The following is a 57,671-nucleotide window of genomic DNA, read 5'->3' on the forward strand; positions in this document are numbered from 1 at the left end:
GCAGGCAGGCGGCAAGTTTGATAATCCCGGTGAGCTGACATTAAGTCAGTGATTCGGGTTATTAACCGCAGCCCCCCATCTGCGGCACGAAATATGGCGGGGAATTAAGGATTTCCTAAAAAAGACTTTGCATAATGCAGAGTCTTTTACCATCATAAATTAAAACGCTGTTCTACTTTCTTCCACACTGGAATTCTCTTGCAAAACGTCATCGTCTCTTTGCGCAAAGCCATCGAGCGCACGCCCTGGTATCCGAAACGGCGTTCTTACCGTACGTTGTTCTGGCGCGAAATAACGCCCCTCGCTGTCCCTATTTTCTTCGAAAATGCCTGCGTACTGCTGATGGGCGTACTGAGTACTTTTCTGGTCAGCTGGCTGGGCAAGGAAGCAATGGCAGGCGTGGGTCTGGCCGACAGTTTCAATATGGTGGTGATTTCATTCTTCGCCGCTGTCGATCTTGGTACCACCGTCGTCGTGGCGTTCAGCCTCGGTAAACTCGACCACGAGCGCGCCCGTGCGGCAGCACGTCAGTCACTGGCGATCATGACCGTTTTTGCCGTACTGCTGGCGATACTTCTGCAATTTTCCGGACATGTAATTGTCGACATGATCGCCGGCAATGCCGAGCCGGAGGTAAAAGAACTGGCGCTGTCTTACCTGCAAATGAGCAGCTGGAGCTATCCGGCGGCAGCCATTGCCCTGATCGGTTCCGGTGCTTTGCGTGGTGCGGGTAACACCAAAATCCCGATGTTACTTAACGGCGGGATGAACATCCTCAATCTGGTGATCAGCAGTGTGCTGATCTATGGTTGTTTCGGCTGGCACGGTCTGGGCTTTATCGGTGCCGGACTGGGGCTGACCATTTCACGTTATATCGGCGCGGTGGCCGTCATTTTCGTGCTGATGATTGGTTTCAATCCGTCCCTGAAAATCTCGCTGAAAAGCTATTTTCTGCCGCTCAATACCAACATTCTGCGCGAAGTCTTAGGCATCGGTATTCCGGCCAGTATCGAATCGGTATTGTTTAACGGCGGTAAATTACTGACGCAGGTTTTTGTCGCAGGCATGGGCACCAATGTGATTGCCGGTAACTTTATCGCCTTCTCGATTGCGGCGCTGATCAACCTGCCGGGCAACGCGCTGGGTTCTGCCTCGACCATTATCGTGGGAACACGTCTGGGCAAAGGGCAAATTGCCCAATCTGAGCGCCAGTTGCGCCATATTTTCTGGCTTTCCACTTTCGGGCTGTGTGTTCTGGCCTTCCTTTCAGTGCCATTTGCCGGTTTGCTGGCACGGTTTTACACCAACGAACAGGATGTTATCGACGTCGTCAAAATCCTTATCTGGCTGAACGCCGCCTTTATGCCTTTCTGGGCTGCCTCGTGGGTATTGCCTGCGGGCCTGAAAGGCGCGCGTGATGCCCGCTTTACCATGTACGTTTCTATGCTCGGGATGTGGGGCTGCCGTATTGTGGTGGGCTATTTCCTCGGGATCGTCCTGGGCTTCGGCGTAGTCGGCATCTGGCTGGGAATGTTCCTCGACTGGATCGTGCGCGGCCTGTTTTTCTACTGGCGTATGGCCAGCGGCCGCTGGTTGTGGAAATACCCGAAGGCCAAAAGGACAGCATGACTTACTGCGGTTATGCCCGCCGGTACATCCGGCGGGGATGGCCGATTTTCCCGTAGAGCATGTCGACTTTCAAATCGCCTTTCTGCACACAGTGTTCGAGATAGCGGCGGGCAGTGGTTTTACTCAACCCCGTTTCGCTGACGACTTCATCCACTGAATAGCAGCGTCCGGCATCCTGCATAAAGATGCCTTCCACCAGATTTAACGTGTTTTCCTCGATGCCTTTATTACCCGCTTTCGGCGTGAAATCCTTCGCCTGGAGCTGATAAAGGCTGTCTACGTTTTGCTGATCCACCACTTTCCAGGTCCGCTGTGTCTGGCTGAACTGGATAAAGCGATCCAGCGATTGTTGCAGCCTGTTCCACGACACCGGTTTGAGGATGTAATCAAAAGCACCACAGCGGATCGCCTGACTGCAGGTATTCATGTCGCTGGCGGCGGTGATAAAAATCACCGAACAGGGTGTTCTCTTCAGCAGGTCATCTTCAATCAGTGAAATCCCCTGACCGTCAGGCAAATAGTTATCCAGCAACAGCAGTTGCGGACGCTTTTCTTCGATAAGCACTTTCGCTTCATGCAGCGTGGATGCGACACCCACCAGTCGCAACCAGCGGTGATTATCAATCAGTTCGGCATACAGTTGTGCCAGCTGGTTTTCATCTTCAACAATCATTACGTCAATCATTTCAGCTTGCATCATTTGCTCTCTTCCAGTTCTTCTGGTCGGGGATTACCGGCATAAAGCCAGCCTTTTCTTCAGGGCAGCACACCGGAATAAAGACCGAGAAAACAGCGCCGCTCGGCGGATTATCGGACACTTCAATGGTTCCGCCCGCATGGCTGACATAGCTGGCAACCAGATGCAGTCCCAGCCCGTGATCGCCTTGCGTTTTGGATGTCACCCCCAGCGCAAAAATCTGTTCGCGCCGCTCCTGCGCAATCCCGATGCCGTGGTCAGCGACTTCAATCACCAGCTCATCCGTGCCGGAAACGACATACACTTCAACCGGCCCGGCATCACTGCCGCGCAGTAACGTGGCTTCGATGGCGTTATCCAGCAGGTTGCCGATGATCGACATCAGTTCAGTTTCACTGAGCGCAGCAGGCAGATACGTGAATTCACAGGCAGGATCGAATGTGAGCTCAACACCTTTTTCCCGGGCACGGGCATATTTTCCGAGTAATAAACCGCACAACCTTGGCGAGCAGAACCGCTCTGAAACGAAATCCAGCAATTCCTGCGCACTTTCAGACTGGGCCTCGATATAACGAATCGCCTCGTCGTAGCGTCCCATATGCAGCAGGCCAGCGAGCGTTGCCGTCCAGTTGAGCTGTTCATGCCGCATCACCCGCAGGTTATCGGCATAACGCTGCACCTGACTTAGCTGGATGCTGAGCCGGTCGATATCACTGCAATCCCGAAAAGTGATCACCCAGCCCTGAAGCTGGTCTTCCAGCATGATCCGCACCCGACTGGCAATCACGGTCAGGTTATTGAACAGGCAGATTTCGTCGTGAATGTCTTTTTTCAGCATGACCTGCGGGTCAAAGAAACTGACCGGCGCAATCACCTGCCTGAGCGGCTGACCACGCAGTTCACGGGACGGCACATCAAGGTTGAGCAGCTTTTTGGCCGCCTGGTTGATGACCGCCACGCGGGAGTGCGCATCAATGGCGATCACCCCTTCGTAAATCGACTCCATCAGCGCCTTTTGCTGACGCACCAGCAGGCCGATTTCCCGGGGCTCCAGCGCAAACATCTGTCGTTTAATCGAACGTGAAAAAAACCATGAAAAGGTAAACAACGCCAGCAGCAAGGTGGCGGCCGCCAGTAAAATGCGGATGGCTTTTTCAACGGTCAGGCTGTTGATGTGGCTGGTGAGATAGCCGACAGAAACGATACCCATCACCTTGCCTTGCGCGTTCACGATCGGTGCTTTACTGCGCAGCGACAGCCCGATCCCACCCAGCCGGATGGTGGTAGTGCTTTTACCCGCCAGCACTTCTTCGTTGTCCCCTCCGACCAGCGTTTTTCCGACGCGGTCAGCATAAATCGAATGAAACAGATGTATCGCTTTACCATCGCCGATCACCATATAACTGGCATCGCTGTGAGCAGAAATATTCCTCATTAAACTGTTAATTGCTGAAATGTCCTTATTTTCAACTGCGGTAATTAATGAGGGAATAAGTGCAATTTCCTCTGCCTGAACTTTTGCACGAATACCCATATCTTCATATAACTGACGTTCTATATCGTGATAGTAATAAACACCTGTCAGCGAAAAAAGCGCCATAAATAACAGAACAAGATAAACAAAAAGCTTTATCTGAAAAGAAGGACGGAACCGCATCGGAGAACCTATCGCCAGACCGTGATATTAACAAACAGTACGTGAAGATTATCATTCTCCGGTATTTCCGTCAGAATGAAGGATCAAAGTTGCGAGGCATGCCGCAGAACACCTTCAGGCACCGCAAGCCTCTGACGGCACAACACATAATTCACAACAGCTATTTCACGATAAATTAACAGTAATATTATAATTACAAATAACACCATAAAAACCACGAGAAAATAAACGCATCACGCGTTTTTAAATTAATTAAAACCATAAAAACCTTTCGCTCCTTTAAAACACCCTGTCTAATTTGCGGCACTTCACATATTACCAGTTATTATTTCTCTTACACTCCCTGCACAAATTGACACAGGGGATTCATCATGAGTACAACCGACGACACTTATTCTGTTCCCGCGGGAGTTTCTTCCGCAAAACAGCTCTCATTAAAAGAAAAATGGTGGCACATTCTCGACACCTGGAAAATCGGCATTATTCCGTTGCCGCTGTTTGCCATGGCGGGGTTGCTTATCGCAATAGATTGTCTCGACGGCAAACTGCCGAGCGACATCGTGGTCATGGTCGCCACACTGGCATTCTTTGGATTCGCCTGCGGCGAATTCGGCAAACGTCTTCCTTTCATCGGCAAGATGGGCGCGGCAGCGATTTGCGCCACGTTCATTCCTTCCGCACTGGTCTATTACGGCCTGCTGCCGGATGTCGTGGTGGAATCCACCACCAAGTTCTATAAAAGTACCAACATTCTGTATCTCTACATTTGTTGCATCATCGTGGGCAGCATCATGAGCATGGATCGCAAAGTGCTGATCCAGGGTTTCATGCGTATTTTCTTCCCGATGCTGTGTGGCGAAGTGGTCGGCATGCTGGTCGGGATGGGCGTGGGTCTGTCGCTGGGCATGGAACCTTTCCAGATTTTCTTCTTCCTGATCCTGCCGATTATGGCCGGTGGCGTCGGTGAAGGAGCGATTCCACTTTCCATCGGTTATGCAGCCATCCTGCATATGGATCAGGGCGTAGCGCTGGGTCGCATTCTGCCTATCGTGATGCTGGGCGGCCTGACCGCTATCGTCATTTCCGGCTCACTCAATCAGTTAGGTAAACGCTATCCGCATCTGACCGGCGAAGGCCAGCTGATGCCGTCTTCCAAAAATGCCACCGCTGACAGCAGCAAGCTGAGCGGCACCGGTGGTAAAACGGATGTTACCACCATCGCGGCAGGCGCCCTGCTGGCCGTTCTGCTGTATATGGTGGGCATGCTGTTACACAAACTGATTGGTCTTCCTGCACCGGTCGGCATGCTGTTTGCGGCCGTTGGCCTGAAACTGGCGCACGGCGTTTCACCCCGCCTGCTGGAAGGCTCTCAGGTGGTGTACAAATTCTTCCAGACTTCCGTCACCTACCCGATTTTGTTCGCCGTCGGCGTGGCCATCACACCGTGGAATGAACTGGTCGCCGCATTCACCATTTCTAATCTCCTGGTCATTGTCAGCACCGTTGCGGCGCTGGTCGCCACCGGCTTCTTCGTCGGCAAGAAAATCGGCATGCACCCGATTGATGTGGCCATTGTTTCGTGCTGCCAGAGCGGTCAGGGCGGTACCGGTGACGTCGCCATTCTGACAGCGGGTAACCGCATGCAACTGATGCCGTTTGCCCAAATTGCCACGCGCATTGGCGGCGCCATCAATGTCTCAGTCTCCCTGCTGGTGCTTGGCAACTTCCTTGTCTGACGCCGGGCTAACCCTTTTTTAATTCAGGACATTTTTATGAAACTGGCAAGTTATCTCTATCAGGGACGCAAGTCCTACGGCATCGCGACAGAGCGCGGCATGATCGACCTCGGCCGCCATCTTGGGCAACGTTATCCCGACCTCAAAGCCCTGCTGGCAGGCAATGCGCTGGCACAGGCCCAGGCGCTGGCTGCCCTGCCCGCTGATGTGGATTTCGACGACCTGACTTTTCTGCCGGTGATCCAGAATCCGGAAAAAATTCTCTGTGTCGGCATGAATTACGCCGAAAAGCGTAAAGAGTTTGATCAGCATAATCCGGCCCCGACGCTGTTCGTCCGCTTCGCCGATTCCCAAACCGGCCATGCCTCTCCCGTTATCAAACCGAGCCTTTCTGTCGAGTTTGATTACGAAGGTGAACTGGCGGTGATTATCGGTTCTGCGGGGGAAAATATTTCCCGCGAAGATGCACTTACTCATGTCGCAGGATATAGCTGTTATATGGACGGCTCCGCCCGTGACTGGCAGCACACCTGGTTTACCGCCGGTAAAAACTGGCCGCAAACCGGTGCGTTCGGACCGTGGATGACCACCGCCGATGAGATCCCCGACCCGCATACCCTGGCGATCCGCACCTGGCTGAACGGCCACATGGTGCAGGACGACAACACCCGCAGCATGATCCACAAAGTCGCCGAACTGATTGAGTACATCAGCACCTTTACCTCGCTGAGTGCCGGTGACGTGATCATTACCGGCTCACCGGGCGGCGTGGGTAAAAAGCGCGTACCGCCGCTGTTTATGAAACCCGGCGACCGTATCGAAGTAGAAATCGAAAAGATTGGTCATCTCAGCAATATGATCGTCGCAGCAGACACGAAGGTTGCCGCCAGCCGTCAGGTGAGTCATGCCCAGGCAGCCCACTAACCGGTTAACACTGACCGAACTGGCCGGGCATTCAGCCCGGCGTTTTAAACATCGCTTTGACTTACAGCCGACATCAGGAACGCATTATGTTCAGCCGTGACCAACCGGACTTTCATGTCATCAGTGTCAGCCAGCCGCCGGAAGGCATGCTGGAGGATATCCGCACCCTGTTGCAGCAAAGCCAGTTAGGCATGGATGACGACATTGAGCAGTTCGTGGTGGCCTGCTCCGGCCGCCGGCTGGTCGGCTGTGCCGGTCTGGTCAGCAACACTATCAAATGCGTCGCCGTGGCCGCCGACTGGCGCGGGGAAAATCTCAGCGCCAGATTGCTGGGTGAAGTGGAAAATCTGGCGGTGTCCGGCGGCAAATTCCATTTATTTCTCTATACGCGGCCATCGAATCTGCAGCGCTTTCGCGGCTGCGGATTTTACCCGCTGGTGCAATGGGACGACGTTGCCGTGCTGATGGAAAACACGCCGGTGGGCATCAGCCATTATTGCCGCGGGTTGCAACGCCATCATCACAGCGGCCAGCGCATCGGTGCCGTGGTAATGAATGCCAACCCGTTCACCCTCGGGCATCGCTTTCTGGCAGAACAGGCAGCGGCAACCTGTGACTGGTTGCATGTGTTTGTGGTGAGCGAAGATGTGTCGTATTTCCCGTTTAAAGAACGTCTTGAAATGGTCCGTCTGGGTGTCGCGGACCTGCCCAACGTGACGGTGCATGCCGGTTCTGAATACCTGATCTCCCGCGCAACTTTTCCCGGCTATTTTCTCAAGGACGCCGGGCTGGTGAATCAGGCGTGGAGTGTGATGGATTTGCTGATTTTTCGTCAGTACATCGCACCGGCGTTAGGCATTACCCACCGTTTTGTCGGCAGCGAGCCTTTCTGTCCGGTGACCCATCAGTACAACTGCGACATGCATGACTGGCTGGAAGCGCCCGCACGCCTGGCGTCGCCACCGCTGAAGGTGATTGAGTTGCCGCGCAAACGTCACGCCAGCGGCCGGGCCATTTCGGCCTCAGAAGTGCGTGCGCTGCTCCGGGCGCATCAGTTACCGCGCATCCGGGACATTGTTCCGCTCAGCACTTATGTACACCTTGAACAACACTATTCCGCCACTGCGCCCGCAGAACCGGCGCATGACGATGTCCTTATTATTTCACCCTCACTTTGTTAACAGCAGGAAATATTGATGAAAATTGTGAAGGAGGCGCTGGCAGGCACGGTTGAATCCAGCGATTTACTGGTAAAAATCGCCCCGGCCAGTGAGCTGAATGTGGTGATCAGCAGCGAGGTCGCCAAACAATTTGGCGACCAGATCCGCAGTGTGGTGAATGACACGCTGAGTGCACTCGGCGTCATCGCGGGTTTGGTGATTATCGAAGACAAAGGTGCGCTGGATTGTGTGATCCGCGCCCGGGTACAAAGTGCAGTACTGCGTGCAGCACAGGCTGAAGAGATTAACTGGGAGACATTACGATGAAAAAACTCCGCCGCAGTATGCTGTTCCTGCCGGGGTCCAGCGCCGCCATGTTATCCACGGCATTTATCTATCGCCCTGACTCCATCATGTTTGATCTGGAAGATGCCGTTTCGCTGCGCGAAAAAGACACCGCGCGTATTCTGGTATTTCATGCCCTGCAACACCCGATGTATCGCGATATTGAAACCGTGGTGCGCATCAATCAGCTCAGCACCCCCTTTGGCCTTAAAGATCTCGAGGCCGTAGTGCGGGCGGGCGTGGATGTGGTGCGCTTACCCAAAACCGATACGCCGGAAGATATTTTTGAGCTGGAAGCGCATATCGAACGCATCGAGAAAGACTGCGGTCGCGAAGTTGGCTCCACCAAAATTATGGCGGCCATCGAATCGGCCATTGGTGTGATTAACGCCGTGGCGATCGCCCGCTGCTCGCCGCGTCTGATCGGCATCGCGCTGGCGGCTTTCGATTATGTGATGGACATGCAAACCGAGCGCGGCGACGGTACCGAACTGTTTTATGCCCGTTGCGCCGTGCTGCACGCGGCACGCGCCGCCGGAATTGACGCCTTCGATGTGGTGTATTCCGACATCAACGATGAGGCCGGTTTCCTGCGTGAAGTGGAACTGATCCGCAAGATGGGCTTTAACGGCAAATCCCTGATCAACCCGCGACAGATTGAGCTGCTGCATAACGCTTACGCACCGACGCAGGAAGATGTCGACTATGCGCACCGCGTAATTGCCGCCGCAGAGGAAGGCGAGCGCAAGGGTCTGGGCGTAATTTCGCTCAACGGCAAGATGATCGATGGCCCGATCATTAACCATGCGCAGGTGGTACTGGAACGCGCCAGTGCATCCGGCATCCGTCGCTAGCCCTCAATTTTGCACAGGAATATCAAGATAATGAGTCATTTAACTGAAACTTTGCACAGCCTTTATCCGCAGCTCAGGCATCTGACTGCCTTTGACGGCGCGCACCGCAATACGCCGTATCTTTCCGATCCCGATGCCCGCCTGCACCGTAAACTTTGCGATTCACTGGAACAGGCGATCGCCCGCAGCGGCCTGAGAGACGGCATGACCATTTCCTTCCACCATGCTTTCCGTGAAGGTGATCAGGTCATTAATAACGTCGTCGCCACACTGGCGAAGCTCGGTTTTAAAAACCTCACGCTGGCGTCCAGTTCGCTGATGACCTGCAACGATGCGCTGATCGAACCTATCCGCAACGGCGTCATCACCCGTATTTATACCTCCGGGATGCGTGGCAAACTGGCCGATGCCATTTCTCACGGGCTGATGGAAGAACCGGTACAAATCCATTCGCACGGCGGGCGGGTTAAATTATTGCAGGACGGCGAGCTGAAGATTGATGTCGCGTTTCTCGGCGTGCCATGCAGCGATGAATTCGGCAATGCCAACGGCACGCACGGTAAATCCTGCTGCGGTTCGCTGGGCTACGCGATGGTGGATGCACAGTTCGCCAGAACCGTGGTGCTGCTGACCGAAGAACTGGTGCCCTTCCCTAATATGCCCGCCAGCCTGGTACAGGATCAGGTGGATTACATCGTTAAAGTCGATCAGGTCGGCGATCCGGCAAAAATCAGCGTCGGCGCAGCGCGGGTGACCAGTAATCCGCGCGAACTGATGATCGCCCGCACGGCGGCTGAAGTCATCGAATACTCCGGCTATTTCAAGCCGGGCTTTTCAATGCAAACCGGTTCCGGCGCAGCGGCTACGGCCTGCACCCGTTTCATGGAAGAGAAAATGGAACGCAACCAGATCACCGCCCGTTTTGCCCTCGGGGGCATCACCGGCAGTCTGGTGGATTTACATGAAAAAGGCCTGATTGAAACGTTGCTGGATACGCAATGTTTCGACGGTCAGGCTGCGGCGTCACTTAGCCGTAACCCGCAGCATATCGAGATTTCTACCAACGTTTATGCCAATCCGGGAGCCAAAGCCGCGAGCTGCGATCAACTGGATATTGTCATTCTGAGTGCGCTGGAAATTGACACCGGCTTTAACGTTAACGTGATCACGGGTTCCGACGGCGTTATGCGTGGCGCGTCCGGCGGTCATTGCGATGTCGCCAGTGCGGCCAATCTGACCATTGTCGTCGCGCCTTTACTGCGCAGCCGAATTCCGACAGTCGTACGTCGCGTCACCACCCGCGTCACACCGGGGGAAAGCATCGATGTGCTGGTGACTGACCACGGCATCGCCGTCAATCCGGCACGTCCTGAAATCCGTCAGCGGCTGGAAGAGGCTGGCATGAAAATCATGGACATCGAAGCGTTGTATCAGCGGGCGATTTCCCTGACCGGCGAACCGAAACCAATTGAATTCACTGACCGTGTGGTGGGCGTTATCCGCTATCGCGACGGCAGCGTGATCGACGTGGTTCATCAGGTAAAAGAGGACGCATAATGACCATCATGACGCCTGCGGATGCAGGCGTCAGCCTGGAGGATTTGCTGGCAGCAAAGGAACTGCGTGCCAAACGGCAAACCGACTGGCTGACTCAATTCTCACAACCGCTGATTTCACTCACCCTGGTGACGCCGGGGCCGGTGAAAGACTCCGTGGCCTGGCGTCAGGTGATGCGCGAGGCGTTGCAACGTGCCGAAGTTATGCTGCTGCAACACGGCTGGCCGGTGCTGAAACATCAGGTTTTCTGGCTGCCGACCGGCGCCGAAGCATTCTGGTGCGTGGCACATCCTGCGCCGGAAGTGAAAGCGGCCACGGTTGAACTGGAACAATCGCATGCCCTCGGGCGTTTATGGGATTTCGATGTGATCTGCCCGCAGGCGGGTGTTGTTGGCCGCCGTTCGCTGGACAATGCCAGCCGCCGCTGCCTGATTTGCGACGGTCCTGCGCATGCCTGCGCCCGTTCACGTCAGCACCCGCTCGTGGACGTTATCGCTAAAGTGGAGGCACTGATTGATGGCTGGCACCGCACGCGCTGAACACCCTGCCTGCACGGACATCGCCACGCTGGCGGCAGAGGCACTGCGCCGTGAAGTGTGGCTGACGCCCAAACCGGGACTGGTCGACAGCGCCAATAACGGCTCGCACCGCGACATGGATTTACCTCTGTTTCTGCGCAGCATTGACGCCATCACGCCCTGGCTGCATCAGTTTTTCGCCCTTGGTCAGCAGGATTTCCTGCAACCGGCGCAGGCGATGCTGACGCGCATCCGCCCGACCGGAATAGCCTGCGAACAGGCGATGTTCGGTGCCACACAAGGCGTTAATACGCATAAAGGCGGCATCTTTTCACTGGGATTATTGTGCACCGCCGCAGGCAGGCTGACCGGCCAAAGCCAGCCACTGACCCGCCACCGCTTATGCGCTGAAGTGGCCGCCATGACGCAAGGGCTGGTTGAACGTGAATTGCAAAGCTGCCGCCAGCCGGTGACTGCCGGGGAACGGCTGTTTATGGCGCACGGCATGACCGGTGCCCGTGGTGAAGTGCAGAGCGGGTTCCTCACTTTGCGACGTCACGTTTTTCCGTACTGGTATCAGGAAAGCCATTCCGGGCGCCGCAGTCTTAATGCTTTGCTGCGCCTGATGGCCTATAACCCCGATACCAATCTGGTAGCACGCGGCGGGCTGGACGGATTACATTTCGTGCAGGACTACGCCCGCCGGTTGCTGATAACGGGCTGGAAGACAGAGGATTTGCAGCAGATGGACCGCGCCCTGATCGCCCGCAATCTCAGCCCTGGCGGCAGTGCTGATTTGCTGGCGATTGCCACCGTGCTGATGGCTTTCCCACAATGAATTCGTCCCCTGAATTCACCCGCATGCTGGTGCCCGGATTACGTGACAGCGAGGCCGGACACTGGCAAAGCCGCTGGCATGAGCAGCATCCGCACTGGCTGCGTATAAAACAGCGCAACTGGGCGCAGGTTGATCTCGAGGGCTGGATCACCGCCATCGATCGCGAGCAAAAACAGGCGACATCCCCGCTGCTGCTGATCGGCCACAGTTTTGGCGCGCTTGCCAGTCTGGTGTGGGCGAACCGTCATCCGCAACGCGTGGCGGGTGTCATGCTGGTCGCCCCCGCCGAGCCTGTGCGGTTCGGGCTTGGTGATGACATTCTCCCTGCACCGCTGGCCGTGCCGGGGCTGCTGATCGCCAGCCATACCGATCCGCTGCTGACCTTTACCCGCGCGGAATTTTGGGCACAGGCGTGGCGCTGCGAGCTGGCAGATATCGGCGAAGCAGGACATATCAATGTGGAATCAGGATTCGGCGACTGGTCGTGGGGGCTGGCAAAACTGGAGGTGTTTGCCGCGCAACTGGCGGCAAACTTGTCGGATTAAATGCGCAATAATGCTTTCAGCGTGACGTTACTCAACAATGCGGGTTTGTGTGGTCGGCGCAGGCTGTGATTTCTGGCAGCACAGGAAAACCATCACCAGCAGCGGGATCCAGCCCAGCACGATGCCCAGCGTGATTTTCATCCAGACATAGGTTTCCGGTGAAGCGTATTGCATCAGGATCGTATTCAGCAGGCGCGAGACAATACCAGCCAGATAAACGCCACCAAACCACCAGCCGGAACGGTTGATGTCGTGCATACGCCGGACACCGACCGCCAGCAACGGTAATGCCGTCGCCAGCGCAAACAGGGTGTAAGCGACACCTGCATAGAAAATACTGTAAGGATTACCCGCCAGCGCGAACAGGAATGACACGCCCATCGTCAGCAAAATAATAATCAGCAAATTGCCCAGCGCAAAGGTCCAGAACGCCTTGCGGCTCGCCCGACCACGGAAATCCACATACTTTTTCCAGCCCTGCACATAACACTGCCATAGCGTCATTTCATCACGTCCTTTTGCCTGTTCATCTGATGTTTCAATGGAAATTTCATTCTGCTTTTCAATAAGCCGGGAATTAAAGCGTTTTCTTACTGGCCCCGCAACTGCCGCGCCAGAAGATCGAGCTGATCGGCTATCTGATTGAGATCTTTATCCTGCTGCCCGGGCGCACGGGTCGAATTACGCACCACCAGTTTCGCAGGCAGAATTTTGGATGACATCACCTCCGCACTTTCGGCCAGTAAATGTTCAACCGCCTCTTTGCTCTGCAAATCGAGATCCAGTGACACGGTGGTCAGTGACGGATGGAAGAATGCGCTGTCGTACGTGTCATCGTAGCCAATGATCGACGCCTGCTGCGGAATGGCCACATTGTGCTGATGCAGCGCACTGATGACGCCCAGCGCCATCTGGTCATTGCCCACCAGCATGGCGGTGAATTGCGGAGTTTCACGCAAAATCTGCAACGCGCAGTAATAACCGCTTTTCGCACTCCAGTCGCCGTGGATGACGGTCACCGGCTGAATGCCCTTCTCTGCCAGCGTTTCCTGCCAGCTTTTCAGACGCAAACGGGAAGACACAGAATCTTCCGGCCCCGCCAGCAAGGCAAATTCCCGATGCCCTAAATCATGCAGATATTCCACGCTGGCACGCGACCCGTCAGCCGGATTAAAGCAGACGTTAAACACCGGACTGGTCGGGTCGACATCGAGAAACAGACACAGAATGTCGCGGTTGTTTTCATAAATCCGCTCAGCCTCGGCACTTTCCAGCGGGATGTTAATGATCATGCGGTCAACGCGTTGTGATTTCAGCTCGTTAATGGAGTCCTGAATGCTCTGATTGACGTCCTCATCAATCATTGAAATCAACACCTGATACCCGGCCTGATGGGCATATTTTTTCACTGACGCCGCAATTTGCGACGGCGCGTGTAACGCCAGTGATGTGGTGACCAGTCCGATGGTAAAACTCTGCTTTCCAACCAGTTGCTGCGCCAGCCGGTTCGGCACATAGCGCAGAACTTCAATGGCCTGTTCGACCTTCAGACGCGTGGCATCTGAAACATTGGCCGATTTGTTTAATACCCGCGAAACCGTCTGGTACGAAACACCGGCATAGCGGGCAACATCTTCTAATGTCGAACTTTTTGATTTCATTCTTTCCCCACACAGCAGCCCGTGATTTTGCTCAATCTTATGATAATCGAGCCAACGTACGGGATCTCATTTAAAAGTTCAATCCGGGCGTTCGTTGCTGCATAAGTTATACGTTAACATTGCATATAATCGTGATTTACATCACTCCTGATTTATCATTAATTCATAAGTTGTAGACATATCTCACATTTCACAATATGTAAAATTGATCATTATTGTTTCTGGGTATCTTATAGATTTCGTAAATGTGAACGTCATACAATCATAAGGAAAAAAAATGAAACACAACTTACGCACTCTGGCTGTGGCGGTTTCCCTCGCCATCACAGCGGGCCCTGCTGTGGCAAATGATATTGATTTCCATGGATATCTGCGTTCGGGGCTGGGGGTTTCTGGCGGTGGCGGTCTGGAACAGTTCCAGAAAAACAAAGTCGGGCGTCTGGGTAACGAAGATGACACCTACGGCGAAGTCGAACTGGGCAGCGAAGTTTACAAGAAAGACGACGTGAGTTTTTACGTCGACTCGATGGTCAGTATGGTGTCTGACGGCTCCAATGATGATGAAAACACCCTGAATGATGATGCACAGTTCGGCCTGCGTCAGCTGAATCTGCAAATCAAAGGACTGGTGCCGTGGGATAAAGATGCAGTGATCTGGGGCGGTAAACGTTATTACCAGCGCCACGACTTACACATCATCGATACCAAATACTGGAACATTTCCGGTGCCGGTGCCGGTATTGAGAACCTGAAAATGGGTGAAGGTGCGCTTTCTCTGGCGTGGATCCGTGGCGATGCCAATGATGTGGATTACCGCGTGGATGGCAATAACGATGTGAACATTAACTACATCGACGTGCGTTATGCCGGGATCAAACCGTGGAGCGGTGCCTGGATGGAAATCGGTGCCGACTACGCCATGCCAAACCTGTCGCATGACCAGAAAGAGTACGGCGGCCTGTACGATGCGGATAACGGCGTGATGCTGACCGGTGAAATCAGTCAGGATATGTGGGGCGGCTATAACAAACTGGTGTTGCAGTACGCGGATAAGGGCCTGGCGCAGAACATGATTTCGCAGGGCGGTGGCTGGTACGATATGTGGAACTACACCAATGACGCCACCGGTTATCGTGGCATCATCACCGGTCTGATTCCGATCACCAGTAAGTTCAGCCTCAACCATGTGCTGACCTACGGCCATGCAGAAAACATTACGGATTACACCGACACGACTGAGCTGGTTTCTCTGGTAGGCCGCGCGCAATACCAGTGGACAGAATACGTGCGTACCATCGGTGAAGTCGGTACCTTCTATCAGAAAGATGATTACAAGAACGGCTCGAACTACAAGCAAGGCGGTCAGAAATATACACTGGCGATGGGTCTGGCAGCCGGTCCGGAGTTTATGTCACGCCCTGAATTGCGTGTGTTCGCGTCTTATCTGAATGATTCTGAGCATGGCGATACGTTTGACGACCATACCAAAGCGGATACGTGGAACTTTGGGGTTCAGGTGGAAGCCTGGTGGTAAATTTCCTTCATTCTTGAAGCTGTTGCTGCGTTGGCTGCGTTTACTCACCCGAATCACTGACTTCAGTCAGCTCATCGGGATTCGTTCACTTGCCGCCTGGCTACAACTCCAATAATTTTGGAAATGTGAAGTCATATTGTACAAAAAGAAATATCCTCATTGTTATACAGCGACAGATAAAAACTTAATTTCTCTTGTAGGGGATCGTTACGTTTTTTCTCCGCACAGCAGCATCATTATTATTTATAAAAAGCAGAAACAATAAAGGCAGCCTTGTGTCGGGCTGCCTTTATTTTTGGGATTATTTCAGCAACAGCGTTTAATTACTTTTCAGTCCAAACTTCTCAGTCATTAATTTCTTCAGGCTGTCGGATTGCTTACCGAATATCGCATGTACTTCCTGACCGATGATCACCACGCCAATCGCACCGGTCTGCTGGATAGCACCGGAGTTCACGCGCTTAAGTTCTTTTACCGTCACGCGCAGGCGGGTAATACAGGCATCGACATTCACAATATTATCGCGCCCGCCGAGTGCATCAATTAATAACGCCACGTCAGTCGATGGCGGAACTTCATTGTCAGGCGTTTTATTCTTCGCAGAGAATACATGCATAAAGTCTTTAATATTTACCATGATGAACACTCTCTTTCAGGAATGAAAAAAAACGTGCAACCGGGAAATCCTGATTGCACGTCGCTGTTAAAAATAATGGGTTAAGAAATAACAGATAAACGCCGCGACAGGATCTGACAACCGAATGCCGGAAGCGTCAGTGTGCGCGGTAATATACCGCCGTGAACCATATCGCGGTAATCATCCGGCAATGTCACCGTCTGGCTGTCGGCGGCATAGTTTTGCAGGAAGATAAATTCACTTTCACCGTCGGTGCGTCGTGCGGCAGTGACACCTTCAGGCAGATCGGTGGCTATCGCCCGTGGCAGCTTCATTTCTTTCGCCAGCGCGGTATAAAAATCGGCGTGGAATTGCTGATCGTTTCGGGAAGCCAGATAATACGCCTGCCCTTTGCCAAACAGATTCACGGTCACGGCGGGCGTGCCGGCGTAGAAATCGTCACCGTACGTCGCCAGTGCGGCCGCACCTTCCAGGTGGATCACTTCACACAATTCGCTGGCACGATACGGGCCGTTTAACCCCAGCGCATTGCCTTCAGTGCCGCTGACGCTGTTGTGCTGATCGTCGGTCAGGCTGTCGATTTCTTCCGCCCAGATACCCAGTACCGGACGCAACGGTCCAGGGAATCCGTTGAGGAAACACAAATCGCTTTCGTTAACGATACCGCTCCAGTAAGTCGCGACGAACCGCCCGCCGGCCTGCACGAACGCGGTGATCCGCTCGCCGACGCCTGCCCTCACCATATACAGCATCGGCGCAATCACCAGGTCGTAACCGGTTAAATCGCAATCGGCATTGATCACATCGACCGCAATGCCCTGCGACCACAGTGCGCGGTAATGTCCGGCAACCGTGTTTTCATATTCCAGTCCCTGATTGCGCGGCCCGAGGGAATCGTCCATCGCCCAGCGGCTTTCCCAGTCGAAGATAATTGCCACTCTGGCTTCTACGCGGCTGCCCGCCACCGGAGCCAGCGCCGATAGAATCCCGCCCAGTTCCGACACTTCGCGGCCGACACGGGTATCGATATGCCCGACGTGATCGACGACCGCGCCGTGGAATTTTTCTGACGAACCGCGGCTTTTACGCCACTGGAAATACTGCACAGAATCCGAACCATGAGCGACCGCCTGCAAAGAAGACAGAATATGCATGCCCGGCTTTTTCAGTTTGCTGACCGGCTGCCAGTTGGTGAAACTCGGTGTCGATTCCATCAGCACAAACGGCTGTCCCTGTTTCAGCGTCCGCATTAAATCGTGATACATCGCAGTGTACGCCGCCAGACCGATATCATCTTTGCGGGTATGCCACATCGGATAGCTGTCCCACGAGATGAAATCCAGCACGCTGGCGAGTTTCCAGTAATCGTAATCGTAGAAATACTCCATGAAATTGGTGGTCGCCGGTAACGCCGGATTCTCCGCTTTGAGCGGGCGGATTTCCTCGCTGCAAAAACGCGTGACCTGATCGGTGTTAAAACGACGCCAGTCGAGATTCAGGCCGTGAATGCCGCTTTCGCCCTGCGGCGACGGCGATTCGATCTGCGCCCAGTCGGTATAGGTGTGGCTCCAGAAAGTGCTCCACCAGGCTTGATTCAGCGCATCGAGCGTGACGTAACGGGCTTTCAGCCAGTCGCGGAAACGGGTCTGGCAGTAATGGCAATGGCACTCGCCGCCGTATTCGTTGGAAATATGCCAGCCAATCACCGCCGGATGATGGGCGTAACGCTTCGCCAGCGCACTGTTCATCAGTTGCACTTTTTCGGCATACACCGGCGAACTCATACAGTGATTGTGACGCCCGCCGTGCAGTGCTTTTACGCGGTCACGCCCGACACGCAGAACTTCAGGATACTTTTGCGACATCCACGCCGGACGTGCGCCGCTTGGTGTGGCAAGAAATACCGAGATGCCATTTTCATGCAATTTGTCCAGCACCTGATCCAGCCAGCCAAAGGTAAAATGACCTTCTTCAGGCTCCAGCGCTGACCAGCTAAAAATTCCGACTGACATGACATTACAGCGCGCCTCTTTCATCATTTCGACATCGCGAATCAGCACATCGGGGCTTTCCAGCCACTGTTCCGGGTTGTAATCCGCACCATGTAATAGCCCGGAAATCTTACTGCTCAGAAGAGGAAATTTCGTCATGCTTGGGTCCTTAGGAACTTTAAGAAATATCAACTCCCCGGCCAATCAAGCCGGGGAAAAAGGGATTAATTGAAGACTTTGATGGAAGGAAGAACCTGACCGTCACAGCTGAACAACGCCTGATTTTCGCGGGCATTGCCCTCTTTCCAGTGGTCGTTGATGTAGGTCATCCCGGCCGGGGTCGCCCAGCCTGCGCCGTCAACGGCGATCCAGGTCGGTTCCCAGTAGAACAGACCCTTGCCGCGATGATCCGGCACCGCGACCAGGCTTTTGATCATGTCGCTGAGGAAATCAGCCTGCCCCTGCACCGTGCCCGGATAGCCGCCGTCTTTGGCTTCTTTTTCGGTAAAGCTGTTTTCAGCCGCATCACAGTTTTTGGTGGTATAGCCGTAAGCCACTTCCACCACGATCACGTCTTTGTTGTAGCGCTTGCTGATGTCGTCCATGTTGGTCTGCAACGCGGAAACCGGACCGTTCCAGTAGGTATAAAATGACAGGCCAATCACGTCGTAAGGCACCTTGCGCTGATTAATTTCATCGAACCACCAGCGGAAGGTGTCGTTCTTAGTGCCTTCGGCCAGATGCAGCATGATTTTGATATCAGAAGGATTTTTTTCATCCGCACGCACACCGGCAATCGCCGCATTCAGCAACCCGGCCAGACGGTCAAACTCCCCGCCGCCTGCGCCCCAGCTTTTGCCTTCAGGCCATAAAATGCCGCCGTTCATTTCGTTGCCGACCTGCACCATATCCGGCACGGTGCCTTGTGCACGGAATCTGGCGATCACCTCGCGGCTGTAATCATGAATGGCAGTTTTCAGTTGCGGATAATCCATTTTCTCCCAGCTTTTTGGCTTGAACTGTTTACCCGGATCAGTCCAGAAATCGCTGTAATGGAAATCGAGCAGGATTTTAAAACCCTGCGCTTTGGCGCGCTTCGCCAGCTCCAGCGTGGTGGCCAGATCGTTATTACCGCCACCGTACGGATGCCCCTGCGCATCTTTCGGATCCACCCACAAGCGCAGACGCACGTAGTTGAAACCGTTTTGTCTGAGGATCACCATCGCGTCGGTCTGCTTGTGGTTTTGATCAAAGAACTTACCGCCGTGTTTTTCGACGTCAATCAGCGTCGAGATATCCGCACCTTTGATGAAATCCGCCGGGACGTTGGCGACTTTTTTAATCACCACCTCCTCCGCCACCGTTGAAAATGACACCGCCAGCAGCACGCAGGCCATTGCGCTTTTGTTGAAAATCTTCTTAGAAAAGAAAGTCATCGGATTATCCTTTTGTACTGCCAGCCGTCAGGCCGGAAACGAAGTATTTTTGTAAAGCCAGATAGAAAATGGCGACAGGCACGGCGATCAGTACCGCGCCTGCGGCGTACATGGTGTAGTTGGCACCCATTTTTTGCGCGACCAGGTTGTACAGACCAATCGGTAGGGTGTACTTATCTGGCGTGCGTAAAATGGTGCTGGAAAGAATGAAATCACCCAGCGGTCCGGTGAAGGAAAACAGCGCGATCACGGCCAGAATCGGCTTGGACAAAGGCATGATGATTTCGATGAAAATGCGGAAATTGCCCGCGCCGTCCATCCGCGCTGATTCATCCAGATCTTTCGGAATGGCGTCGAGATAGCCTTTCATCAGATAGGTGTTCATCGGGATCATGCCGCCGACGTAAATCAGCACCAGTGCCAGATGACTGTTGATAAGCCCGAGTAACTGCGCCAGCACAAAGATGGCGATCAGCGCGGAAAACTGGGGGATCATCTGCAATAACAGAAACAACATCAGCCCGTCTTTGCGGCCTTTAAAGCGAAAACGCGAGAAGGAATAGGCGGTGAAACTGACACAAATCAGGGTCAGGATCATGGTCAGAAAACTGATTTTCATCGAGTTCCAGTACCAGCCGACATAATTCACTTCGCCGTTAAACAGGTCTTTGTAATGCTGGAACGAGACGTTCTCCGGAATAATCGACGTGCTGAGCAGGCTGTTACCGGCATTCAGTGATGCGCCGACGGTCCAGATCAGCGGATAAATAATGATCACCGCCACAATCAGCAACAGGAAATAACTCAGCCCGAGGCGGATAAACCGGTTTCTTTTAATACTGCTGTTCTTACTCATGCCCTTCCCCCGGTTACGCCATATCATCTTGTTTAAATGAATTGGTTGAGCGGAATTGCCACAGAGCAATACCGACCACAAATATCGACAGCAAAATCGTAATGGTCGCGGCAATGGCATATTGTGAAGATGACATGGTGAGTTTATATATCCACGACACCAGAATATCCGTTCCGCCTGCATTCGAACCGGCCACTGCCGGGCCGCCGTTATTAAACAGATAGATAATATTGAAGTTATTAAAGTTGAAGGTGTATTGCGTGATAATAATCGGCGCAATGGAATATAAGACCAGCGGCAATGTAATGGTTTTAAGTTTCTTCCAGGTACTGGCACCATCCATTGTCGCGGCTTCATATAAATCGTTCGGAATGGCCTGCAATACGCCGGTAGTCATGGCAAACACAAACGGGAAGCCCAGCCAGGTCTGCATCAGGATCAGCGCCGTTTTGGTCCAGAACGGATCGGTCAGCCAGGCTTTAGGCTCAATGCCTAAGGCAGCCAGAATGCCGTTATTGATGACACCGAATGAGTCATTGAACATGCCCGCAAACACCAGAATGGTGACAAAACCCGGCACCGCCCACGGCAAAATAAGCACGGTGCGGATCAGCGCCTTGAAGCGCAAATCTTTCTGGTTCACCAGAATTGCCAGCATCACGCCAACCGTACATTGCAGCGTGGTCGCCAGCACGGTCCAGACCACCGTCCATTGCAATACATCCAGCAAGGTCGAACGCCAGATATTGAGCGTGAAGATATTAATAAAGTTTTTGAACCCCACCCAGTCGACTAATTTAGCCGGCGGCGTGTGGTATAAATTATAATTGGTAAAAGCAATGGAGAAGCCGAATATAATCGGGAAGACCACCACAAACACCAGCAAAATAAAGCCCGGCGTAATCATCAGATAAGGGAAACCTTCACGCAGCAGCAAATGATATTGCTTGCGCACGCTGGGTAATTCCATCCCCTGGTCGCGGCGTTTACCATTTGCCCACGCATCGCGCAGACTCCAGTAATAAAAGGCCACGCCGAACGCGCCAATCAGCAGGCTGATAATGCCTTTGGCGAGCAGAAATATCGAATTATCACGCGGCACTTCTTCGCCCAGTGTATATAAACCCCATAATCCCTGACGCAGGAAATCATAGAAGACGCCGGCGAAACAAATAAGAATGATAAAAAACAGTATTCCCTTGGCCCATTGCCGGTTATAAAACTGCCCAAAACCGGGGATCAGCGCCACAGCCAGCGCCACCGGTGCATGGTGGCTGGCAGAGAGTGGCGCCTGGTTTTCCTCATGAAGACGCATAGACACAAAGATGTTCCTTTCACTGGTGAGGGAGTGAAATCACTCCCTCCGGTCAGACATACGTGGGTTTCAGCAGGCGTTGCCGGTTATTCGTTGCTGGCTTTCGCCGCTTCGATTTGCATCTGGATATTTTTCACCGCGTCGTTCAGCGCGGCATCAACCGGCTGTTTGCCAGTCACCCCCAACTGGATGCCGTTGTTCGCAGGCCCCCAGACTTCCTGCATTTCAGGTACACCCGGCATCGCCGTGGCGCGGGTAGACTGTTCGGCCACCGCGTTGGCTTTCTCATCATTTTTGATCATCGGATCATTAACCAGCGCCGTCAGTGCCGGGATTTCCTTGGTCACTTCGTAGCGCACTTTGGCGTACTTCGGCTGGTTGATGAAGGTGATGAATTTTTCCGCCAGCGGTTTTTGCTTGCTGTAGGTTGAAACCGCATAACCTTTTACGCCGAGGAAAGAACTCATCGGTTTGCCGTTTGGCAACAGCGGCAGCGCTTTCACGCCATAGTTAATGCCAGCAGCTTCATACGGCTGGAAGGCCCAGGGACCGGTGATCACCGCAGCCGCTTTCTTTTCAGTAAACAGCGAGTCGATGGCGTTCAGGCCGTTATCGCCGACAATCCCTGCCGGGAATAACCCGTCAGCATAGAATTTCTTCAGGTAAGTAATGGCTTCAATGCTGCCCGGTTTATTCAGGCCGATATCTTCAACGTTGATTTCGCCTTTAGCATCCTTACCGAATATATAGCCGCCCATCGAAGCCATCGCGCCGTAGGCGTAATACACTTCGTCAAACTTGGCTAACAGACCATATTTACCTTTCGCCCTTTCGGCTTTGGAGAAGGTGTAATACTCGTCGAACGTTGCCGGTGCCTGTGGCAGTAAATCTTTGTTGTAAATCAGCACCAGCGTTTCCACCGCTTTCGGCACCCCATAGGTCTGGCCTTTAAGCTGGAAGGCGTTCAATGCTGGCGGCGTAAAGCTCGCAAGAAACGCTTTGTCGAGATTCAGCGGCGCCAGTAAACCCTGTACCACTGCCGTGCCCAGCTGATCATTGGGGATCACGACGACATCGGGGCCAATGCCTGCCGGACCATCCAGACGTAATTTCTCCGTTTGTTGTGCATAAGGCGTTTCCTGCACCACGACTTTGACGTTGTTCTCTTTTTCAAAATCTTTCACCGCGTCGGAAATACCGGAAGATTTCTTAATATCTTCCCAGACAAGTAACTGTCCCTCTGCTGCCCGGACGGCCTGGCTGCTGAGACTTAATGACATCAGTACCAGGGCAGTAAGGTGGGTAATTTTCATTGTCGCTCCTGAATGTGAAGGTATAACATTTTTGTAGGGTACGTAACGACAGTCAGTCAACACTTTATACAAACAACCCTTTAAAATCTGATTTAGTAATGATGAATGTCGCCTTAAAAACTATGTTATACGTTAAACTTACACACCATAAATCACTACAAAAAGATGCGCATTGTGTGATCTTCTCTCCAAAATTCAAACCCGCCTGTGCAAACGCTTACACAAGGTGGTTATAGTCCGAAACATCAGCGGTATGAATTCTTCATGAGGTCAAACATGTCCAGCATCAGACTTAAAAATGTGGTCAAGCGTTTCGATAAAACAGTGACGTTGCATGGCATCAATATTGATATTGAAGACGGCGAGTTCACCGTTTTCGTCGGGCCGTCGGGGTGCGGGAAATCCACCCTTCTGCGCATGATTGCCGGGCTGGAAGATATTACGGAAGGAGACGTTTACATTGGCGAGCAACGGGTGAATGACGTCGACCCTTCACGCCGTGGCGTGGCGATGGTGTTTCAGTCTTACGCGCTGTATCCGCACATGACCATTGCGGAAAACATGGGTTACGGGCTAAAAGTCAACGGCGTACCGAAAGAGGAAATTCGTCATCAGGTGGAGATGGTTGCCAAAACCTTGCAGCTTTCTCATTTGCTGGACAGAAAACCGAAACAGCTTTCCGGCGGTCAGCGCCAGCGCACCGCGATTGGTCGTGCGATTGTGCGAAATCCGCAAGTGTTTATGTTTGATGAACCGCTGTCTAACCTGGATGCCGAGCTGCGGGTGGATATGCGTTTACACATTTCCAAGCTGCATCAGGAACTGAAAACCACCATGGTGTACGTGACGCACGATCAGACCGAAGCCATGACGCTGGCCGATAAAATCGTGGTGATGAATTACGGCAAAGTCGAGCAGACAGGCGCGCCGATGGATCTGTACTACAACCCGGTGAATCAGTTTGTGGCCGGATTTATCGGCTCGCCGAAGATGAATTTTCTGCCTGCAGAGGTGCTGAGCTGGCAGCCGGAGCGGCTCGAAGTGCGCCTGACACCGGAGAAGACGCTGACGCTGGCGCTGAACACCAGCGAACTGGCAGCAGGCGATAAAGTGACGCTCGGCATCCGACCTGAACATCTGCTGTCGCAGGAAACTGAAAACGTGCTGGAATTTAACTGCGAAGTGGTTGAACGGCTGGGCAACAGCACCTATCTGTTTGGTCAGTGTTATGGCACCGACGGTTTCAAAATGCTGCTGCCGGGCGATATGGCGTTCAATCCTTATCAGAGCCTGACCACCTGGTTCGATGCTAAACGTTGCATGGTATTCAGCGAAGACGGTCTGCGCATCAGCGCACCGAGCCTTTCACATCTGCATTAATGTTGTCAGACCGCCCGCTGCGGCGGTCTCCTCCCGCACTTTCCCCGCTAAAGGGCTTTCCCCCATCAGATTCATTTACACCCTTTCCTTTATGCAGGGCTTTTGCGCCGCATAAAGGAAAGGGGCTTACCGGGACACTTCACCTCCCGGCAGTTTCAGTGCTATATCTCTTTATCATGATTTTCAGATAAGGGATCCCCATGCCATTGCAATGCCGCATTCTTGATGATTACCAGAACGTTTCCCTTTCGCTGGCTGACTGGCGCTCACTGGCACCGCAGGTGGAATGCCAGGCGCTGACGGAACATATTGCTGATGAAAATACCCTCGCTGAAACCCTGAAAGACGCCGATATCGTCGTGATTATGCGTGAACGCACACCGTTCACCGCCGCGCTGTTTACCCGTTTGCCCAAACTGAAACTGCTGATCACCTCCGGTATGCGCAATGCCTCAATAGATCTCGCGGCGGCGAAAAAGCATGGCGTGACGGTCTGTGGCACCGGCAGCGGGCAGTCTGCGCCGGTTGAGCTGACATGGGCACTGATCCTCGGGCTGGCGCGGCATCTGATGACTGAAAATAATGCGTTTCGCCACAACGGCTCGTGGCAAAGCACGCTGGGTTTTGGCCTGAGCGGCAAACGTCTTGGTCTGCTGGGACTGGGAAAAATTGGTCAGAAGATGGCACATATCGCGCAGGCGTTCGGTATGGATGTGTGTGCGTGGAGCCAGAACCTGACCGCAGAACGCGCGGCGGAACAGGGTGTGACACTTTGCGCATCGAAAGAAGAATTACTGCAAACCAGCGATGTGGTGTCCATTCATCTGGTGCTCGGCGAACGCACGCGCGGCTTGCTGGGTGCGCAGGAACTGGCGCAGATGAAGCCCTCCGCCTTGCTGATTAATACCTCGCGCGCCGCGATTGTCGATCAACCCGCCCTGCTCAATGCGTTGCAAAAGGGTGTGATTGCCGGTGCCGGACTGGATGTGTTTGATGTCGAGCCGCTGCCGGCAGATCATCCTTTCAGAACGCAACCCAACGTACTGGCGACGCCGCATCTGGGCTACGTTTCAGACGGCAATTATCAGGTGTATTTCACCGAAGCCGTCGAAGACATTCAGGCGTTTCTGGCCGGAAAACCGGTACGCGTTTTGGAATAAGGTAAACAACAGGCGTAAAAAAACCGGGCATCAACCCGGTTTTTGTATTCGGTCGCGACGAAACTACTTGGTTTCGTTGGCTTTGATTTCGCCCATTGCTTTCAGCTTTTTGGACATTTCACGACGTTCTTTCGACAGGTCCGCATTGCGGATGATGTAATCATCAACGCGATCTTCATAGTCGCCGCGCATGCTGGCAATGATCGCCTGAATTTCGTCGATGCTCATACCTGGTTTGATGTAATCACTCAGGTTGTCGAGCAGCAGAACACGTTTCTGGTTGTCACGGATTTTCTTTTCGTTGTCAGCAATTTCGCGTTGTAATTTGTTTTTACGACGGAAAATGCGCACAAACTCCAGAACGTCCTGGAAACTCGGCTTATTGATATTGTCCATTTTAACACCTTCGATTAAGTTACACAGATTCAGTGACTGACTTGTCGCAACCGCTTGTCCTGCCTTAACTGTCAGCTAGCAGAAGAGTAGCAAAGATCGGGCTGCGCGCTCAGATAATCGTCCAATAACGCCATCTTACCCGTTTTAGGCCACAGACAAAAATCCCTTCATGCTTTCGGCGTTTTACCGCTGCTTATTTGAGCGTCTTCTTTTTGCATCGTCATGGTGATCAGGTCGCCCATAGCCCGCAGTTGTTCCGCTACCTGTGAACTCAGCCACACGTAGCCATACACCTGCGCTTCCAGATGATTTGCTGCATTCATTTCCGCCATCAGCGCTTTCAGCTCTTCCGCAGATTCGTTGAGCTGATGATTGATCGTCAGTTCGTCGCCTCGCGTGCCGTTCATCAGCATCAGACTGAGCTTTTCCAGCGTATTGAGCATCAGCAGTTGCGCACTGCGCAGCGTGCGGGCATTGAGCATCAGGAAATGGCTTTCGCGCGAACTCCAGTAGGCATCGGCCAGCAGTTCCAGCGTGCACAACAGATTACGGCTCAGGGTCTGGATCGCATCAAACACTTCACGCGGAATATGCGATTCCTTACTGGCGGGAGCGAACAGAGCGCGCATCTTGACCATCTGCCCCATCGTCGTTTTCATTTTACCGTGCAGATGCGGGCGTTCGAGCATATTCGGCGATAACCACGCGCTGTAGAGTTTGTTCAGCGACATCAGGTAATCGGCCATCTGCATGCGCCAGTGAATAAACGCGCGCTGCGGATAAATACTGGCGAAAAGCAGCGCCAGCAGGGAACCGAAAATCACATCGCCGGAACGCCACAGCGCGGTATTCATATCGCCCGGCCCTGCGCCACACACCACCGCCAGCGTAATGCCGATCAGCAGCGCCATATACGGACGCTTGCCAAGGGTCAGATAGCCGCTGACAAACATCACAATCCCGCACCACACCAGCATCAGAGGAAAAGAGTACAGCTCGAGCCATAAGGCAATCAGCCCGGAAACGGAACCCAATACCGTGCCGGTAATGCGCTCCAGCACCCGCTGAAGCACGTTTCCCCAAAACGACATCGGTCCCATCACCACGACCAGGGTGATCAGCGGCCAGGTACCTTCGGGGATTTTCGTCAGACGGACAATCAGGAATGTCAGAATAAATGCCACCGCGATCCGCAGGGCGTGAGTCATTCTGTAATTACGGTAAATGACGTTATCCAGCGCAGAAATTTTCTTGTCGAGACGCACGTTGAGCCTGCCGTAAGGCGTAAATTCAAAGAAGGCGGTAGTTTAGCCGAGTTACCAGAGGGGATCACCCTGGTTTTTGTCAGGGATTTGGGGGATCGGTGCGGTATTGCGGAACAACGGGCCGATTTTGATGATGTGTTCCATGCCTGCGCATTTTGTCATGACTTCATTGTGGCGGATGGTATCCTAGTCGCCGTCGAGTTCATTCATTCCGCACTGATTAAGGTTATTTCCGTCATGTCAGACAAGCCGCAAAAAACTTTTTATTTTCATGATTACGAGACATTCGGTAAAAACCCGGCGCTGGATCGCCCGGCACAATTTGCCGGGGTGAGAACTGACGAAGATTTCAATATCATCGAAGAACCGCTGGTGATTTATTGCCGCCCTTCTGACGATTATCTGCCTGAACCTGAAGCGGTGATGATCACCGGTATTACGCCACAAGTGGCGCTGGAACGCGGCCTGATCGAAGCCGAGTTTACCGCGCAAATCCATAAAGCTTTCAGCGTGCCGGGCACCTGCATTGTCGGATATAACAATATCCGTTTCGACGATGAAGTGAGCCGTAATATCCTTTATCGCAACTTTTACGACCCGTATGCCTACAGCTGGCAGAACGGCAATTCCCGCTGGGATCTGCTGGATGTGATGCGCGCCTGTTATGCACTGCGTCCGGAAGGCATCAACTGGCCGGAAAATGATGACGGTTTTCCGAGCTTCCGTCTGGAACATCTGACCAAAGCCAACGGCATTGAACACGAAAATGCCCATGACGCGATGGCCGACGTCTACGCCACTATCGCTATGGCAAAGCTGGTGAAACAGGCGCAACCACGTTTGTTCAGCTTCCTGCTCGAGCATCGCAGCAAACATAAACTCAATACCCTGATCGACATTCCTGCCATGGCCCCGCTGGTGCATGTTTCCGGTATGTTCGGCGCGGCGCGCGGGAATACCGCGTGGGTCGCACCACTGGCATGGCATCCTGAAAACAAGAACGCCGTGATCATGTGCGATCTGGCCGGTGATATGTCGACGCTGTTAGATCTCAATCCTGATGAGATGCGCGAACGTTTGTACAGCCGCCGCGAGGCGTTGCAGGCCGGGCAATCTCCGTTGCCGGTCAAGCTGGTGCACATCAACAAATGTCCGGTGCTGGCACCGGCCAAAACACTGTTGCCGGAAAATGCCGAACGGCTGGGTATTGATCGTCAGCGTTGTCTTGAGAATTTGCAGTTACTGCGTCAGAACCCGCAGGTGCGCGAGAAAGTGGTCACGATGTTTGCTGAAGCAGAGCCGTTTACGCCTTCCGATGACGTAGACGCCCGCCTTTACGACGGCTTTTTCAGCGATGCCGATCGCGCGGCCATGCGCATCATTGTGGAAACCCGTCCGGAGAACCTTCCCGCGCTGGATCTGACCTTTAATGATTCCCGCATCGAACCGCTGTTGTTTCGTTTCCGCGCCCGCAACTACCCTGCCACGCTGACCGATGCCGAACAGAAACGCTGGATGTTGCATCGCCAGGAGAAACTGACGGACGAGCGTGTGCAGGCGTACATTTTAGAGCTTGAATCGCTCTATAACTTGCATGAGGGGGATGTTGAGAAGATGGCGCTTCTCAAGGCGCTGTTTGAATACGGGAAGAAACTGGTGGGTTAATTTTTGGGGATTCCCGAACAACCCCTTCCGGAATAGTGAGAATTTCGGTTTTTCAAAAGCAGTTCCCATGCGGCTTTTTGTGCCGAAACCGACGAGAGAGGAAAGTGCTTTTCCTCTCTCGACTCTCCTCGCTTTTTTCACTGCGCGCTTCGCTGGTCACAATGTTTCAGGTAGCACAGCGACAGGCTGGAAATCTTGCCGCTGCGCGGTTCCTTCTCTCGGTCTTCGAGCCACAGGTCTCGAAGCCGCTCCGTTCAGCAAGATTTCTGAACCGCCCGCACGATCTCAAATTCAAAGTCGGATTGTTTTTCATCTTTTAGAAAAGTGTATTGGCGTGATCAAAAATGGCACCGAATGAACGGTTCGAGACCCAAGGCTCGACACCTGAAATGAGGGAATCGCGAAGCGATGACATTTTACGCCACTCACTGTTGCCGGGAAATATGTCCGTCATGCCTGCGGAAGCGCGTGTTGAAAAAAGCGGGGGGAATGCAAAGGGGGAAAGCACTTCCCCCTTTGTTCGGTTTCGGCGCGACACATTCAATAATCACCGTTCGTGAGAAACCGAAATATTCTCGATCAGATTTGAAAAGTCGCAATCACAGCAACCTCTGCAAAGTAGAGCCGCCATTGCAGCGGCCTTTCTGCAAAGAAAGTTTCCTGCCCTTTTCAAAGGGCAAAAATTACGCTTCCGGCGCAATCTCACCGCTCATCTGCGGTGGCTGCTTACGAAACGCATTGGTGATGAACGCCAGATATCCGAGGCCAATCGCGCCCCAGACTAAGCCCAGAGTCATCGAACTCGATTCCAGATTCAGCCACAACGCACCGACGGTCAGCGCACCAATCACCGGCAGGATCAGGTAACTGATGTGATCTTTCAGCGTACGGTTACGTTTTTCACGGATGTAGAACTGTGAAATTACCGACAGGTTCACGAAGGTGAACGCCACCAGCGCACCGAAGTTAATCAGCGCGGTCGCTGTCACCAGATCAAAGGTTATCGCAGACATCGCCACAACACCGACCAGCAATACGTTGAACGTCGGGGTACGCCATTTCGGATGCACGTAACCGAACAGTTTTTCCGGGAACACGCCATCGCGGCCCATTACGTACAGCAGACGGGAAACACCCGCATGTGCGGCCATGCCTGATGCCAGAACGGTTACACAACTGAAACACAGAATGACGGACTGGAAGAACTTACCTGCCACGTACAGCATGATTTCAGGCTGAGACGCGTCCGGATCTTTAAAGCGCGAGATGTCCGGGAAATACAGTTGCAGGAAGTAAGACACCACCACGAAGATGATGCCGCCAATCAGCGCGGTCAGGAAAATCGCTTTCGGAATGACTTTGCCTGCGTTTGGCGTTTCTTCTGACAGTGAACTGATACCGTCAAATCCCAGGAATGAGAAGCACAGAATGGTCGCACCGGTAATCATCGGCACTACATGCGCATTTTCACTGAAGAACGGCTTAGTGGTTGCCAGCGTACCCATCCCCTCGCCCATATAAACGCCACGGACTAACAGACCCAGGAACACCACCATGATCGCCACCTGCACCACAACGATAATGCTGTTCAGGTTCGCCACAATCTTGATGCCGCGCAGGTTGAAGGCGGTCATCATGCCGACCAGCGCCACCACAAATATCCATGACGGCACGCCAGGGAAAATGGCTTCCAGATAGATTTTCGCCAGCAGGATGTTGATCATCGGCATGAACAGGTAGTCCAGCAGTGATGACCAGCCGACCATAAAGCCGACGTGCGGGCTGATAGCTTTTTGCGCGTAAGTGTAAGCAGAACCGGCAGACGGGAAACGCTGCACCAGTTTGCCGTAGCTCACGGCAGTAAACAGAACGGCGATCAGCGCGAAGATGTACGCTGTCGCGACGTGACCATCGGTCAGGCCGGAAACAATGCCGAACGTATCGAAAATGGTCATCGGTTGCAGATAGGCAAGCCCCATCATGACAACCTGAACCAGTGTCAGGGTTTTACGCAGTTGTACACGCTGAGTGGCCGGAGCGGCAGATGCATTAGCAGACATGGTTCAGCCCTCCCTGAATTGCAGACACCGGGCGCTTAAACGCCTCTGAAAGCAACGTACAGGGAAAACTTCGGGAGTTATTACCAGTAAACGGGGGGTAGATCTTCACGTCGCTGAACGCGGAGGTGAAGGCTGTGCGAATGTGACCGCAGCTGACAGAAGCACCGGCAGGCACCGGTACAGGTTTGAAGTATTGCCCCATATTACATTTCCTCATAGTGGCGACCGTTTTTAATTTGGGATCGCACACGAACCTTGTTATCTATCCGGATCTGGGTCCGGCCTCTGTTGAATTAGTTTGGGTACTGCATATACAAAAAAAATAACCGGCGCCTTTAAGCGTCGGTTATCTGCAGTGCGGCGTATTTTGCACAAATCACGCATGAATGACAACATTCACAGGCGTTGCGTTACAAATTCTTTTCCAGTATTGAACATAATGCGCGTATTCGTTAACCGTGCTACGCGTTGCGGAGCATCCAGTCTATCTCCGTTTCCGTCACCCTTCTCTCGAACTGCAACAGTTCATCGGATTTACAGGTGTGATAGACGTGTGAGAAACGTTCGCCGAGGATTTTCTTCAGCGCGGGCTGATCGTCAAAATCATACAGCGCATCGCTCTGGCGGATAGGCAGCGGAATACCTTCCTGTTCCAGACCGTTACCGGTGACCGGTTCGGGTAATGGCAAATCGTTGTCCAGACCATACAGCATGCCCGCCAGTACGGTGGCGACCACTAAATACGGGTTAGCATCGGCACCGGCCACGCGATATTCCACGCGGTGATCGGCGGTTCCGCTGCAAGGAACACGCAGGGCAACGGTACGGTTATTGTGCCCCCACGACGCCTGCGTCGGCACATACATGCCCGGCTGGAAGCGGCGGAAGGAATTGACGTTTGGCGCCAGCACCGCCATAGAGGCCGGCATCAGTGCAATCATGCCAGCGAGCGCGCGTTTCATCAGTTCAGAATCTTCGCCACTGGCATTGGCAAACAGGTTTTTACCGTTGTCATCGAGCACGCTGAGATGGATGTGCATCCCGCTGCCCGCATATTCATCGTAAGGTTTCGCCATAAAGGTGGCGTCCATATCGTGATTTTCAGCTACCAGCCGCACCAGACGTTTGAGCATCAGGGCGTAATCACAGGCGCGCAGAATATTTTCGCTGTGGTGCAGATTGATTTCGAACTGGCCCGGTGAAGATTCCGCCACCGCGCCATCCGCAGGTAACCCCTGAATGTGCGCCAGACGATCAATGTCACTGAGCACATCCGCAAAGTGATCGAGATTATCGACGGAGTAAACCTGAGTATGCATGCTGCGTTCCTGCGTCCCCGGGGTGCAGGGTGGCTGAATATAGCCTTCCGCATCACGCTGCCTGTCGAGCAGATAGAACTCCAGCTCTACCGCTACCACCGGGAACAGGCCCCGCTGGCGCAATGTTTGCCAGATATGATTAAGCACATTGCGTGGTTCAACGTTAAAGGGAGTGCCATCTTCGTCAAGCATGGTCAGAAGCAACTGGCCGGTATGTTCAGGGTCGGAAGCCGATGGCGTTAAGGTTCCGGGAACCGGCACACAGGTGCGGTCGGGTTCGCCCAGTTCCTGGCCTAGTCCGGCTTCTTCCACAACATTACCGAGAATGTCCATGGCGAAGACCGATGCCGGGAAATAACAACCTTTTTCGAGTTTACGGAGTGCTGAGACGGGAATGCGTTTGCCGCGGAAGGAGCCATTGAGATCGGTGAGCAGGACGTCGACGTGAAGGGTTTGCGGGTGACGCTCCAGGTATTGGGATACTTCATCCTGGAACGCGCTACTTCGCTCTTCAACGTGCTTAGCGAGGGGCTCGGTCCCGCTAATCTCTTTCTTAATTTCATTCATCAGTTCAGTCGCTTGCATAGGTTTTCCGCCATTTGCTGGTTTCCGGCATATCAGGCTCCAACAGGGTGCCAGCCGGTTATCTTTACCGGGTCATCACTTTGTTCAACGCTGTGCTCTCATGGAGTGGGGATCCTCTCAGTTTTTTACTCAAAGCTCTTTTATGCTCAAACCGTTTATTGCTCAAAATAACGGCCATATCATTAACCCTAGCCTTAACATTAATTATTTGCAACATGTACATTATCGCAACATATCAGTTTGAAAAGCGACCTGAGCGCTGCTAAATTGGTCAATATAAGGTCAATATTCTGAGCAGTAACGTGCGGGGAGGCACGTACTGTCAGCCAATTCATCTACTCAACGAGGCGGTATTATGGGCAATATATTTTCCACGGCATCTGCGGGAAAAGAGACGCGCTACAGACCGGTCATTGGGGTAGTCATGTGTAAAAACATCGTTGATGAAAATCCTGCCCTGACTGTCCACGAAAAGTATCTGGACGCCATTTTCAACGCCGATGCCCTTCCCGTTTGTCTGCCACATGAACTGGCAGCGCGCGAAGGCGCGATAGACCAGATTCTGCGCGGTCTCGACGGCATCTTCCTCACCGGCAGCCCCAGCAATATTGAGCCTCATCAGTACGGTGAAGAAGGTGTCGAGGAGCAGGCCGATCCCGGCCGTGACCGCCTGAGTTTGCAGTTGATTCGCGCGACGCTGGATAAAAAAATCCCGTTGTTCGCCGCCTGTCGCGGATTACAGGAACTGGTGGTTGCCACCGGCGGCAGTTTGCACCGTAAAGTGCAGGACGTGCCGGGCTATATGGATCACCGCGAAGACACCACCTTGCCGCACGACAATCAGTATGATCTCGTGCATCCGGTACATATCGAACCGGGCGGCTTACTTTCGGAATTATTACCCGATTATCAGCAGTTTCAGGTGAACTCCCTTCACGGTCAGGGAGCCAACCGTCTGGGTGACATACTGACCGTGGAAGCACGCGCACCGGACAATCTGGTGGAAGCCGTGAGTGTCCGCAATCATCCGTTTGCCCTTGGTGTGCAGTGGCATCCGGAATGGCACAGTCTGACCGACCCGGTGTCGCGTCAGCTGTTTAACGCTTTTATCGCTGCCTGTCGCAAGGGCCATCAGGCCCGGAGCGCACGAGAGGAATAAACGGATGAGCGAAGTCAGTCTGGCGCCTGGTCGCCGGCTTTCTGAAATTCGCCAGCAACTCGGGATGTCACAGCGCAAAGCCGCCGAGTTGTCTGGCCTGACACACAGCGCCATCAGCACCATCGAACAGGATAAAGTCAGCCCCGCCGTCAGTACGTTGCAAAAGTTATTGCGGGTTTACGGGCTGTCACTTTCGGAGTTTTTCGCCGAAGAACATAAAAGTAACGCGCCGCGTATCGTGATTAATGCGGCGGATTTAATTGAAATCGGCAGCCGCGGCGTGTCCATGCGCATGGTCCACAACGGCACGCCAAACCATACCGTTGCCATGTTGCTGGAAACCTATCAGCCCGGCAGCACCACAGGTGACAAAATCAAACATCAGGGTGAGGAAGTCGGCACCCTGTTAGAAGGAGAAATCATCTTAACCGTCAACGGTCAGAGTTACCCGCTGCGTGCGGGGCAAAGTTATGCCATTAACACCGCGAACCCTCATAGTTTCAGTAATATTTCGACGCGGATTTGCAGGATTGTCAGCGCGCATACCCCTAATACCTTCTAGTTGTCATCGGCTCCGGGCGTGGCAACGGGAACCCGAAGAAGGATGTCATCATGACTGCTCAAACAGGAAGTCCCCGCGCTGCCGGTGTGCCGCACACCGACAGCTATTACGCCGGTTCTGTCAACGACCACGCCCCGTGGCCGGAACTGACAGACAATATTGAGTGCGATGTCTGCATTGTCGGTGCCGGTTTTACCGGCATTTCTTCTGCTTTATATCTGTGTGAGGCCGGTTACGATGTGGTGGTGCTTGAGGCCGCACGGGTCGGCTGGGGCGCCAGCGGGCGTAACGGCGGGCAGGTGGTCAACTCTTACAGCCGCGATATTGATGTGATTGAAGACCGCTACGGACGGCAGACCGCTGATATGCTCGGCAGCATGATGTTTGAAGGGGCGAACATCATCCGTCAGCGCATTGATCAGTATGCCATCGACTGCGACTATCGCCCCGGCTGTATTTTTGCCGCGCTGAGTGCACGCCAGCTTTCGAAACTGCGCGACCAGCAAAAACTGTGGAACCGTTACGGCCATACTGAACTGACCCTGCTGGATGAAACCGCCGTGCGGCGCGAAATCGCCACCGACCGTTACGTCGGCGGGCTGCTGGATAAAAATGGCGGCCACCTTCATCCGCTGAATCTGGTGCTGGGCGAAGCCGAAGCGGTGCGGCGTCATGGCGGGCGTATATTTGAAGGATCGGCAGTCACGCGCATTGACCACGGCGAACCGGCGTTAGTGCACACGGCCAAAGGTCAGGTCAGCGCCAAATATGTGATTCTGGCGGGCAACGCCTATCTGAGTCAGCAGCTTGCGCCGCGCCTCACGCGTCTCAGCATGCCGTGTGGCTCGCAGATTGTCGCCACAGAACCGCTGTCGGATGACATGGCACTCTCACTGTTGCCCAACAATTACTGCGTGGAAGACTGCAATTATCTGCTCGATTATTTCCGTCTCACCGCTGACAACCGGATGCTGTACGGCGGCGGTGTGACCTACGGCGGTAAAAATCCGCCGAATATCGATTCGGTGATCCTGCCCAAACTTAACCGCACCTTTCCGCAGCTTAAAGGCGTCAAGATTGATTACCGCTGGGGCGGCAATTTCCTGCTGACGTTATCGCGCCTGCCGCAATTTGGCCGGCTGGAAAATAACATCTATTACATGCAGGGTGACAGCGGGCATGGCGTGACGCTGACGCATCTGGCCGGGAAGCTCATCACCGAAATGCTGCGCGGAGACGCCGAACGTTTTGATGCGTTCGCCCGTTTACCGCATATGCCGTTCTTCGGTGGCCGCAATTTCCAGGTGCCATTTACCATGCTGGGCGCAGCGTATTATTCCCTGCGCGACCGCCTGGGCGTGTAATCCTTTCATCCTGCAAAGCCCCGCAGTTTAACTGCGGGGAAATCCCTGTGTCAGCCTTTACCCGCCACCGGAAATTCGCTGTCAGTGCCGACTTCGGGCAACTCATTCAGATCTGGCTCGATCCCTTGCGAAATGTAATCTTTTGCCGCAATCGACTGTTCATTGCCTTGTGCGTCGCGGATAAGCACATGTTTGATCGCGCCATCTTTCATCACCTCACGGTGTACACCGGTAAATTCACTCATTGTGGTTTCCTTTTTGATGAACTGCACGTAGACATCGCTCATCTTTAAGCATAGTTTTTTATTCTTAAGTGCAACTAATAAAAATCCTAAATGACCTCAGCAACGCGCTCATTTTCCTGATAAATTAGAGGTATTGTCACTGATGACGACACCGCACGCCCCCGCACCACTCATGCCTTACAAGGAGAACGCTCTTGGACGCCAGCACGATTAATACTCTTTTCTTTATTGGCGCCCTGTTAGTCGCAGCGAGCATTTTGCTCAGTTCGTTCTCTTCTAAGCTTGGCATCCCTATTTTAGTCATTTTCCTGGCGATCGGCATGCTGGCAGGCATCGACGGAATTGGCGGCATTGCGTTTGATAATTACCCCGCCGCCTATCTGGTCAGCAACCTGGCGCTGGCGGTGATTTTGCTCGACGGCGGCATGCGTACCCGCGCCTCTTCCTTTCGTGTTGCCCTGTGGCCCGCGCTGTCGCTGGCGACGGTCGGCGTTCTGATTACCGCCGGTCTGACCGGGCTGGCCGCCGCGTGGTTATTCAATATCAACCTGATGCAGGGTTTACTGATTGGCGCGATTATCGGTTCAACCGATGCGGCAGCCGTCTTCTCGCTGATTGGCGGTAAAGGTCTGAACGAACGTGTCAGCGCCACGCTGGAAATTGAATCCGGCAGCAACGACCCGATGGCGGTATTCCTGACCATCACCCTGATCGACATGATTTCCAAAGGTGAACACGGCCTGAGCCTGATGTTTGTGGTGGATGTGGTGCGCCAGTTTGGCCTCGGCATTGTGTTTGGTGTCGGCGGCGGCTGGCTGCTGCACAAGCTGATTAATAAGATTACGCTGGCGGCCGGGCTGTATCCGCTGCTGGCGTTCAGCGGTGGTTTGCTGGTGTACGCGGCAACCATGTCACTGGAAGGCAGCGGCATTCTGGCGGTGTATCTGTGCGGCCTGATGCTCGGCAATATGCCCATCCGCAACCGTCACGGTATTTTGCAAACCTTCGACGGGCTGGCATGGCTCAGCCAGATTGGTATGTTCCTGGTGCTCGGTTTGCTGCTGACGCCCAGCGATCTGTTGCCGATTGCCATCGCGGCGCTGGCGCTGTCATTGTGGATGATCCTGCTGGCACGTCCGCTGTCGGTGTTTGTCAGCCTGATCCCGTTCAAAAACTTTACCCTGCGCGAACGCTTCTTTATCTCGTGGGTTGGCCTGCGCGGTGCGGTACCGATCATTCTGGCGGTATTCCCGATGATGGCCGGACTGCCTAATGCCACGCTGTATTTTAATGTCGCCTTCTTTATCGTGCTGGTCTCCTTGCTGCTTCAGGGGACGTCATTAGGCTTTGCGGCCAAAAAAGCCAAAGTGCTGGTGCCGCCGCAACCGACGCCGATTTCCCGCGTCGGTCTGGATATCGATGTGTATAACGACTGGGAACAGTTCGTGTATCAGCTCGGCTCCGATAAATGGTGCGTCGGCGCGGCACTGCGTGATCTGCAAATGCCGCAGGCGACACGGATTGCAGCGCTGTTCCGTGGCAAAGAGATGCTGCATCCGACCGGCAGTACGCGGCTGAAGGAAGGCGATATTCTGTGTGTCATCGGACAGGAAAAAGATTTACCGGAGCTGGGTAAATTGTTCAGCGACAGCAATAAAGTGGTGCTTGATGATCGTTTCTTCGGTGATTTCATTCTGCAGGCCGATGCCCCGCTGGATGCGATTTCTCAGTTATATGGTCTGAATCTGGAAGACACCGTGGATCAGTCGCAAACCCTGGGACATTTCGTCATTAAGCTGCTCGGAGGCGAACCGGTGATCGGTGACCATATCGAATGGGACGGACTGACGTGGACGATTGCGGAAATGGAAGGAAATCGGGTGAGTAAAGTCGGCGTGAGGATTGTGACGCAGAAGGCTTAAATTCCGGCTCCTTCCCCTCTCACGAGGGGAAGGAAAACGTATTACTGAGCAGCCTGCGGGTCTTTGTCGTAGTCTGAACAGGACTGATAACCTTTGTTCATGACATGACCGGTGTCGTTAAAGCTGACGAAGTAGGTCTGAGCTTTACCATCACGCGGGGCGACCGCATAAGTCTGACAAGTCCCTTTGGCGTGGATCAGCGTCGCTTCCGTTGACGGTGGTCCTGCAATGGCACGAACCTGCGATTTCGTCATCCCGACTTTGACATCACTGACTACCGGTTCTTTAACGTAACTCGCCGCACGGTCATAAGTCTGACACCCTGCCAGAACCGAAACTGCTGTAGCAACCACAAGTAACATTTTCTTGTTCATAACTTCTCCTCCTGAGTATTTTTGTATTGTTAAGCATAGAAGACATAAGGGATTTAGCCAGCCGATATGACTTCTATTTATTAATTGCACCATATTTTAAGTTTTTTCTGATAACCGGAATGGAGATTTTTAGCGCGGCCTGACATGCATTTTTATGTGTGCAAAAAGAAGATATTCAGGGCTTTTTGATCTATACATGAAAGAGGTAAGCCATTGATTGCTCGACAAGGAGCTATTACTGATGCATTTGGATCGACGCCGGTTTGTGACTTTGCTGGGTGTTATAGCCCTGATGCCGATACCCCAAACGGGCTTCGCGACTCCCCGGGAGGTTGCCATGGATACTCTGCGGATTGATAAACCCGACGGCGGTGTGCCGAATAATACGTTACCGGTGCTGATTTATCACCGCGTCATTCCGCCTGATACCGCCGATAATGCCGACTATCTCGAACACCTTTTCCGCGCCAACGGCTGGCCGCCGCAGTGGCGTTATCCCGTCTATACCTTTACGCATTTTCATTCCAACACACCTGAAGTGCTGGGTGTTTTTGCCGGTACGGCGAAGCTGCAACTGGGCGGCGAGCACGGCAATATTATCGAAGTGAAAGTCGGCGATGTGTTACTGCTTCCGGCCGGAATCGGCCATAAACAGATTTCTGCCGATGACGATTTTATGCTGGTCGGCGCGTATCCGCCGGGCATCAAAGCCGATTTATGCCATGACGAATTGCCGCAACTGGCGGCTCGCACCAAAGCGGTGAACGCCGTCCCGCTGCCCGCGACGGATCCGGTGACCGGACACAGCGAAGGCAGCATGCTGGTGTGGCATCAGAAATAACCGGGCATCACGCGGCGGTCAGGGCAAACCGCACCACAGCTTTTTCCAGACGCTGCGACTGGTCCAGCAACTGCTGGGAAGATGCCGCCGCATGATCCGCCAGTTTGCCGTTTTGCAGCGTCACATGATTAAGCGCGGTAATGCGTTCGGAGACATCGTGAACACTTTGCCCCTGATACAACGTCGCTGCCGAAATCTCACTGACTAACGTGCTCAGGCCGTTGAAGATATGAATAATCTCTTCCAGACTTTGCCCCAGCACCGTAACGGATGCCGAACCGCGATCAATTTGCTGCACGGACTCATCAATCAGCTGGTGAATGCCGCGCGTCGAATGGCTGCTCTTTTGCGCCAGCAGACCGATTTCTTTCGCCACCACAGCAAACCCGCGTCCGTGCTGCCCGGCATGCGCCGCTTCAATCGCCGCATTCAGCGCCAGAATATTGGTCTGAAACGCCACGCTGTCGATCATCGAGACAATACTGCTCATTTCTGAAGACTGGCTGACAATCTCTTTCATCGCGGTATCCACCTGCCCCATCACTTCCCCGCCGCGCGTCGCCACGCCTTTCGCCTGCTCGGCGCGTTGACTGGCCTGCAACGCATAGGCGGCGTTTTCTTTCACACGTTCATTAAGATGGGTGATGTGTTCAGTGGCAGCGCTGAGTTCTTCGCTCTGAATGGCGGCCTGTGCCGATAATTCCTCGTTACCCTTTGCCATCTGATTGATATTGATCATGATATGCGAGGAGGCATCGCGCACTTCACTGACCAGTTTTTGCAGGCCGTGCTGCATGTTGCGCAGGCTGACACCCAGCTCGCGGACTTCAATCACCCGCGCGTGGTCATCTTCGACATCGCGCGATAAATCCCCGGCAGCCAGCACGCTGATGTGCCCGATCATGCGTTGCAACGGACGGATAATCCACGCAGACACACCGCGCCAGACCAGCACCGCAATCACCGCCAGAATGACCAGCGCGCCCATAAACAGCGTTTTCGCCTGCGTCAGCGCATTGAGTAAGCGGTCGCTCAGGGACACCGCTGTGTGCTCATTAACCGCCAGATAAGCATAATATTTCTGGCTGAAGTCATCCTGAAACGCCTGGATCGGCACTTCAAAGAAGGAATCGATATTGTTGTTCTTTTGCAGACCGTTCGCCTGTTCCCGCAAGCCGTCGTAGAACATCTGATAGCTGGATTTCAGCTCGGTGGCAGCCGTATCGGCGTTTTTCGTCATACCTTCGAATTGTGCAAACGCTTTTTGCGACGCGGCAAGCGAACCCAGCGATTCTTCCATCAGGCTGTTCCAGCTCCCGACCGAGCCGGTTTCTTTATCCTGCATGTAATAAATACCGGCACGGTTCAGTTTGTCGCTGGCCATCAGCAGTTCCATACGGGCTTTATCCATGACGGCTTGCTGCTGACGCAGACTTTCGGTCGCAATAACGTTGTTATGTGCATCCTGCAGGATTTTGGTGAGCACCACGGTGGAGAAGATTTGCAAAGCAGAAAACAGGGTGATAACGCAAATTACCCCGAAAAGAATCCCCCGAGGACGTTTGATGAAACCCGATCGAAACAATCTGTTGAATGGCATTTTACCAATAAGTGAACGAGAAGTTAAATTCATGATTATTCTGCATTATTTAGAGAAGAAACAGAATTTTACTCGCGGGAAATGACAGAAGTATTTCAGGGAGCGGCGCTGAACCGCTCCCTGCGATTACTTATTGTTTCGGGAAGATCCACACATGGTTTTCGGGAAGTGCCAGACGGCAATGCTGCGGGTCGCGCACATCGGTGCCGTAAGCACGGATCACAAAATCATCGCCGGTTGTGCGGAACAGATATTCCCAGCGGTCACCGAGATACATGCTGGTCAGAAGCGGTAATTCCAGCTGATTCTCGCCCGGCCCGTCGGCCAGCACCACGCGTTCGACGCGGATCACCGCCGTCCCTTCTTGCCCGGCCTGCACCCCCTCACCCGCCAGCCCCCACAGCACCCAGTCGCTGCCTTCGATACGCGCTTTACCCTCACGCACTTCGGTGACTTTGCCGTGCAGACGATTGTTGCTGCCCATAAATTCTGCGGTAAACAGGGTTTTCGGCGAACCGTACATTTCCTGCGGCGTACCCTGCTGTTCAATTTTGCCGTTGTTGAGCAAAAGAATACGGTCAGAAATCGCCATCGCTTCATTCTGGTCATGCGTCACCATCAGCGCCGACAGTCCGAGTTTAATGATCAGTTCGCGCAGGAACACCCGCGCCTCTTCACGCAGTTTGGCATCCAGGTTTGACAGCGGCTCATCGAGCAAAATCACCGGCGGGTTGTAGACCAGCGCACGGCCAATCGCCACGCGCTGCTGCTGACCGCCGGAAAGCTGATGCGGGTGGCGCTTGCCCAGATGCCCGAGGCCCAGCTGATTCAGCACATCCTGTACGCGCCGGGTAATTTCACCCGCCGAAACCTTACGTAATTTCAGCGGATACGCCACGTTCTCAAACACGGTTTTATGCGGCCACAGGGCGTAAGACTGAAACACCAGCCCGAGATTGCGCTCTTCGGCCGGAATTTCGCTGCGCGGTGTGCCGTCATAAACTTTGTTTTTGCCAATGACGATAGTGCCTTTCACCGGCTTTTCCAGCCCGGCGACGGCACGCAGCAAGGTGGTTTTTCCGCTGCCGGAAGGCCCGAGCAATGACACCACTTCGCCGCGTTTCAGATCCATGGAAACGCCCTTCAGCACCGGATTATCACCATAAGTCAGGTGCAGATTGTCGACAGATAATTCAATCATGTAATTTCACTCCGAAACGAAGGGCAATACCCAGACCTAACACCACCAGCAGGATGTTAATAAAGGAGAGCGCGGCAACAATATCAATGGCGCCCGCCGCCCACAGGGAAACCAGCATCGAGCCGATGGTTTCCGTACCCGGCGAAAGAAGATAGACACCGGTGGAATATTCACGCTCGAAAATCAGGAACATCAGCAGCCACGAGCCAATCAGGCCGTAACGCGACAGCGGAATGGTAACGTGACGGGTGATCTGCCCGCGGGTCGCCCCGGTACTGCGCGCCGCCTCTTCCAGCTCCGGCCCGACCTGCAACAGTGTCGAGGAAATCAGCCGCAGACCATACGCCATCCACACCACGGTATACGCCAGCCAGACGCTGAAAATCGTACTGCGCAACGATCGCAACCAGACCACCAGGTTATCGCGCAACCACTGTGACCACGGCATGCCGGAAAGCCAGCCGGATTTGAGCGCGTTATCGAGCCACATCGGCAGGAACAGGAACACCCACAGGAAAGCCAGACCGGCCAGCAGCCCCGGCACCGCACGCGGCACCAGTACGCTGTAATCAAGGAAACGGGTGACGCCGTCGGGTTTACGGTGCATCGCAATACCGATAAACAGATAACAGGCCACTGCCAGCGCACCGCCAATGACGCCAATGGCCATCGAGTTGACGATAGCGCGCAGCAGGTTCGGCTGTTCCCAGATAGTGCGGAACGTGTTGAGCGAGAGTTCATCCCAGATGGAAACCCCGACGCCCCAGTTAGAGATAAATGCACGCAGCATCACACCAATCAGCGGAACGCCGATGGTCACCGTCAGCCAGAACGCCACCACAGCCCCGGCCACCCAGCGCCATTTTCCAAGCGGTAAAGCACGCGCCTGCGACGCTTTACCTTTCACCGTCACGAAGCGGTTGGCGGTACGCATCAGGCGGCGCTGCAACATCACCAGCGGAATAGTGATACAAATCAGCACCACGGCAACCGCAGCCATCAGATGATAAGACGGCGTACCAAGTTTGTTGGTCAGCTGATAAAGATAGGTCGCCAGCACCATGTTGCCTTCCGGGTCACCCAGTACCAGCATCAGGCCGAACACTTCCAGCCCGAGGAAGAACAGCAAAACGGTGGCGTACAGAATCGACGGGCGCACCATCGGCAGACTGACCGCCGTCATCACCTGTAACGGCGAGGCGCCTGCGGTTCGCGCGGCTTCCTCAACATCCGACCCGACGCTGCGCAACGCCGAGGAGATATACAGATAGGCGTGAGGAACATGCGTCAGACCGGCAATCACCACGATGCTCGACATGTCGTAGATGTTCCACGGCACGAAACCGAGGATCGCCTGTGCCCACAGTGAAAAGAACCCGACCGGTCCGGCGGCCACCACGTAACCGAAACCTAATACCATCGGCGACACAAAAATCGGCACCAGGATCAGCGGTTCAATCACGCGTCTGCCCGGCAAATCCGTACGCACCATCAGGAACGCCAGAATACCGCCAAGCGGGATGGCGATGACCACCAGCCCGAAGGCCAGAATAAAGCCGCTTTTCAGGGCCTTGTAGAAATCCGGATCAGTAAAGATGAATCCAAAGGATTCGAGGCTCCATTCTTTCGACGGCGAAAAGAACGGCGCGGAGAGGAAACTCTGTATCACGATGAACGACAACGGAATGTAGATAACCAGCGCCGTTATCAACACCACAATGCCGCGCGGCAGGCTCTGCCACTTTCTGCGCAATGCATTCATGTTACTTCCCTTCGGTTAGAAACAAGGAGAGCGAAATCAGGCAGGAAAAAGGAAGCGCGGCGGAAAGTGACGCGCTTCGATATGTCACTACTTGGCAGCAGCGGTACGCCACTGTTTGATGTAATCCAGGCGTTTTTTCTGTTGCAGGTATTCCAGCAGGGTTTCATCCACCGGGATGGGTTTGAGCGCGTTGCCCAGCATTTTGGTCATACCATCGATATCATTTTTGCCTTCGATATCGTTACGGATGGAGGGAATGTCAGCCTGATTGGCCAGAATGCTCTGCCCCTTCTCGGACAAGACATAGTCCAGCCACAGTTTGGCCGCGTTGCTGTTTTTCGATTCCTGACTGATGAAGGAAACGCGGGAAAGCACCAGGGTGTAATCCTTCGGATAAGAAATCCCCAGTGACGGGTCAGTTTTAGCGCGGGCTTCGGCGTAGGAACCCAGGATGTTAAAGCCGATCAGGTTTTCGCCGGAAGAGACACGTTCCATCATGGTGCCGGTAGAGGATTGCACTGCTAAGCCGCCTTTGGCCACGTCAGCCAGCGTTTTGAAATAATTCGGATCGGCTTTGAAATCCTGTACGGACAGCATGAAGCCGAGACCGGATTTCTCAATATCGTAAGTCGTGACTTTTTTGTTGAACTTTTCGGTCTGGCTGGCGATCAGTTTTGCCAGTGCCGCATGGGAATCAGGCACATCACCGGCCGGGATCAGGCGTTTGTTATAGATAAACACTACCGGTTCATACGTCGTGCCGTAGGCTTTGTCTTTCCACACTGCCCATTTTGGCAGTTGCCCCTGTTCAGGGGATTTATATTCCTGCGCGTAGTCGGTCGCCAGTTTCAGCGCGGTATCCATCGAGGAACTCCAGACCACGTCGCCGCTGGTGCCGCCCGCCGCCTGTTCGCTGATATAACGGTTGTACAGCTCGGTGCTGTTCATGTCGTTGTATTCGACTTTAATGCCCGGATACGTCGCCTCGAAGCCCTGGATCAGCGGGCCAGCGGCTTTGGTGTCAGTCGTGGAATAGACCACGACTTTGCCTTCTTTAGTCGCCGCATCGACGATTTTTTGATAGTCAGCCGGGTAGCCTTGAGGTAATGCAGACATTGCAGAGGAAGACATCATTACAGCCAGAGCAATCAGAGAGATACGTAATTTATTCGACATTATTGTTAACCTCTAGTTACATTTGGGAAACTAAAAATCAACATAACGCATAACATCGGACAGGCAATAGGGTAACGTTTTTATCTTCCCGATTTGTGATTCGTGGCGTTTTTTAAGCAATTAACACCATAAAAACCACGGTGGAAAACGCAAAACAGGCCCTCTGAATGGCCTGTTTTTAAGGACAGAAAACGGGGATTATTTAAAATATCCGGCGGTATCAATATCGGTCAGTAAATCCTGATGTACGGGTTTCCAGCCCAAAATATCGCGGGTGATCTGACTTGAGGTCGGATTATTTAATGAGGCAAAATGGGTAAACCAGCCAAAATGTGCCGCCAGATCTGGCCCGTTTTTACTCACCACCGGCAGGTTCAGGTGCTTACCGATGAGGGTGGCAATCTCACGGAATGGCACACCTTCTTCTGCATTCGCGTGATAAATCGCATTCTGCGCGCCCTTCTCCAGTGCCAGCACAAACACTTGCGCGGCATCAAAACGGTTCACCGCCGGCCAGCGGTTTTCGCCATCCCCCGGATACGCTGATTCCCCCTTTTCCCGCGCCAGCGCAATGAGCAGCGGCACAAATCCATGATCGCCCGCGCCATGCACCGATGGCGGGAGACGCACCAGTGACACCCGCACGCCCTGCTCTGCCAGTTTAGCGACGGCAAGATCGGACGCCACGCGAGGATTTTGCCCGTACGGATCGGGTAAATCATTTTCCGTAGCCAGACGGCCATTGTTCACCAGCGCCGTGCCGGAGGTGACAATCAGCGGTTTATGGGTGCCCTTCAGCGCAGCGCCTAATGCGCCAATCGCCAGCCGGTCTTTTTCACAATTTTCCAGAAACTTCGAAAAGTCATGGATAAACGCGGTGTGGATCACCCCGTCGGCCTGCGCGGCGCCGGATGCGAGGCTCTCAAGATCTTCAATACTGCCGCGATGAACACCGGCACCCGCGTCGGTCAGCGCCTGCGCCGAGGCATCCGAACGGGCCAGCCCCAGCACCTGATGACCGGCCCGCAGCAATTCCTGAACCACCGCAGAACCGACAAAACCTGTTGCACCTGTCACAAATACACGCATTGCGAATTTCCCCGTTGTTGGCTAAACCTGTCGTGGCTACAAAAGCCCAGAACTTACGTCATAAAATATAGGGGCTGGAGGAAAGACGATCTATGCGCTAATGTCCGCATTATCTTTGCAATCGTCCGGAGTCGCTGATGGACCCTCTTTCTGATGTGTTATCACTGCTGAAGCCGCGCAGTTATATGTCCAAAGGTTTTGAAGCCGGAGGCGCCTGGTCGGTGCAATTTCCCGACCATTATCAGTCGATTAAATGTAACGCGATTATTCGCGGTGAATGCTGGCTGGCAGTCGATTCCGTGCCAGGCGCAGTGCATCTGAAAGCCGGAGACTGCTTTGTGTTACCCAGCGGACGCCCGTTCCGGCTGGCCAGCGATCTTAGCCTTCCGTCCGTCGATGCCGGGCCCATTTTCCAGCAGGCGCAGGATGGCGGAACGGTTTCCTGTAACGGCGGCCAGGATTTCTTCCTCACCGGCAGCCGGTTTGCGGTCAGCGGCGCAAACGCCTCTACCCTGCTGGCGATGCTGCCGCCGGTGGTGCATATCTCAAAAGAATCCGACAGAGCCAGCCTGCGCTGGGCGGTTGAACGGATGATGCAGGAACTGCGTGACCAGCGTCCCGGCGGGTTGCTTATTGCGCAGCATATGGCGCACATGATGCTGGTACAGGCGCTGCGGATGCACGTCGATAACGCGCCGGAAGGTGAAACCAGCGGCTGGTTTGCCGCACTGGCCGATAAGCAGTTATCCAAAGCGCTGAATGCAATGCATGAAAACCCGGCGCAGCGCTGGACGGTGCAAACGCTGGCAGAACGGGCGGGTATGTCGCGTTCTGTATTTTCTCAAAAATTCAAACAGGCTGTGGGCAGTGCGCCGCTGGAATACCTGACGCGCTGGCGGATGTTGCTGGCTGGCGACCGGCTGGCGAATACTAAAGAACCGGTATCAGCCGTGGCGCTTTCGCTTGGGTACGAATCAGAAAGTGCTTTCAGTACGGCGTTCAAACGCACACTGGGATGTTCGCCAAGGCAATACGGGCAGAAAGAAGCCGTCTGAAGAATAAGTGGAGGGGCAAAGGGGGAATTTCAGATACAAAAAAAGCCGCTAATCACTTAGCAGCTTTATTGTGTTGTTTATGGCGGAGGAGGAGAGATTCGAACTCTCGAATGGTTTCCCATCGCCGGTTTTCAAGACCGGTGCCTTCAGCCGCTCGGCCACCCCTCCGTAAACAACAAGTACGTTACGACCTCAGTCGCTCAGTACGGGGCGTAGTATACAAGACCGGAAAAAAGATGCAAATATTATTTTCAGTCTAGTTTGTTGATTTTATGAGCATTTAAACCGCGTACACAAAGTCGGGCATAAATAACAGAGACAAAAAAAGCCGCTAATTGCTTAGCAGCTTTCTTGTGTTGTTTATGGCGGAGGAGGAGAGATTCGAACTCTCGAATGGTTTCCCATCGCCGGTTTTCAAGACCGGTGCCTTCAGCCGCTCGGCCACCCCTCCGCAACGAAGCGAACTATAAACAGTGCCGATCCGCTTGTAAAGCCTGATTCTGTTCTGATTGCCTGAAAAACAGGCATTCGGTTCGCAAGCGGCGATTTAAGCATCATTTCGGTGATTTTGACGTCAGGATACCGCGCCGTGCCCCGCTCCGGGCAGGTAAAGAAGGGTAAAACGTCTTTAATGACGCACCGCAACTACTTACACTGCAACCTGTTTGTATTTTCACCGACTCCAATTAGATACCCAAAATAATTTGGGTCGCAGGAAGGCGGCAAGAGAGGGAGTCCCGATGAGCTTACACAGGTAAGTGATTCGGGTGACCGGGCGAAGCCAACGCATCTGCGACACAAAGTATGAAGGGCTTAAGTGAGAATTTTATTATGAACCGCATGGATCGTATCGTTGCATCTTCGTCATCATCACGCGCTGGCTCGTTGCTAAGCACGCACCGGGTGCTGCGTAATACTTATTTCCTGTTAGCACTGACTTTGGGCGTATCCGCGATTACTGCGACAGCAAGTACGGTTCTGAGATTGCCGTCCCCCGGTTTTCTGCTGACCATCGTTGGCTTCTATGGCCTGATGTTCCTGACCTACCGCACAGCCAACAGCCCGGCGGGTATTTTATCTGCCTTCGCGCTGACCGGTTTTATGGGGTATACGCTGGGGCCACTGCTGAGTTCGCTGCTTTCCGTCGGTGCCGGTGACATTATTATGCTGGCACTGGGCGGCACTGCGCTGGTGTTCTTCTGCTGTTCAGCCTATGTGCTGACCACGCGCAAAGATATGTCGTTCCTGTCCGGGATGATGATGGCTGGTTTTGTGGTGCTACTGGTGGCGGTTATCGCTAACCTGTTCCTGCAAATTCCTGCGCTGTCACTGGCGATCAGTTGCCTGTTTATTTTGTTCTCCGCAGGCGCAATCCTGTGGGAAACCAGCAATATTATTCATGGCGGCGAAACCAACTATATTCGGGCGACCGTCAGCCTGTATGTCTCGCTGTACAACATTTTTGTCAGCCTGCTGAGCATTCTGGGCCTGTCATCACGTAACTGATAAAGCCTGAAGTGGATCGAAGCCCCGCCTGCGTGCGGGGCTTTTTATTTTGTCTGACCGGCGTTTTTGCTAAACTAACTGCCGCATTTTTACAGGTTTGAGGTTGTATGCTGGAGTTTGAAGGTCAGGTTATTGAAACCGACGCTCAGGGTTACCTGAAAAACAGTCAGGAGTGGCAGGAAGGCATGGCGCCGCTGCTGGCGGAAGAAGAAGGGATCGTTCTGACTGACGCCCACTGGGAAGTCGTGCGGTTTGTGCGCGAGTTTTACCTCGAATTCAATACTTCTCCCGCCGTACGCATGCTGGTGAAAGCAATGGCGCAGAAATATGGCGAAGAGAAAGGCAACAGCCGCTATCTGTTCCGGCTGTTCCCGAAAGGTCCGGCCAAACAGGCAACCAAAATTGCGGGCCTGCCGAAACCGGTGAAGTGCTTGTGAAAGATTTCAGTATTTGATTTTAAAATCGCTGTAATTGCCAGGCGCGGTCGGTTCACTCAGTACGCGATCAACGCGTGCATGTTTCGGCCCGCCCTGCTTTAGCCAGGCTAGCAACTGATCTACTTTCTCCTGCTCTCCGCACGCCACCACTTCGACGCTGCCATCCTCAAGATTTTTCGCGTAACCGGTCAGACCGAGACCGGTGGCCTGATGCTGGGTCGCAAAACGAAAACCGACGCCCTGCACCATGCCGTACACATAGGCGGCTATACTGACTGTTGCCATAATATTCTCTCCGTTAGCGGTATGGTTCGTTGCAATTTGACCTGCATGACCGGACAATGTCGCTCTTTTTTGTCTCCGAACCGACAGAACCTAATTTTATGACTGCACGTTTAATTCTGGCCAAAGGCCGTGAAAAATCACTTCTTCGTCGCCACCCGTGGGTGTTTTCCGGCGCGGTTTCACGCATCGAAGGTAAAGCCAATTCCGGCGAGACTATAGATATTGTAGACAGTCAGGGAAAATGGCTGGCGCGCGGCGCCTATTCGCCGTCCTCGCAGATCCGTGCGCGCGTCTGGACATTCAAACAAGATGAAGACATTGATATCGCGTTCTTCATCCGCCGTTTACAACAGGCGCAGAGCTGGCGCGATTATATCGCTAAGCGCGACGGACTGGACGGTTACCGCCTGATTGCTGGGGAATCCGACTGCCTGCCAGGTATCACTATCGACCGCTTCCAGAATTTCCTGGTGCTGCAATTGCTGTCAGCCGGTGCGGAATATCAGCGTGCCCCGCTGATTGCTGCACTGCAACATTGCTATCCGGAATGTGCAATCTGGGATCGTTCCGACGTGGCCGTGCGTAAAAAAGAAGGGCTGGAACTGGCTCAGGGACACGTATTTGGCGACGAGCCTCCTGCCTTGTTGCCGATTCAGGAACACGGAATGAGCCTGCTGGTGGATATTAAAGAAGGTCACAAAACCGGTTTCTACCTTGACCAGCGTGACAGCCGCCTTGCCGCACGTAATTATGCCGCAGGCCGCAACGTTCTGAACTGTTTCTCTTATACCGGCGCTTTCGCGGTGTCTGCGCTGATGGGCGGCTGTACAAAAGTCACCAACGTGGATACCTCCCAGGCAGCGCTCGACGTGGCCCGTCAGAACGTTGAACTGAATAAACTGGATCTCTCGAAAGCAGAATTCGTGCGTGAAGACGTGTTCCAGCTGCTGCGCAAATACCGCACCGAAGGCCAGCAGTTCGATATGATCGTGATGGATCCGCCGAAATTCGTTGAGAACAAAAACCAGCTGGCAAGCGCCTGCCGTGGTTACAAAGACATTAATATGCTGGCGTTGCAACTGTTACGTCCGGGGGGGATTCTGCTGAGTTTCTCCTGCTCCGGATTGTTGCCAACGGATTTATTCCAGAAAATTCTGGCTGATGCGGCGCTGGATGCCGGTCGTGAGATCCAGTTCGTCGAGCAGTTCCGTCAGGCAGCCGACCATCCGGTGACCGGCGCTTACCCTGAAGGCCTATATCTGAAAGGGTTCGCCTGCCTGGTAATGAACTGACAAAATAAGCACGGTGTGCTGTTGCGGCGGCACGCCCGCGAATTTTAAGCAGATTACGTGGTCAAAACTTGAAATAGCCCGTTTTATCTCCATATAGAGATTAATGAATTATTTTTGGGAGGTGACTATGATTGCCAGTAAATACGGTATCGGACAGCAGGTCCGCCACAGAATGTTAGGTTATCTGGGTGTGGTTATTGATGTTGATGCACAATATTCGCTCGATAAGCCTGACGTCAATGATGTCGTTGCTGATGATTCAATGCGTACCGCTCCCTGGTACCATGTCGTGATGGAAGATGAAGAAGGTCAGCCGGTTCACACTTACCTGGCTGAAATTCAGATCGATCATGAAGCGGCACGTTCGCATCCTGAACAAGCCTCGCTGGATGACCTGGCAGCCTCAATCCGTAACCAGTTACAGGCACCACGACTGCGTAACTGAGCATGATGGCTTTTTCCTGACAAGATGAAAGATAAAAACCGGCGCAGTAGCCGGTTTTTTTACGGGCAGGATCCGCAGACGTTTACTTTTCCATGCCCAGTCGCGGAATTTCAATTTTCGGGCAGCGATCCATCACCACCTTCAGCCCGGCCTCTTTTGCCAGCACAGCAGCCTGTTCATTAATGACGCCCAGTTGCAACCACAACACGTTCGCCTTAATCGCAATCGCTTCCTGCGCCACGCCATAAGCGGCATCCGCATTACGGAACACGTCCACCATATCTACCGGATGGGGGATTTCTGCCAGAGAACCATAAGCTTTCTGGCCGAGCAGTTCCTGCCCCGCCAGCTTCGGACTGACCGGGATCACCTCAAAGCCCTGAGAAAGTAAATACGCCATGACGCCGTAACTTGGTCGGCCGGGATTATCACTGGCTCCCACCAGCGCGATGGTTTTCACTTCTTCAAGAATCTTGCGGATATCATTGTCTTGCACGGGTTTATCTCCTTTGGCCTGTATGCATTAAGTGTAACGCAGCCTGACCATTTCGACAGTCTGTACGTGAAAAAGAGCCGCTGCAGGATCACGTCGGTGGGAAATTAAAACATTTTGTAAAACTTTGACACACAATCGTCATTCCTGAATAATAGAGGATGAGCAACGTTGTATCTGAGGAGAGAGGAATGAAAATCTGTCATGCGCTGGTCGCATTAGCGAGTCTCAGCCTGATGGTGTCAGCTTCAGCGACCTCACTTAAATTGTCCCCCGATGTCGATGTTCTGGTAATCGATGGCAAACAGATGTCTGGCGCAATCCTTAAAGGTGCAGACAGCCTCGAACTCGATGGCGGTCAGCACCAGATTCTGTTTCAGGTCAGCAAAAATGTCCGTTCCGTCACTCAACAGGCACCGATAATCTACCATTCGCCTGCCCTTATCGTGACCTTCAATGCTAAAAGTAATCGTTCCGTTTCTTTCGTTCTGCCAAAACTGAGCAACGACAATGAAACGACACAATTTAGCCAGCAGATGAATTATCAGCTCATTGATGAACAAGGCCGTCAGATACCGACACAACGTGACGTCCTGAATATGTTTAATCCCGGGCATACTGCCGACGCTGAAAAATTAATGATGACTTATAATTTGTCGGGCGCACGTGCGGCGGTTCCTTCATTCGCCAAAGGCAGCACGGATAAAAAATCTGCGTTAGCCACCGACGCAACATCTCAAATTTCTATCGTTTATCTTCATCCGTTGTGGACACGTCTGGCCGCGAATGCTGGCTTTGAGCGGTTGTTACTCTGGTTAAAACTGCCGGATAATCAGGAACGCGCGTCATAACTTAATCTGCATCACGCATTCCTCCTTCTTAACGGCGAATTATTCCCCCTGAGCTATGCAGTAAAACGGAGTTTCAGTATTCTGTGATCCACTTTTACTTTCGCGTTGAAGGGAATTAGATGGAATACACGACCCGCACGATCGCAAAACAAAAACATATAGCCCTGGTCGCGCATGACCACTGCAAAAGTACCCTGCTGAAATGGGTTGATAAAAACGTTGCTGAGCTTTCGCAGCATATCCTGTATGCCACCGGCACGACGGGTAACCTGGTTCAGCGTAATACCGGGATTAATGTCAAAAGCATGCTAAGCGGGCCGATGGGCGGCGACCAGCAAGTGGGCGCGCTGATTGCCGAAGGCAAAATCGATATGCTGATTTTCCTCTGGGATCCGCTCAATGCCGTTCCGCATGATCCGGATGTGAAAGCCCTGCTGCGCCTGGCGACCGTATGGAACATCCCGGTGGCAACCAATCTGTCTACTGCTGACTTCCTGATCCAGTCTCCGTTGTTCCAGTCTGAAGTCGAAATCACTATTCCTGACTACCAGCACTATCTGTGGTCACGCCTGAAAGAATAATGATTCAATAGGCTGATTTTTAAAAGTAAAAAGCCCGGCGATTGCCGGGCTTTTTATTGATCTTATCTATGGTTTTCGCTGGACCGGTACACCGATATCTTCAAGCTGTTCTACGAAGACGGAAGGACGTTCTTTATCCTGCAGCAACCAGACCTGATGCTTCGCACGCGTCATCGCCACATACAATAAACGCCGCTCTTCGGCATCCAGAAAGTTTTCCGGTTCAGGCAATAACACTTCCTCCAGCAAAGATTCCCGCGCGGGCGCAGGGAAACCGTCATTGCCATCATGCAATCCGACGATAATCACGTATTCAGCCTGTTGTCCTTTACTGGCATGAATCGTCATGAAATCAAGATTAAGCTTTGGCCAGCGGGTCGCGGCTTTCTCCAGAATTTGCGGTCGAAGATGGTGATAACGCGCCAGCACCAGAATATGTTCATCAACGGTGACATAGCCGCTAAGTTTATCCAGCAATTTTTCCATCTGGTCCTCAGGCAGTATCACGACATTTTTCTTGTTGCCTTTGGTCAGACTGTTCAGCGGCTTCTTCAACTGATAAGGGTTTTGCTGCACAAACTTATTGGCAATTTCACCGATGCGGTCATTGAACCGGTAAGTCGTATCCAGTGCGCATTGCGCTCCTTCGCCAAAATTGTCAGCAAACGCCGTGGTCAGGGACAACTCCGCACCGCTGAAACGGTAAATCGCCTGCCAGTCGTCCCCCACAGCAAACAAACTGGTATGTTTGTTAAGTTTACGCAAGGCAGAAAGCAGCAGTGCACGCTGGGGGGAAATGTCCTGGAATTCATCCACCAGAATATGCTTCCACGGGCTGACAAAACGCCCTTTTTCCAGAATATTGACTGCCTGATGGATAAGCCCGGAAAAGTCCACTGCGCCCTCTTCTTTCAGTGCCGTTTTCCAGGCTTTCATCAGCGGTGCCATCAGACGAATACGCTTTGTAAACAGATCTTTGACGTCTTCCGGCGCGCTTTCGATCATCTCCGCCTGACTGCCACCGTGCATACGCATCAGGCTGAGCCAGCGTTCAAGGCGGCTTCCGAGGCGCTCCGCCAGCGATTTATTTTTCCAGTAATCACCCTCAGGAACGGTCCATTCCAGTTCGTCTGTCATCCATTGCCGCCAGCCGCTGGCCTGCACTTTTTTCTCTGCACACTGCTGCTGCCATGTCTTAATCAGTAAGCTGCGCCGGGCTTTCGAATCGGTTTCAAGTTTGCTGATTTTGGGGGCTTTTTTGCTGCCTTCCTGGATAATCTGCAAAGCGAGCGCATGAAATGTCTTGGCCTTGATGCCTTCAGTATGCAAACGCTCTTTGATACGCCCGTTCATTTCATCCGCTGCCTGACGACCAAAGGCCAGCAACAGAATTTGTTCAGGATGCGCTTCCTGACGGCGCAACAGCCAGCCCGCGCGCGCCACCAGCACCGACGTTTTACCACTGCCCGCGCCAGCCAGCACCAGCACCGCGTCTTCACCGTTCACGACAGCGCGGCATTGGCTGTCATTGAGCGGCGACACTTCAACGGTATCAAAAAAGTCACGGTTATCAGCAATCACCCTGTCAGTCCAAGCCAGATTGCGCCGGTCGACACTGCGTTTACCCTGCTCAAGCCAGCGCAGACAGGTCTGATAATCTTCCCGACAATTATCAAATTCAGTAAGACGTTCAACAGGCACCGGGATCGCAGAAAATGCCTCAGTAATGTCTTTCTGCACATCCGCCAGATCAATGCGTTTGAACCATTTGTCTTGCTGTTCAATCTGGGTAATTTTTTCAACCTGCCCGCGCAATACTCCGGCGCTGACCTCGCTCATCTCGAGACTCCAGGTCTGCCAGATATTGAGCAGGTATTGATAAAAACGCTGTGTTTCCTGCCATTCGGTGCCGTGCAGCCGGACCACTTTTTGCTCCGGCAATTCAAATTCAAGCTCCCCCCAGACGATGCCACGTTTGCAGCGAATCTGAATAAGCTGATTAAAAGGGATCAGATAGTGATGTTTATCGCCGCTGACTTCCACGCCGGCATTAAGCAGACGCACCCGGTTATAAGGGTGCTGCGCCAGATGTTTCCCGAATGAGGTCGATTTCAGTTCCATATCATCACACCGTGTTTTTCTTTAATTCCTGACATTTTACATGCAAGAGCATTTAAGAGTTTACCTTTGATAAGCGCAGGCGATCCACGCTCCAAAACAGAGTAGAATAAGAGGTATGTTTGCGTTATGTGAACACGAAATTTATCAACTTTTTAACCTCTTCGGGAAGAGCTGCCATGCGTACCGTACTCAATATTCTTAACTTTGTTTTAGGTGGTTTTTTCACCACGCTTGCCTGGCTGCTTGCTACGCTGGTCAGTATCGTGCTGATCTTTACTCTGCCCCTCACCCGTTCTTGCTGGGAAATCACCCGTCTTTCACTGCTGCCATTTGGCAATGAAGCCGTACATGTCGATGACCTGTATCCGGAAAAACGCAGCGCGTTGCTATCCGGCGGAGGTACTCTGTTGAATATCTTCTGGTTTATTTTTTTCGGCTGGTGGTTATGCTTGTCGCATATCGTTGCCGGTATCGCGCAATGTATCAGCATAATCGGTATTCCGGTGGGCATTGCGAACTTTAAAATTGCTGCCATTGCACTCTGGCCGGTAGGACGCAGGGTCGTTTCCGTCGAGCTGGCAAAGCAAGTTCGTGAAGCTAATGCAAGCCGTCAGAGAGAAAACGGACGCATTCGCTGATTGCGATGTTTCAACATTTTTGAATTTTAAGGTGGGTTTTTCGTGCTTTCTATTGCACCCGGTTTACGGCGCTATGCCTATAACAGCAATATTCTTTATCACATCAGGATTTTCATTGCGCTGACAGGGGCTGCGGCATTGCCATGGTGGTTGGGTCAGTTCACGCTGACAATCCCCCTTACACTCGGTGTGGTTGCTGCGGCTCTTGCCGATCTTGATGATCGTCTCGCTGGCCGTCTGCGCAATTTGCTGATTACTCTGGTCTGTTTTTTTATTGCTTCAGCATCCATAGAATTACTCTTCCCCTATCCGTGGCTTTTTGCGCCCGGGCTGATGATTTCAACCTGCGGATTCATCCTGCTGGGGGCCCTGGGGCAGCGTTATGCCACGATTGCCTTCGGCGCGTTGCTGATCGCCATATATACGATGCTTGGCACCAGCATGTATCACATCTGGTATCAGCAACCGCTGATCCTGCTTGCGGGTGCTATCTGGTATAACCTGCTGACGCTGGCTGGCCATATTATTTTCCCCATCCGTCCGTTACAGGATCAGATCTCACGCTGTTTCACGCAACTGGCGGCTTATCTTGAAGCCAAAGCAACGTTGTTTGATCCCGATCAGGAAGATAACAACCAGCAACTGGTCGAGCTGGCCATGGCCAACGGTCAACTGGTCTCCACACTGAACCAAACAAAAAATACGCTACAGACCCGGCTGAAAGGAGATCGTGGCCAGAAAGGGACCCGCCGGACATTACATTATTATTTTGTGGTGCAGGATATTCATGAGCGCGCCAGCTCGTCCCACGTGCAGTACCTCAAACTCAGTGAACAATTTCATCACAGTGATATTCTGTTCCGCTTTCAGCGCCTGATGAGCATGCAGGCGCGGGCCTGTTTACAGCTGTCACAATGCATTCTTTATCGCCAGCAATATACCCACAACAGCCAGTTCGAACGGGCGTTTTCCCGGCTGGAAGAAGCCCTCAAACGTCTGGAATCTCATCACGAACACCGTGAGACATTACAGGCGTTACGCCATCTTTTACGCAATCTGCATGCGATTGACGCGCAACTGGCAAATATCGAGTCGGAGCAGTCTCTGCCGGAAAACCAGACCGGCAAAAGCCCGTTTGCGGAAGACCGTCTGACTGGCCTTGATGATATCTGGCTGCGCATTTCCCGCCATTTTACGCCGCAATCGGTGTTGTTCCGTCATGCAATTCGTATGTCTGTCGTGCTCTTTGTAGGCTACGTTTTCATTCAGGTCAGCGGCTTAAATCACGGCTACTGGATCTTGCTCACCAGTCTTTTTGTCTGTCAACCAAACTACAGTGCGACCCGCCGGAGGTTAGCTCTGAGGATAATCGGAACACTCGCCGGTATTGCTCTCGGGATCCCTATCTTGTATTTCGTTCCGTCCGTTGACGGGCAAATGATTCTGATCGTCATCAGCGGGTTATTGTTCTTTGCGTTCCGCACAGTGCAATACGCGCAGGCCACAATGTTCATCACCCTTCTGGTGTTGTTATGCTTCAATTTGTTAGGCGAAGGATTTGAAGTCGCTATCCCGAGAGTAATCGATACGCTGATTGGTTGTGGTATCGCCTGGGCGGCAGTGACCTTTATATGGCCCG

General features: G+C 53.2%; 52 protein-coding genes and 2 tRNA genes (1 of these 54 cut by a window edge). 28 read left to right on the plus strand and 26 right to left on the minus strand.

Annotation, left to right across the window (positions count from 1 at the left end; translation table 11 throughout):
- Positions 1-198: 198 nt before the first annotated feature.
- Positions 199-1,629: an EmmdR/YeeO family multidrug/toxin efflux MATE transporter gene (locus LC431_RS13240; RefSeq protein WP_037035940.1), complete on the plus strand. Its 1,431-nt coding sequence runs from the start codon at positions 199-201 to the stop codon at positions 1,627-1,629.
- A gap of 10 nt (positions 1,630-1,639) precedes the next feature.
- On the opposite strand, the gene LC431_RS13245 is transcribed toward LC431_RS13240, so the two are convergent.
- Both LC431_RS13245 and LC431_RS13250 read right to left on the minus strand, forming a co-directional pair.
- Positions 1,640-2,326: a response regulator gene (locus LC431_RS13245; protein WP_015689638.1), complete on the minus strand. Its 687-nt coding sequence runs from the start codon at positions 2,324-2,326 to the stop codon at positions 1,640-1,642.
- Positions 2,316-3,983 (minus strand): sensor histidine kinase, encoded by a 1,668-nt coding sequence (locus LC431_RS13250; RefSeq protein ID WP_223509978.1) that lies wholly within the window; start codon positions 3,981-3,983, stop codon positions 2,316-2,318. Before LC431_RS13250 ends, LC431_RS13245 begins: the two co-directional genes overlap by 11 nt.
- A 371-nt stretch (positions 3,984-4,354) precedes the next feature.
- Here LC431_RS13250 and LC431_RS13255 point away from each other — a divergent pair, with 371 nt between their 5' ends.
- The 9 genes from LC431_RS13255 to LC431_RS13295 all read left to right on the plus strand — a co-directional run bounded on the left by LC431_RS13255 (position 4,355) and on the right by LC431_RS13295 (position 12,460).
- Entirely contained in the window at positions 4,355-5,719 is a 1,365-nt protein-coding gene (locus LC431_RS13255) for a 2-hydroxycarboxylate transporter family protein (protein ID WP_037035946.1), read from the plus strand.
- A gap of 36 nt (positions 5,720-5,755) precedes the next feature.
- On the plus strand, positions 5,756-6,643 hold the full coding sequence (locus LC431_RS13260; protein WP_013574926.1) for a fumarylacetoacetate hydrolase family protein: 888 nt from the start codon (positions 5,756-5,758) through the stop codon (positions 6,641-6,643).
- An 86-nt stretch (positions 6,644-6,729) separates the two neighbouring features.
- Positions 6,730-7,824 carry a [citrate (pro-3S)-lyase] ligase gene (citC, locus tag LC431_RS13265; RefSeq protein ID WP_370633835.1) on the plus strand — a complete coding sequence of 365 codons (1,095 nt, stop codon included), beginning with the start codon at positions 6,730-6,732 and terminating at the stop codon, positions 7,822-7,824.
- Between the two features lie 15 nt (positions 7,825-7,839).
- Positions 7,840-8,130, plus strand: a complete 291-nt coding sequence (gene citD / locus LC431_RS13270) for a citrate lyase acyl carrier protein (protein ID WP_013574924.1) — start codon at positions 7,840-7,842, stop codon at positions 8,128-8,130.
- Positions 8,127-9,002 carry a citrate (pro-3S)-lyase subunit beta gene (gene citE / locus LC431_RS13275; protein WP_037035952.1) on the plus strand — a complete coding sequence of 292 codons (876 nt, stop codon included), beginning with the start codon at positions 8,127-8,129 and terminating at the stop codon, positions 9,000-9,002. Before citD ends, citE begins: the two co-directional genes overlap by 4 nt.
- 30 nt (positions 9,003-9,032) lie before the next feature.
- A complete protein-coding gene (gene citF, locus LC431_RS13280) occupies positions 9,033-10,559 on the plus strand; it encodes a citrate lyase subunit alpha (protein ID WP_223509979.1) in 1,527 nt (508 codons plus the stop codon).
- Positions 10,559-11,098 (plus strand): citrate lyase holo-[acyl-carrier protein] synthase, encoded by a 540-nt coding sequence (gene citX, locus LC431_RS13285; protein WP_013574921.1) that lies wholly within the window; start codon positions 10,559-10,561, stop codon positions 11,096-11,098. Before citF ends, citX begins: the two co-directional genes overlap by 1 nt.
- Positions 11,076-11,915, plus strand: a complete 840-nt coding sequence (gene citG, locus LC431_RS13290; RefSeq protein ID WP_013574920.1) for a triphosphoribosyl-dephospho-CoA synthase CitG — start codon at positions 11,076-11,078, stop codon at positions 11,913-11,915. Before citX ends, citG begins: the two co-directional genes overlap by 23 nt.
- Complete coding sequence (locus LC431_RS13295) at positions 11,912-12,460, plus strand: alpha/beta hydrolase (RefSeq protein WP_037035958.1); 549 nt, start codon at positions 11,912-11,914, stop codon at positions 12,458-12,460. The genes citG and LC431_RS13295 overlap by 4 nt, the downstream gene beginning before the upstream one ends.
- A 27-nt stretch (positions 12,461-12,487) precedes the next feature.
- Here LC431_RS13295 and LC431_RS13300 read toward each other — a convergent pair whose 3' ends face one another.
- Both LC431_RS13300 and LC431_RS13305 read right to left on the minus strand, forming a co-directional pair.
- Positions 12,488-12,964 (minus strand): DUF805 domain-containing protein, encoded by a 477-nt coding sequence (locus LC431_RS13300; protein WP_013574918.1) that lies wholly within the window; start codon positions 12,962-12,964, stop codon positions 12,488-12,490.
- A gap of 86 nt (positions 12,965-13,050) precedes the next feature.
- Positions 13,051-14,121, minus strand: a complete 1,071-nt coding sequence (locus LC431_RS13305) for a LacI family DNA-binding transcriptional regulator (protein WP_013574917.1) — start codon at positions 14,119-14,121, stop codon at positions 13,051-13,053.
- A gap of 277 nt (positions 14,122-14,398) precedes the next feature.
- Here LC431_RS13305 and LC431_RS13310 point away from each other — a divergent pair, with 277 nt between their 5' ends.
- Complete coding sequence (locus tag LC431_RS13310) at positions 14,399-15,655, plus strand: maltoporin (RefSeq protein ID WP_013574916.1); 1,257 nt, start codon at positions 14,399-14,401, stop codon at positions 15,653-15,655.
- Between the two features lie 319 nt (positions 15,656-15,974).
- Here LC431_RS13310 and LC431_RS13315 read toward each other — a convergent pair whose 3' ends face one another.
- From LC431_RS13315 to LC431_RS13340, 6 genes are all read right to left on the minus strand, one after another.
- Positions 15,975-16,292: a glucose PTS transporter subunit EIIB gene (locus LC431_RS13315; protein WP_013574915.1), complete on the minus strand. Its 318-nt coding sequence runs from the start codon at positions 16,290-16,292 to the stop codon at positions 15,975-15,977.
- A gap of 80 nt (positions 16,293-16,372) precedes the next feature.
- Positions 16,373-18,442 carry a beta-galactosidase gene (locus LC431_RS13320; protein ID WP_217218081.1) on the minus strand — a complete coding sequence of 690 codons (2,070 nt, stop codon included), beginning with the start codon at positions 18,440-18,442 and terminating at the stop codon, positions 16,373-16,375.
- Positions 18,443-18,507: 65 nt separating this feature from the next.
- A complete protein-coding gene (locus LC431_RS13325) occupies positions 18,508-19,719 on the minus strand; it encodes an arabinogalactan endo-beta-1,4-galactanase (RefSeq protein ID WP_223509980.1) in 1,212 nt (403 codons plus the stop codon).
- A 4-nt stretch (positions 19,720-19,723) separates the two neighbouring features.
- Positions 19,724-20,575: a sugar ABC transporter permease gene (locus LC431_RS13330; protein WP_013574912.1), complete on the minus strand. Its 852-nt coding sequence runs from the start codon at positions 20,573-20,575 to the stop codon at positions 19,724-19,726.
- A gap of 13 nt (positions 20,576-20,588) precedes the next feature.
- Positions 20,589-21,890 (minus strand): carbohydrate ABC transporter permease, encoded by a 1,302-nt coding sequence (locus LC431_RS13335; RefSeq protein WP_015689635.1) that lies wholly within the window; start codon positions 21,888-21,890, stop codon positions 20,589-20,591.
- Positions 21,891-21,976: 86 nt separating this feature from the next.
- Complete coding sequence (locus tag LC431_RS13340; RefSeq protein ID WP_223509981.1) at positions 21,977-23,203, minus strand: extracellular solute-binding protein; 1,227 nt, start codon at positions 23,201-23,203, stop codon at positions 21,977-21,979.
- A gap of 276 nt (positions 23,204-23,479) precedes the next feature.
- Here LC431_RS13340 and LC431_RS13345 point away from each other — a divergent pair, with 276 nt between their 5' ends.
- Together LC431_RS13345 and LC431_RS13350 are read left to right on the plus strand one after the other, a co-directional pair.
- Positions 23,480-24,583 carry an ABC transporter ATP-binding protein gene (locus LC431_RS13345; RefSeq protein WP_037035967.1) on the plus strand — a complete coding sequence of 368 codons (1,104 nt, stop codon included), beginning with the start codon at positions 23,480-23,482 and terminating at the stop codon, positions 24,581-24,583.
- 200 nt (positions 24,584-24,783) lie between these two features.
- Positions 24,784-25,743: a D-2-hydroxyacid dehydrogenase family protein gene (locus LC431_RS13350; RefSeq protein ID WP_112197744.1), complete on the plus strand. Its 960-nt coding sequence runs from the start codon at positions 24,784-24,786 to the stop codon at positions 25,741-25,743.
- A 63-nt stretch (positions 25,744-25,806) separates the two neighbouring features.
- Here the strand turns inward: LC431_RS13350 and LC431_RS13355 are convergent, their stop codons facing one another.
- Together LC431_RS13355 and LC431_RS13360 are read right to left on the minus strand one after the other, a co-directional pair.
- Complete coding sequence (locus LC431_RS13355; protein ID WP_013574907.1) at positions 25,807-26,139, minus strand: DUF496 family protein; 333 nt, start codon at positions 26,137-26,139, stop codon at positions 25,807-25,809.
- Between the two features lie 167 nt (positions 26,140-26,306).
- Positions 26,307-27,404, minus strand: coding sequence for an FUSC family protein (locus LC431_RS13360; RefSeq protein WP_037035971.1), 1,098 nt, complete (start codon positions 27,402-27,404; stop codon positions 26,307-26,309).
- 237 nt (positions 27,405-27,641) lie between these two features.
- On the opposite strand from LC431_RS13360, the gene sbcB reads away from it, so the two are divergent.
- Positions 27,642-29,069: an exodeoxyribonuclease I gene (gene sbcB / locus LC431_RS13365; protein WP_015689632.1), complete on the plus strand. Its 1,428-nt coding sequence runs from the start codon at positions 27,642-27,644 to the stop codon at positions 29,067-29,069.
- A 683-nt stretch (positions 29,070-29,752) separates the two neighbouring features.
- Here sbcB and LC431_RS13370 read toward each other — a convergent pair.
- Both LC431_RS13370 and LC431_RS13375 read right to left on the minus strand, forming a co-directional pair.
- On the minus strand, positions 29,753-31,129 hold the full coding sequence (locus LC431_RS13370; protein WP_013574904.1) for an APC family permease: 1,377 nt from the start codon (positions 31,127-31,129) through the stop codon (positions 29,753-29,755).
- Between the two features lie 461 nt (positions 31,130-31,590).
- Positions 31,591-33,015 (minus strand): glutamine synthetase family protein, encoded by a 1,425-nt coding sequence (locus LC431_RS13375; RefSeq protein ID WP_051931116.1) that lies wholly within the window; start codon positions 33,013-33,015, stop codon positions 31,591-31,593.
- Positions 33,016-33,388: 373 nt separating this feature from the next.
- On the opposite strand from LC431_RS13375, the gene puuD reads away from it, so the two are divergent.
- The 3 genes from puuD to LC431_RS13390 are packed head-to-tail and all read left to right on the plus strand — an operon-like array spanning position 33,389 to position 36,118.
- Positions 33,389-34,192: a gamma-glutamyl-gamma-aminobutyrate hydrolase gene (puuD, locus tag LC431_RS13380; protein WP_015689631.1), complete on the plus strand. Its 804-nt coding sequence runs from the start codon at positions 33,389-33,391 to the stop codon at positions 34,190-34,192.
- Between the two features lie 4 nt (positions 34,193-34,196).
- Positions 34,197-34,754: an HTH-type transcriptional regulator PuuR gene (puuR, locus tag LC431_RS13385; RefSeq protein WP_013574900.1), complete on the plus strand. Its 558-nt coding sequence runs from the start codon at positions 34,197-34,199 to the stop codon at positions 34,752-34,754.
- Between the two features lie 50 nt (positions 34,755-34,804).
- On the plus strand, positions 34,805-36,118 hold the full coding sequence (locus LC431_RS13390; protein WP_051931096.1) for an FAD-binding oxidoreductase: 1,314 nt from the start codon (positions 34,805-34,807) through the stop codon (positions 36,116-36,118).
- Between the two features lie 50 nt (positions 36,119-36,168).
- Here the strand turns inward: LC431_RS13390 and LC431_RS13395 are convergent, their stop codons facing one another.
- Positions 36,169-36,363 (minus strand): hypothetical protein, encoded by a 195-nt coding sequence (locus LC431_RS13395; protein ID WP_037036572.1) that lies wholly within the window; start codon positions 36,361-36,363, stop codon positions 36,169-36,171.
- A gap of 194 nt (positions 36,364-36,557) precedes the next feature.
- On the opposite strand from LC431_RS13395, the gene LC431_RS13400 reads away from it, so the two are divergent.
- Positions 36,558-38,285 (plus strand): potassium/proton antiporter, encoded by a 1,728-nt coding sequence (locus LC431_RS13400; protein ID WP_013574897.1) that lies wholly within the window; start codon positions 36,558-36,560, stop codon positions 38,283-38,285.
- Between the two features lie 41 nt (positions 38,286-38,326).
- On the opposite strand, the gene osmE is transcribed toward LC431_RS13400, so the two are convergent.
- Entirely contained in the window at positions 38,327-38,659 is a 333-nt protein-coding gene (gene osmE, locus LC431_RS13405) for an osmotically-inducible lipoprotein OsmE (protein ID WP_013574896.1), read from the minus strand.
- 241 nt (positions 38,660-38,900) lie between these two features.
- On the opposite strand from osmE, the gene LC431_RS13410 reads away from it, so the two are divergent.
- A complete protein-coding gene (locus LC431_RS13410; RefSeq protein WP_013574895.1) occupies positions 38,901-39,500 on the plus strand; it encodes a hypothetical protein in 600 nt (199 codons plus the stop codon).
- A gap of 7 nt (positions 39,501-39,507) precedes the next feature.
- On the opposite strand, the gene LC431_RS13415 is transcribed toward LC431_RS13410, so the two are convergent.
- From LC431_RS13415 to LC431_RS13435, 5 genes are all read right to left on the minus strand, one after another.
- Positions 39,508-41,133, minus strand: a complete 1,626-nt coding sequence (locus tag LC431_RS13415; RefSeq protein WP_223509982.1) for a methyl-accepting chemotaxis protein — start codon at positions 41,131-41,133, stop codon at positions 39,508-39,510.
- A gap of 97 nt (positions 41,134-41,230) precedes the next feature.
- The gene (locus tag LC431_RS13420; protein ID WP_013574893.1) at positions 41,231-42,301 is read right to left on the minus strand and encodes an ABC transporter ATP-binding protein; all 1,071 of its coding nucleotides are present in this window, start codon (positions 42,299-42,301) and stop codon (positions 41,231-41,233) included.
- Complete coding sequence (locus tag LC431_RS13425) at positions 42,294-44,063, minus strand: iron ABC transporter permease (protein WP_013574892.1); 1,770 nt, start codon at positions 44,061-44,063, stop codon at positions 42,294-42,296. Before LC431_RS13425 ends, LC431_RS13420 begins: the two co-directional genes overlap by 8 nt.
- An 87-nt stretch (positions 44,064-44,150) precedes the next feature.
- Entirely contained in the window at positions 44,151-45,239 is a 1,089-nt protein-coding gene (locus tag LC431_RS13430; RefSeq protein ID WP_013574891.1) for an ABC transporter substrate-binding protein, read from the minus strand.
- Between the two features lie 198 nt (positions 45,240-45,437).
- Entirely contained in the window at positions 45,438-46,328 is an 891-nt protein-coding gene (locus LC431_RS13435) for an SDR family oxidoreductase (RefSeq protein WP_013574890.1), read from the minus strand.
- A gap of 137 nt (positions 46,329-46,465) precedes the next feature.
- Between LC431_RS13435 and LC431_RS13440 the strand changes: the two genes are divergently transcribed.
- Positions 46,466-47,383: an AraC family transcriptional regulator gene (locus LC431_RS13440; protein WP_013574889.1), complete on the plus strand. Its 918-nt coding sequence runs from the start codon at positions 46,466-46,468 to the stop codon at positions 47,381-47,383.
- An 80-nt stretch (positions 47,384-47,463) separates the two neighbouring features.
- Here LC431_RS13440 and LC431_RS13445 read toward each other — a convergent pair.
- Positions 47,464-47,551: transfer RNA gene (locus LC431_RS13445), tRNA-Ser, on the minus strand.
- 195 nt (positions 47,552-47,746) lie between these two features.
- Positions 47,747-47,834 (minus strand) — tRNA-Ser (locus LC431_RS13450).
- A 389-nt stretch (positions 47,835-48,223) separates the two neighbouring features.
- On the opposite strand from LC431_RS13450, the gene yccA reads away from it, so the two are divergent.
- Both yccA and tusE read left to right on the plus strand, forming a co-directional pair.
- Positions 48,224-48,889: an FtsH protease modulator YccA gene (yccA, locus tag LC431_RS13455; protein ID WP_015689627.1), complete on the plus strand. Its 666-nt coding sequence runs from the start codon at positions 48,224-48,226 to the stop codon at positions 48,887-48,889.
- A gap of 107 nt (positions 48,890-48,996) precedes the next feature.
- A complete protein-coding gene (gene tusE / locus LC431_RS13460; protein WP_013574887.1) occupies positions 48,997-49,326 on the plus strand; it encodes a sulfurtransferase TusE in 330 nt (109 codons plus the stop codon).
- Positions 49,327-49,332: 6 nt separating this feature from the next.
- Here the strand turns inward: tusE and yccX are convergent, their stop codons facing one another.
- On the minus strand, positions 49,333-49,611 hold the full coding sequence (yccX, locus tag LC431_RS13465; protein WP_013574886.1) for an acylphosphatase: 279 nt from the start codon (positions 49,609-49,611) through the stop codon (positions 49,333-49,335).
- 98 nt (positions 49,612-49,709) lie between these two features.
- Here yccX and rlmI point away from each other — a divergent pair, with 98 nt between their 5' ends.
- Positions 49,710-50,903 carry a 23S rRNA (cytosine(1962)-C(5))-methyltransferase RlmI gene (gene rlmI / locus LC431_RS13470; RefSeq protein ID WP_015689626.1) on the plus strand — a complete coding sequence of 398 codons (1,194 nt, stop codon included), beginning with the start codon at positions 49,710-49,712 and terminating at the stop codon, positions 50,901-50,903.
- Between the two features lie 127 nt (positions 50,904-51,030).
- Positions 51,031-51,348 carry a heat shock protein HspQ gene (hspQ, locus tag LC431_RS13475; RefSeq protein WP_013574884.1) on the plus strand — a complete coding sequence of 106 codons (318 nt, stop codon included), beginning with the start codon at positions 51,031-51,033 and terminating at the stop codon, positions 51,346-51,348.
- Positions 51,349-51,430: 82 nt separating this feature from the next.
- On the opposite strand, the gene LC431_RS13480 is transcribed toward hspQ, so the two are convergent.
- Positions 51,431-51,844: a CoA-binding protein gene (locus LC431_RS13480; protein WP_013574883.1), complete on the minus strand. Its 414-nt coding sequence runs from the start codon at positions 51,842-51,844 to the stop codon at positions 51,431-51,433.
- Between the two features lie 188 nt (positions 51,845-52,032).
- On the opposite strand from LC431_RS13480, the gene LC431_RS13485 reads away from it, so the two are divergent.
- On the plus strand, positions 52,033-52,692 hold the full coding sequence (locus LC431_RS13485) for a DUF2057 family protein (protein WP_037035985.1): 660 nt from the start codon (positions 52,033-52,035) through the stop codon (positions 52,690-52,692).
- Positions 52,693-52,811: 119 nt separating this feature from the next.
- Positions 52,812-53,273 carry a methylglyoxal synthase gene (locus LC431_RS13490; protein WP_223509983.1) on the plus strand — a complete coding sequence of 154 codons (462 nt, stop codon included), beginning with the start codon at positions 52,812-52,814 and terminating at the stop codon, positions 53,271-53,273.
- 66 nt (positions 53,274-53,339) lie between these two features.
- On the opposite strand, the gene helD is transcribed toward LC431_RS13490, so the two are convergent.
- Positions 53,340-55,394 (minus strand): DNA helicase IV, encoded by a 2,055-nt coding sequence (helD, locus tag LC431_RS13495; protein WP_121019476.1) that lies wholly within the window; start codon positions 55,392-55,394, stop codon positions 53,340-53,342.
- Positions 55,395-55,570: 176 nt separating this feature from the next.
- Here helD and LC431_RS13500 point away from each other — a divergent pair, with 176 nt between their 5' ends.
- Complete coding sequence (locus LC431_RS13500) at positions 55,571-56,032, plus strand: YccF domain-containing protein (RefSeq protein WP_013574879.1); 462 nt, start codon at positions 55,571-55,573, stop codon at positions 56,030-56,032.
- A 42-nt stretch (positions 56,033-56,074) separates the two neighbouring features.
- Positions 56,075-57,671: the 5' portion of a YccS family putative transporter gene (yccS, locus tag LC431_RS13505; RefSeq protein ID WP_013574878.1), read on the plus strand. It continues 545 nt past the right edge of the window; the window shows 1,597 of its 2,142 coding nt (coding positions 1-1,597); the start codon lies at positions 56,075-56,077; the stop codon falls past the right edge of the window.

It is taken from the genome of Rahnella sp. GSA61A, from assembly GCF_019969905.1.
Taxonomy (GTDB): domain Bacteria; phylum Pseudomonadota; class Gammaproteobacteria; order Enterobacterales; family Enterobacteriaceae; genus Rahnella; species Rahnella aceris.

What these genes read in the sequence shown, in the direction of transcription:
- LC431_RS13410 (WP_013574895.1), top strand. Translation starts at nt 38,901, where the DNA reads ATGCATTTGGATCGACGCCGGTTTGTGACTTTGCTGGGTGTTATAGCC.
- LC431_RS13260 (WP_013574926.1), top strand. Translation starts at nt 5,756, where the DNA reads ATGAAACTGGCAAGTTATCTCTATCAGGGACGCAAGTCCTACGGCATC.
- sbcB (WP_015689632.1), top strand. Translation starts at nt 27,642, where the DNA reads ATGTCAGACAAGCCGCAAAAAACTTTTTATTTTCATGATTACGAGACA.
- LC431_RS13330 (WP_013574912.1), bottom strand. Translation starts at nt 20,575, where the DNA reads ATGAGTAAGAACAGCAGTATTAAAAGAAACCGGTTTATCCGCCTCGGG.
- LC431_RS13305 (WP_013574917.1), bottom strand. Translation starts at nt 14,121, where the DNA reads ATGAAATCAAAAAGTTCGACATTAGAAGATGTTGCCCGCTATGCCGGT.
- LC431_RS13320 (WP_217218081.1), bottom strand. Translation starts at nt 18,442, where the DNA reads ATGACGAAATTTCCTCTTCTGAGCAGTAAGATTTCCGGGCTATTACAT.
- citD (WP_013574924.1), top strand. Translation starts at nt 7,840, where the DNA reads ATGAAAATTGTGAAGGAGGCGCTGGCAGGCACGGTTGAATCCAGCGAT.
- LC431_RS13335 (WP_015689635.1), bottom strand. Translation starts at nt 21,890, where the DNA reads ATGCGTCTTCATGAGGAAAACCAGGCGCCACTCTCTGCCAGCCACCAT.
- LC431_RS13350 (WP_112197744.1), top strand. Translation starts at nt 24,784, where the DNA reads ATGCCATTGCAATGCCGCATTCTTGATGATTACCAGAACGTTTCCCTT.
- yccX (WP_013574886.1), bottom strand. Translation starts at nt 49,611, where the DNA reads ATGGCAACAGTCAGTATAGCCGCCTATGTGTACGGCATGGTGCAGGGC.
- LC431_RS13440 (WP_013574889.1), top strand. Translation starts at nt 46,466, where the DNA reads ATGGACCCTCTTTCTGATGTGTTATCACTGCTGAAGCCGCGCAGTTAT.
- puuR (WP_013574900.1), top strand. Translation starts at nt 34,197, where the DNA reads ATGAGCGAAGTCAGTCTGGCGCCTGGTCGCCGGCTTTCTGAAATTCGC.
- citG (WP_013574920.1), top strand. Translation starts at nt 11,076, where the DNA reads ATGGCTGGCACCGCACGCGCTGAACACCCTGCCTGCACGGACATCGCC.
- citE (WP_037035952.1), top strand. Translation starts at nt 8,127, where the DNA reads ATGAAAAAACTCCGCCGCAGTATGCTGTTCCTGCCGGGGTCCAGCGCC.
- LC431_RS13345 (WP_037035967.1), top strand. Translation starts at nt 23,480, where the DNA reads ATGTCCAGCATCAGACTTAAAAATGTGGTCAAGCGTTTCGATAAAACA.
- osmE (WP_013574896.1), bottom strand. Translation starts at nt 38,659, where the DNA reads ATGAACAAGAAAATGTTACTTGTGGTTGCTACAGCAGTTTCGGTTCTG.
- LC431_RS13295 (WP_037035958.1), top strand. Translation starts at nt 11,912, where the DNA reads ATGAATTCGTCCCCTGAATTCACCCGCATGCTGGTGCCCGGATTACGT.
- LC431_RS13500 (WP_013574879.1), top strand. Translation starts at nt 55,571, where the DNA reads ATGCGTACCGTACTCAATATTCTTAACTTTGTTTTAGGTGGTTTTTTC.
- LC431_RS13340 (WP_223509981.1), bottom strand. Translation starts at nt 23,203, where the DNA reads ATGAAAATTACCCACCTTACTGCCCTGGTACTGATGTCATTAAGTCTC.
- LC431_RS13375 (WP_051931116.1), bottom strand. Translation starts at nt 33,015, where the DNA reads ATGAATGAAATTAAGAAAGAGATTAGCGGGACCGAGCCCCTCGCTAAG.
- hspQ (WP_013574884.1), top strand. Translation starts at nt 51,031, where the DNA reads ATGATTGCCAGTAAATACGGTATCGGACAGCAGGTCCGCCACAGAATG.
- puuD (WP_015689631.1), top strand. Translation starts at nt 33,389, where the DNA reads ATGGGCAATATATTTTCCACGGCATCTGCGGGAAAAGAGACGCGCTAC.
- LC431_RS13315 (WP_013574915.1), bottom strand. Translation starts at nt 16,292, where the DNA reads ATGGTAAATATTAAAGACTTTATGCATGTATTCTCTGCGAAGAATAAA.
- LC431_RS13255 (WP_037035946.1), top strand. Translation starts at nt 4,355, where the DNA reads ATGAGTACAACCGACGACACTTATTCTGTTCCCGCGGGAGTTTCTTCC.
- LC431_RS13435 (WP_013574890.1), bottom strand. Translation starts at nt 46,328, where the DNA reads ATGCGTGTATTTGTGACAGGTGCAACAGGTTTTGTCGGTTCTGCGGTG.
- LC431_RS13430 (WP_013574891.1), bottom strand. Translation starts at nt 45,239, where the DNA reads ATGTCGAATAAATTACGTATCTCTCTGATTGCTCTGGCTGTAATGATG.
- LC431_RS13355 (WP_013574907.1), bottom strand. Translation starts at nt 26,139, where the DNA reads ATGGACAATATCAATAAGCCGAGTTTCCAGGACGTTCTGGAGTTTGTG.
- rlmI (WP_015689626.1), top strand. Translation starts at nt 49,710, where the DNA reads ATGACTGCACGTTTAATTCTGGCCAAAGGCCGTGAAAAATCACTTCTT.
- LC431_RS13485 (WP_037035985.1), top strand. Translation starts at nt 52,033, where the DNA reads ATGAAAATCTGTCATGCGCTGGTCGCATTAGCGAGTCTCAGCCTGATG.
- yccA (WP_015689627.1), top strand. Translation starts at nt 48,224, where the DNA reads ATGGATCGTATCGTTGCATCTTCGTCATCATCACGCGCTGGCTCGTTG.
- LC431_RS13325 (WP_223509980.1), bottom strand. Translation starts at nt 19,719, where the DNA reads ATGACTTTCTTTTCTAAGAAGATTTTCAACAAAAGCGCAATGGCCTGC.
- LC431_RS13420 (WP_013574893.1), bottom strand. Translation starts at nt 42,301, where the DNA reads ATGATTGAATTATCTGTCGACAATCTGCACCTGACTTATGGTGATAAT.
- LC431_RS13250 (WP_223509978.1), bottom strand. Translation starts at nt 3,983, where the DNA reads ATGCGGTTCCGTCCTTCTTTTCAGATAAAGCTTTTTGTTTATCTTGTT.
- tusE (WP_013574887.1), top strand. Translation starts at nt 48,997, where the DNA reads ATGCTGGAGTTTGAAGGTCAGGTTATTGAAACCGACGCTCAGGGTTAC.
- LC431_RS13245 (WP_015689638.1), bottom strand. Translation starts at nt 2,326, where the DNA reads ATGCAAGCTGAAATGATTGACGTAATGATTGTTGAAGATGAAAACCAG.
- LC431_RS13425 (WP_013574892.1), bottom strand. Translation starts at nt 44,063, where the DNA reads ATGAATGCATTGCGCAGAAAGTGGCAGAGCCTGCCGCGCGGCATTGTG.
- LC431_RS13370 (WP_013574904.1), bottom strand. Translation starts at nt 31,129, where the DNA reads ATGTCTGCTAATGCATCTGCCGCTCCGGCCACTCAGCGTGTACAACTG.
- LC431_RS13415 (WP_223509982.1), bottom strand. Translation starts at nt 41,133, where the DNA reads ATGAATTTAACTTCTCGTTCACTTATTGGTAAAATGCCATTCAACAGA.
- citC (WP_370633835.1), top strand. Translation starts at nt 6,730, where the DNA reads ATGTTCAGCCGTGACCAACCGGACTTTCATGTCATCAGTGTCAGCCAG.
- LC431_RS13300 (WP_013574918.1), bottom strand. Translation starts at nt 12,964, where the DNA reads ATGACGCTATGGCAGTGTTATGTGCAGGGCTGGAAAAAGTATGTGGAT.
- LC431_RS13310 (WP_013574916.1), top strand. Translation starts at nt 14,399, where the DNA reads ATGAAACACAACTTACGCACTCTGGCTGTGGCGGTTTCCCTCGCCATC.
- LC431_RS13390 (WP_051931096.1), top strand. Translation starts at nt 34,805, where the DNA reads ATGACTGCTCAAACAGGAAGTCCCCGCGCTGCCGGTGTGCCGCACACC.
- helD (WP_121019476.1), bottom strand. Translation starts at nt 55,394, where the DNA reads ATGGAACTGAAATCGACCTCATTCGGGAAACATCTGGCGCAGCACCCT.
- LC431_RS13490 (WP_223509983.1), top strand. Translation starts at nt 52,812, where the DNA reads ATGGAATACACGACCCGCACGATCGCAAAACAAAAACATATAGCCCTG.
- LC431_RS13395 (WP_037036572.1), bottom strand. Translation starts at nt 36,363, where the DNA reads ATGAGTGAATTTACCGGTGTACACCGTGAGGTGATGAAAGATGGCGCG.
- citX (WP_013574921.1), top strand. Translation starts at nt 10,559, where the DNA reads ATGACCATCATGACGCCTGCGGATGCAGGCGTCAGCCTGGAGGATTTG.
- citF (WP_223509979.1), top strand. Translation starts at nt 9,033, where the DNA reads ATGAGTCATTTAACTGAAACTTTGCACAGCCTTTATCCGCAGCTCAGG.